Source organism: Colwellia hornerae (genome assembly GCF_007954355.1).
GTDB classification, from domain to species: domain Bacteria; phylum Pseudomonadota; class Gammaproteobacteria; order Enterobacterales; family Alteromonadaceae; genus Colwellia_A; species Colwellia_A hornerae.
Window position 1 is genome coordinate 1 of record NZ_VOLR01000030.1, and the last position, 41,448, is coordinate 41,448.

The window sequence follows — 41,448 nt, forward strand, 5'->3', positions numbered from 1 at the left end:
GCTACTCATAGTTATTCAACGTCAGTGATTTTCTTAAATCCGTCTCACAGACAAGCAGAAAGCCCTAGCTAGTGTTCTGCTAAATATGATTAAGAATATACAAAAGCTAATGTCAGCTTTTGGCTAATTGAAGGCCTAAAGAATAACCTGAAACTAATGTCACCAAAGATACGAAACAGGACATTAGCCATTGCTAATTTAATTGCGACCATTTCGACAATTATTCGTAAAAAGGATAGGTTATGTATGGATGATTGTTTGTCAAAAACTATAAAAATGACACCCGTAGTGCCAAATAATCAGTTAAAGTGCCTGAAGGCTTTTACATATACGTCATAGCAAAGGATTATGTATCCTATGCTATTATTTTTAATGAAAATCACTGTTAAAGAATCATTAGGTGTCGAATATTTTTACCAATCATCAGATACAAAAAAACACCAATCATTACAACCAGTGTTTCCTATAATCAAACAATTTTAAATTATTAAGATTGTTTCTTAAATCGACGTGATGCTAAACCAATCATACCTAATGCAAAAATAGCAAGTGTAGATGGCTCTGGTACATCTCTAGATTGATTAGAACGACTGTAAGTAACATCATCAAACGATCCATAACTTAATGACTTTGCGTACGAAACCGAATTAAATAACGAGTTGTCATCAGACGCAATTCCAAAGAAAGAGCCAGACACCTGTATGCCAGAGTTCATTCCATTTAACGTCACCGCAGAATTACCATAATGTGAACCAAACTGCAGACCAAACGATGATATTCCTGATGTGAAATTGAATGCTCCGTTGTTATATGTCCATATAAAATCATCGTCAGCCGACTGCATCATAGGACTGTTATTAGTCGTACCACCGAAACTTGCGCTGCACCCGTCTCCATCTTCGCAGTTGTAATCGTTCATAGTCCAAGAAAAGTCATTGCTCCCTACTGTATGAGTAGAGCTCCCTCGGCTTGTTCCTGCGGACTCCAAATTATCAGTGATTTCGCCACCAATGTAGGCCTCGAATGACGCTCTATCGTTGAATGTTATTAAGCCGGCATTAGCAAAACTACTGACAACTAAAATAGTACTAACGAGTGCAGCTTTCAAAAATTTAAATTTCATTTGTTATTCCTTTTAATCCCTTTTCATATAATTTGGTAGGTGATCGTTAAAATAGTAATTTAGTAATTTAATACAAAAAACATACCAATATAAAAATATCAAACAATTTCAAAAAGATGGTGGATTACGCAGGTTTTAGCAAGGTAACATTGTAAAATAACTCGACACCAAAATAGCTCATCAACCAGTTGGTTTTCTATATATTATTGACAAGCTGTAATTTAAATTAGTATCAGTTGATGATTGAATTTCATCTTCAACCTGATATAAACCTCAAAAATATTCATACTTAAACCACGTAAAATACGTATTTTAGTAGTGTAATTCATCAAAACTTAGTGGTGCTAATTATTGCAACTAATCATATGAACACCACTATAGACCAGTGTATTCAAGACCTATCTACCACCTAGCAACTGACTTGTAATCAGTAGGTTTGATATGTTGTCCGTTGGTATTACTACAAGTTCAAGATGTTGATTTTAGGCGATAAACTATGTTCGTTGATATTAACGGATTTCGAATAAAACAAGGTAATTAAACTTAATAAATGCGTACTAACGGAGTTTTATCCGTTGTTAGTGACTTTGAACTCAAGCCTTAAACACGTCACAAAGACGAGTAGAAAATCTTGGCTAATATTACCCTAAATATGCTCCTGAATTTGCAAAGGCTTAATGTCCGCAATTGGCTATTAGTTGACGTAAGGATCAGCTAATATCCTATGACCACAATGGTGGTTTAGCTCAGACGCAGAATGAACGACTTGTTGGCACAAAGTTCTCATCAAAGTCTGATATTTTTAGCTATGGGGAATGTCTGCTATTGGGGAATTATCAGTGTAGTTTTATTGTTCAGCCATGTCCGCTATAAATCAAACATAGATAAATTTTTTGTCAAAATTTTTAAATATTAACTTCCGCTTAGCGACAGAAATAATCACATCTCGATAGTAATAAAAATGATAATAAGCTTCTATCTCATTTGATGGTTGATAATCTCAAATATTATACTTGGTCATAGAGGTTAGTTGTTATATCTCCTTATGCCTGTAAACCGGCAAATTTCATAAATTGTAACAAATACCTTAACTTTAATTCTTAACAGCAGCTTTATTATTACTTTTTTTAGATTATAGTGAACGGATGATTGTTATAGGATGACCCCCGATGAGTAATGAAACTAAAAAGATATTAGTAGTTGATGATGATATGCGCCTTCGAGCGCTTTTAGAGCGATATTTAGTTGAACAAGGTTTTGCAGTGCGTACTGCAGCGAGCTCAGAGCAAATGGATCGTTTACTTGAAAGAGAGAACTTTCACTTGTTAGTCTTAGATTTGATGTTACCTGGTGAAGATGGCTTATCTATATGTCGTCGTTTACGCCAACAATCCAATGATATGCCGATTGTCATGCTAACAGCAAAAGGTGATGAGGTTGATCGTATTATTGGTTTGGAACTCGGTGCTGATGATTATATGCCAAAACCTTTTAATCCAAGAGAATTATTAGCACGAATTAAAGCCGTATTAAGACGTAGGGTACAAGAAGCCCCTGGCGCTCCTTCACAAGAAGAAAACATTGTTTCTTTTGGTGAGTATCAACTTAACCTTGCAACTAGAGAGATGGTAAAAGGTGATATTAATATGCCTTTAACCAGTGGCGAATTTGCTGTTTTAAAAGCCCTGATCACTCACCCGAGAGAGCCACTTTCTCGTGATAAACTGATGAATTTAGCGCGTGGTCGTGATTATTCAGCTTTAGAGCGTAGTATTGATGTACAGGTTTCACGTTTAAGAAGAATGTTAGAAGTAGATCCGGCTAAACCTCGTTATATTCAAACGGTTTGGGGTTTAGGTTACGTTTTTGTACCTGAAGGTAAAGAAGTTAATTAGTGCATTTTAGACGGTCACGTACCTTATATCAGCTAAGACCCTACTATGGATGTAAACCATGAAAATATTACCACGTAGTGCCTTTGGTCAAACTGTACTCTTGATTGGTTTTTTGCTGTTGATTAATCAAGTTGTTTCTTGGGTATCTATGGTTTATTACATCATCCAACCTAATACTCAACTAACCAATGAGTTATTAGCAAAACAAGTACGGGTTGTGCTTATTGATATTGATGATGATCTGCTTAGAAAGGCATTCTCAACATCGTTTCAAGAAAAAACGGGTATTGAAGTTTATCGTGAAAGCGACGCATTATCGTCAGGGCTGGCAGAAGCTACCTATCTTGCTCATCGCTCTAAAGAGATGTCAAAATTACTTGACGGCGATGCTGAACTGAGATTGACCCAAGGAGGGGAGCAATATATATTCTGGATCAGGCCTCCGCAAGCGCCACATTATTGGATCAGAATTCCCCTTTCAGGTCTAGAAGAAGCAAACTTTTCTCCGCTTACTGTGGTGTTAATGTTTCTGGGCCTATTGAGTGTCATTGGCGGTTGGTTGTTTGTTCGGCAAATAAATCGTCCTTTAAAAGCACTGCAAAAAGCCGCAGAAGATGTTGGCCGTGGCGAGTTTCCTCAGCCATTGGCCGAGTTAGGTACCACTGAAATTGTTGCGGTAACTCAAGCTTTTAATCATATGTCTCGAGGTATAAAACAGCTTGAAGACGACCGTAACTTATTGATGGCCGGCATTTCTCATGATTTACGCACGCCATTAACCAGAATTCGCCTTGCGGCGGAGATGATGTCAACACAAGATGAGTTTTTAAAAGAGGGTATTGAAGGCGATATTGATGATATGAACAGTATTATTGATCAGTTTATCGACTACATTCGCCATAACAGTAAAGATAAGTCTGAGCTTTGCGATCTTAATCATTTAATTCATGATGTTATGCAAACTGAACTTATTTATGGTCGGCAAATAAATTTTTCTGAGGAAGAATTGCCTGCAATACCGCTACGTTTTGTCGCGATGAAAAGAGCTGTTGCTAATATTATCCAAAATGCCTTGCGCTACTCTGATGGTGACATCGAGATTACTACGGGAATGTCAGCGGATAAAAAGTCAGTTTATTTCTGTGTGTTTGACACCGGTCCTGGTATTCCTGAAGAAGATATAGAACGTTTGTTCCAACCTTTTACCCAAGGGGATGAAGCGCGTGGCGGAGAAGGGAGTGGTTTAGGCTTAGCGATAATAAAGAAAATAGTGAATACCCATGGTGGCGATGTTCTGTTAACTAACCGCGTAGAAGGCGGTTTATCAGCCAAGGTTTTATTACCGATTAAGTAAATTTTTTGAAATTCAAATATTAACCGTCACGTTGCAAAATGGACTGATGCCATGAAGGCAGGATGCCTAAGAATATTCATCCTGAACATATACGTTCTTTGCCATCCATGGCACCACGTTATACCGTTCATCCTGAACATAAAAAAGCCGCTGAACGTGCAGTTCAGCGGCTTTTTAGGTATAACATTAAAACATTAAGTCGTTATAGCTGAGGTCCAGCATCGACTAATGATTTACCATTGTCAGTATCAGTAAACTTAGTAAAGTTTTTAACAAAGCGCTTAGCTAAATCTTCTGCTTTAGTGTTCCACTCTTCTTTATCTGTGTAAGTATCACGAGGGTCGAGAATATCGCCTTCAACACCTGAAACGCTAGTTGGAATTTCTAAATTAAATAAGGGTAAAACAGTAGTTTCAGCGCTATCTATGGAACCATCTAGAATCGAATCAATAATCGCACGAGTAGCCTTTATTGAGATACGTTTACCCGTACCATTCCAACCGGTGTTAACTAAGTAAGCCTCAGCACCAACGGCTTGCATACGTTTACGTAGAACTTCAGCATACTGAGTAGGATGCAAGCTTAGGAAGGCTGCGCCAAAACAACTTGAGAATGTTGGCGTAGGCTTGGTAATACCACGTTCAGTTCCGGCTAGTTTTGCGGTAAAACCAGACAAAAAATAATATTCAGTTTGTGCAGGTGTTAATTTTGAAACGGGTGGTAATACACCAAAAGCATCGGCAGTTAAGAAAATAACTTTTTTAGCATGGCCAGCACGAGAAATTGGCTTAACGATATTTTCAATGTGATCAATAGGGTATGAAACACGGGTGTTTTCAGTTTTTGAGTTATCGTCAAAATCAATTTTACCATGCTCATCAACGCTAACATTTTCTAATAATGCATTACGACGAATCGCATTGTAAATGTCAGGTTCATTTTCTTTGCTTAAGTTGATTGTTTTAGCGTAACAACCACCTTCAAAGTTGAAAACGCCATTATCATCCCAGCCATGTTCATCATCGCCGATAAGTTGACGTTTAGGGTCAGTAGAAAGTGTTGTTTTACCTGTACCCGACAAGCCGAAAAATATCGCAACATCACCTTCTTCACCAACGTTTGCACTACAGTGCATTGAAGCAATACCTTTTAAAGGTAATAGGTAGTTCATCATTGAGAACATACCTTTTTTCATTTCTCCGCCGTACCAAGTACCGCCGATTAATTGAATTTTTTCAGTGAGGTTAAAGGCAACAAAGTTTTCAGAGTTAAGACCTTGTTCTTGCCATTTATCGTTAGTTGTTTTAGCACCATTCATTACGATGAAATCGGGTTCGTAATCTTTTAACTCTTCATCTGAAGGGCGAATAAACATGTTTTTAACAAAGTGAGCTTGCCACGCAACTTGTGTGATAAAGCGAACCTTTAAACGAGTATCGGCATTTGCTCCACAGTAGGTATCAACGACAAATAAACGCTGTTTAGAAAGCTGGGTAGTTACTAAAGTCTTTAAATGATCCCATGTTTCTTGAGTCATTGGTTTGTTATCGTTCTTACCTTGGTCAGACCACCAAACCGTATCACGGCTAGTATCATCGCGAACAATATACTTATCTTTAGGTGAACGGCCAGTAAAAATACCTGTATCGACGTTAACCGCGCCAAGCTCGGTTTCTATGCCTTTATCAAAACCGGTAAGTTCAGACTTTGTTTCTTCAGCAAAGAGTAACTCATAAGAAGGGTTGTAAACAATCTCGGCAACATCATTGATGCCATATACAGATAAATCAATTGAGCTTTCTAAAGAAGCCATAGCGAATACTCTCCTAAAAGTATGACGGTGAACATTTGTGTGTGTTAAACATGTTTGAGGTCGCAATTTTAGGCGATTATTAGGCAAAACGAAAGTAAAATTTCTTTCGTTGTGAAAGTTTTCACTATAACTTTCATTTATAGTAGGGGGGGCAAATTAGAGGTCATCAAATATTTAGATTAAATATTTTGTTATTAGGTCAATGGAAATTTATTTTAATTCTTTTAATACAGTAAGTTATTGTTTTATTTTTTTACTTTGTATGAACAATAAAGCTTTAGATTATGACGTTGATTCACATAATCTAAAGTAAATTTATTTTTATAAAAGAGATAAAACAATTAAAAAAATGTTTTGTTTTGTAAGAAATAAGTTGCAAATGAAAGTTATAAAAGACAAAAGTTGATAATAACAATAAATTACAGCACAGAGATCACTTACATTTGATAGGCGACTAATGATATGACTAGAAAGTTATCGCTTAATTAAAAAATATCATCATTACTACTCTCATCAAAAATACGCGAGCCATCAAGTATCTCACTACTATTGTCTTGCGTTACCGATTCCGTTGGCGCAGTGCCAAACTGAAAATATTCAAAAAAACTCGTTTTATCGGTTTTATTGGTCAGTTTACCGGTACTTTTATCAATGCGTACCGACACTATATCAACAGGTTGAATAAAAGGTTCTTCGGGATGAGCAGCTAATGCTACTGCCATAAAGTCGATCCAAGCTGGTTGAGCAGATTTTGCGCCAGCTTCGCCACCAGTAACTTGGTATTTATCTAGATTACTATTATAACGGGTTCTACCTAAATTTCTGCTAGGATCATCAAAACCGACCCAAGACGTTGTGACTAATCGGCGACTAAAGCCAGAAAACCAAGCATCTTTTGATTGGTTTGTTGTCCCTGTCTTTCCTGCAATATCATGTCGTTTTAATGTTTGCGCCCGCCATCCTGTACCTCGCCAAAACGGTTTCATTTGGTAGTCTGAACCCCAAATTGCCGCATTCAATGCCTGTGTTACCAAAAAGGCATTCTGTGCACTAATCACTCGCTCAGCTTTAATAAGTGGAGGTGTTTCTTTTTTAGGTAAAAGGTCAAACGGGTCTAAAATATTATCAATATCTTGTTGTTTATTTTCTAGTGAACAGGGATCACAGGCCATTGCTGGGTTGGCTTGAAAGAGAATCTTACCAAATGAGTCTTCTATTCTATCAATCAAATAGGGTCTAATTAAATAACCGCCATTAGCAAAAGTTGCAAATCCGGTAGCAACTTCTAAAGGTGTTAAAGACGCAGAGCCCAGCGCAAGTGACTCGTTTCGAGGTAAATCGTTTGGTACAAAGCCAAAAGCCGCTAAATGAGGAATGATGTTATCTAGACCGACCGCTCTTAATAGACGTACGGCGATGACATTTTTAGATTGTGCTAATGCTAAGCGGACACGAATGTCACCGTTATAGATAGGGGGAGAGTTCTCTGGCCGCCAAACAACACCTGAACTTTGATCCCACTGGTTAATTGGCGCATCATTTACCAGTGTGGCTAAGGTAAAGCCATTATCTAACGCTGCTGAGTAAATGAAGGGCTTGATGTTAGAGCCGACTTGGCGTTTGGCTTGTGTGACTCGATTAAATTGGCTTTGTTGAAAGCTAAAACCGCCAATTGCTGCTTTTATCGCACCATTGTCTGTTGATAAAGAGACAAGAGCAGAACTGACTTCGGGTAGCTGACTTAATGTAAAACCTTGTGCGGTTTTAATAACAAATACAAGATCACCATAGTTAAGTATTTCACTGGCAACCTTAGGTGCAGCACCTTGTTTTTCATCATTAATAAATTCGCGAGCCCATGACATACCTTGCCATAAAATTTCGCCTTCTTGTAAAATGGTCTGAGTATTTTCTTGATGACTTAAAAATTTAATCGTCGCTGATTGTTCAGCAACATCGGTGATCACCGCAGGGAAAAGTGTTTGATAATTATCTATTTTGTTAAGCGCTTCGATGACTTCCTCATCGCTGAGCTCAGCTGTTTGATCGATAACATTTTCGTTTTTAGCTAGCTCTGGACGTAAAGAAACCACAGCGCCACGATAACCATGGCGTAAATCATAGGAAAGGAGATTGTTGATAACCGCTTTTTGTGCCGCGCTTTGAAGGGTTGAATCAACGGTTAAATAAACATTATAACCACCGGTATAAGCAAGTTCTTTTCCGTAAAGATCTACCATCTCTTGATGTGCCATTTCTGCTATATAAGGCGCATTCAACTCGATCTCTATACTGTGCCTTTTACCGGAGATAGGCGCTTGGTTTGCTTGCGCTAACTCTGCTGAATTAATATATCCTGCACTATACATACGCTGTAAAACAATGGCACGATTAGCTTTGGCGTTTCTAGGCGAGCTAATAGGGTTTCTGTTAGAAGGTGCTTTAGGCAAGCCAGCAAGCACAGCTATTTGTGCCAGAGTTAAGTCTTTAACATCTTTACCGTAATAGACTTGTGCCGCCGCGCCAAAACCAAAGCTACGATGACTTAAGGGGATTTTGTTCATGTACAGGGCAAGTATTTCATCTTTTGTCAGGAGACTTTCAATATGAAAAGTTAAAAATATTTCACGGATTTTTCGGGTGTAGGTTACTTCAGAGGATAAGAAAAAATTTCGTGCCACTTGCATGGTAATGGTACTTGCACCCCCTTTGTTTTGTCCCATCAGTTTACCGAGTACCGCTCTGCCCATTCCTATCGGGTCGACACCAAAATGTGAATAAAAGCGATCGTCTTCACTGGCTAAAATGGCATTAATCAGTTGTTGTGGGAATTCATTAAGCTTTAAAGGGATGCGTTTTTTCTCGCCAAACTGATTAATTAACTTATTATCAGCACTAAAGATTTGCATTGGCGTTTGCCATTGCATGTCTTTTAGTGAGGTGACGCTGGGTAATTCACTGCGCATTGATAAATATAAAGCGGCTAAAGATAAACAAGCTAAAAATATAAAAATTAGCCCTACTTTTATGAGACGTTTAAATAAAAGCACTAAATTTTTCTCTCAATATTGGACAAAAAAACGATTAATAACACTAGTATATCCTGTAAAAGCATGCAATAAATGTATTTATCTCAGGTTTGTGCCTAATATATAGCAATGCAATAAAGTTTATTTTGATTTATTTATTTAAATTGTGTCGTTATTGGTTAATTTACTCATATTAGTAGGATGTTATGCTCAGCAGTCTTTTTAAAAAGAACACATCTTTAATAGTTGGTATTGATATTGGTTCTCATGCAGTAAAAGCGGTTTTGTTAAGTCAAGATGATGACGGGTATGTACTTGAAGCCTTGGCAACAGAGCTTATGCCCCGTGGCGCTATTATTGACCGAGAAATTCAAGACATCGATGCTGTTGGCAAAGTTGTTACTAAAATTAGAAAAGAAATTGCCTCTTCAGTTCATCAAGCTGCGGCAGCCGTTTCTGGACAAACCGTTATTACTAAAGTTATCTATATGGATGTCAATTTGTCTGAGTACGAGCTTGCCAGTCAAATTGAAATTGAAGCCGATAGCTTAATTCCTTACCCTTTAGATGAAGTGAGTTTAGATTTTGAAAAACTCGATATTAATGAATCAGACCCCACCAAGGTTAATGTTTTATTAAGTGCTGCTCGAACCGAATCAGTAGAAGCGAGAGTTGCCGCTTTAGAGTTGGGGGGATTTCAAACTAAGGTTATTGATGTTGAGTCATATGCGGTTAGTCGTGCCTACGATCTGAGTTTATCGCAATTACCCGATGATGCTAAAGATAAAACGGTTGCTATAGTTGATGTTGGCGCGGTAATGACCTTATTTTCTGTGACTGATGCCGGCGCACATATTTATAGCCGTGATCAACTCTTTGGCGGCGAACAATACACACGTTCAATTGTTTCGTATTACAATCAAACTTTTGAAGAAGCCGAGCATGCCAAAATAACGAATGACTTACCGCCTAATTATACCTTTGAAGTTTTAGGGCCGTTTCATACCATTTTTACACAGCAAATTCGTCGGGCGATACAAATGTTCTTAACCTCAAGCGGAAAAAAGAAAATAGATTATCTTATTATTTCCGGTGGTAGTGCTAATGTTGAAGGTCTTGAAGCCTTGTTAACCGAAGAATTAGGTATCCATACTATTATTGCTAACCCTTTTAAATCGATGACCGTTGCCGACACTGTAGATAAAGACGTGTTAGATAAAACCGCCGCTCAATATATGGTAGCGGCAGGTTTAGCATTGAGGAGCTTTGTTTCATGGCATTTATAAATTTACTCCCATGGCGTGAAGAAGCTGAAAAAGCACAACAACGAGAGTATTTCACCCTACTTACCATTGTTGCCGTAATCGCCTTTGCACTGGTTTTTATTATTAGTCAATTTTATCAAATGCGTATTGATGGTCAAAATTCACGTAATCAGTTTTTAAAAACAGAAATTGGTCTTTTAGACGCCCGTATTATAAAAATCAAAGACTTAAAAGAGAAGAAAAAAGAATTACAAAAAAGAACTCAAGTGGTCGAACAACTCCAGCGAAGCCGGAATGTAGGTACCCAAGTTTTTGATGAAATAGCCAAAGTCGTGCCAAATGGTGTTTATTTGACTCGTCTTGAAAAACAGGGCAACAGTATTAAAATTATTGGAAAAAGTGAGTCGAATAACCATTTAGCAAATATGATCCGTGAAATAGAGCGCTCGCTGTTATTCACCGATGCAATTTTAGAATCTATTACGACCAATGAAGCAAAAAATAAATTATTGAGTGACTTTAAAATGCGGGTGCGTATTAAAGGCTTATTAAATAGTGGAGATGACGGAAAAGTGATCACTAACGGAGATAAATCATGAACATAGATTTAACTCAATTCTTTGAACAATTTGAAGGCTTAGAGGCTGATAATGTTGGGCAATGGCCAAAAGCAGCCAAAGTAACATTAGCCGTTTTTATCGCTATCGTGGTTTTGGTGTTAGGTTATTTTTTATTAATCAGTGATAAAATAACGACTCTTGATAATTACGTGGCGGAAGAAGTCTCACTTAAAAGCCAATATCAAATTAAATATCATGTGGCTGCTAATTTAGAATTATTTGAACAGCAAATGAAAGAAGCCGAGGCCTTATTTGCCAATCAATTAAGAAGTCTGCCTGAAAGCCATGAAACGCCTGGCTTACTTGACGATATAACGTTTGTTGGAACCACGAGTGGGCTGAAATTTGTCAAACTCAATTGGCAGCCAGAAATAACCCGTGAAATTTATATTGAACTTCCTATTGATATTGAAGTGGTTGGTTCATATCATGAGTTTGGTAACTTTGTTAGTAAAATTGCCGGGTTACCTCGTATTGTTACTTTGCATGATTTTGATGTCGATATTAATAATATGGAAAATGGTTTATTGGGTTTAAAACTACAAGCAAAAACTTATCGTTATCGTGAGGCTGAAGAAAAATGAAAAAATCAGTCTTATTTCTCACGATTATTATTGGCACCACTGGTTGTTTTGATGATACCAGTGACTTGCGTACCCACATAGCGAAGGTGCACGAAAATACACCTAATATCATCGAACCTATGCCGGTAATTTCAAAGTTTGGTCATTTTGACTATTCAGCGCAAGCATTACGTAGTCCATTTGATAAACCAGAAGCGGAAGCCATTCAGCAGAAAATCCAACAAATGTCAGGATGTTTAAGTCCAGATCCTCGTCGACGTAAACAACCCTTGGAAAAGTATCCGCTCAGCAATTTATCAATGCGAGGAACTTTAGGGGAACAAGAGATTATTTGGGCACTTGTTGAAGCTTCTGATGCCACTTTACATAGAGTGGCTGTTGGAAGTTATTTAGGACTGAACCATGGTCGCATTTCAATGGTAAACTCATTTGATGTTAAAGTTATAGAATTAATTCCTGATGGCGCTGGTTGTTGGGTAGAACGTGAAACGACGCTTAAAATGGTCAAATCAGGTACAGAGGGGCAAGGGAAGTAATGTTGCTATTTAATAAAATGAAACGTCATCAGTCAGTTACATTAACGGTAACGCAAAGTGTTATCACAGCAGTGATGCTCTATTCTTTGGCTTTTTCAGCATGGTCTAGTGATCTAATCGGTATTAAATATAATACTTTACAGAATGATGAAATAGAGTTGCAGTTTGAACTCACTGAAAAAATTGTTAATCAGCCGGTAATGAAAACGGCGATGAACCCTGCTCAAATAACCATCACCTTTGATGCAGATGAGTTTAATGAAGAGCTATTAAAAACCACGGTTGAACATGCAGGTGTTAGCCATGTTAGTGTGCAAAAATTAGCTGGGCAAGTTGTTGCTACTGTGCATTTAAATCAACTCTCAGTATTTGATATTAAGCAAAATGGCAAGATCTTCTCCTTAATCCTTAATAAGGGAGTTGACGATTCACCGGTCACAAATATCAACCCATTAGGCAATAACTTTATTAACAACATTGATTCGATAGATTTTCGAAATGGTGAAAATGATGAAGCGCAAATACTCGTTTATCTTGATGACAGTATGGTTGCCGTAGATGTGGCTGACAAACTTGGCAAGCTGTATATTGAATTCCATAACACCCAGATTATTGACGACCTACTTTACAAGTTAGATGTTACTGACTTTGGTACCTTAGTCACCGGCATTGAAACATTTAGAGATGGTCGTAATGCAAAGTTTATTGTTGATATCAATAGTGATTTTACCTTCAAGCACCAACAGCTTAATAATGTTTTTTCATTGACGGTCGTTAAAAACGATAAAGCGCCTGGTTATTTAGAAGAAGATGCCGACTTTAGTGGTCGCGCTATTTCCTTAAATTTTCAAGACATTCCTGTTCGAACGGTTTTACAAATAATCGCCGATTACAATGGCTTTAATTTAGTGACCAGCGATAGTGTATCTGGAAATGTAACTTTACGTTTAGATGGCGTGCCCTGGGATCAGGCCCTTGATATTATATTAAAAGTTAAAGGCTTAGATAAGCGTATGGAAGGCAACATATTGATGGTTGCTCCAAGCGATGAGCTTTCTGCACGCGAAGCCCGTGATTTACAAGCTAAGCAGCAAGTTGCTGAGCTCGCACCGTTATACTCAGAATATGTACAAGTAAATTACGCTAAGGCAACAGACTTTGCTAACTTAATTAAAAATGATGAAAATAGCATTTTATCAACACGTGGTAGTGTCAGTGTTGATGAGCGGACAAATACCTTATTAATTCGTGATACCGCGAAAAGTATCGAAGATATAAAACGTATGGTAAATGTTTTAGATATCCCCGTACGCCAAGTTATTATAGAAGCACGTATGGTAACCGTAAAAGACAGTATTAATGAAGAGTTAGGCATACGCTGGGGTGTTACCGATACCGATGGTGAATATGCCGGTTCTGGCTCATTAGAGGGAGCTAATTCTGCAGCAAGTGGCCTGGTTCCTAATTTAGCCGACCGATTAAATGTTAACTTACCGGTAGCAAACCCTGCCGGTAGTATTGCTTTTCAAGTGGCGCGATTAGCCGATGGAACTATATTAGATCTTGAATTGAGTGCGATGGAGAAAGAAAATAAGGGTGAAATCATTGCTAGCCCAAGAATTACTACTGCAAATCAAAAACAAGCCTATATTGAGCAAGGGGTCGAAATACCCTACCAAGAGGCATCTTCAAGTGGCGCGACGTCGACCCAATTCAAAAAAGCGGTGCTGAGTTTAACGGTAACACCACACATTACTCCAGACGATCGCATTATTCTTGATTTAGTCGTTACTCAAGATACTGTCTCTGATGTACAAAGTGGCCAAGCACCGGCAATTGACACTCAGCGTATCGGTACACAAGTGTTAGTTAATAATGGTGAAACGATTGTACTTGGCGGTATTTATCAACAAGCTATTATCAGTACGGTATCGAAAGTTCCTGTTTTAGGCGATATTCCCTATTTTGGTTGGCTATTTAGAAATAGCAACAACTTTAATGAGAAAAAAGAATTATTAATTTTTGTCACACCACGCATCGTAACTGAGCGTTTTTAAACAACTTTGTGAGTTACTGAGTAATTTCATTTTATTTTCGTCTTAGTTAACTTGCAATGTACACCGAACAATTGCGATAATTACGCCCTCAAAATTTTCGGAGGGGGTTCCCTCATATTTGTAAACGTAATTATTTATACGAGCTGAAGTTAATCTAATGGCAGAAAAACGTAATATTTTCCTTATCGGCCCTATGGGCGCTGGTAAAAGTACAATTGGTAGAGAATTAGCTGATAGGCTACATCTTGAGTTTTTTGACTCTGATCAGGAAATAGAGCGCCGAACAGGTGCAGATATCGCATGGGTTTTTGATCTTGAAGGCGAAGAAGGCTTTCGCAAAAGAGAAGAAGGTGTAATTGAAGACCTAAGTGAAAAACAAGGTATTGTTTTAGCGACTGGTGGTGGTTCAGTGATCAGTACACAGGTACGTAATCGCTTATCAGCACGAGGCATAGTTGTCTACTTAGAAACAACTATCGACAAGCAAGTGGCTCGTACGCAGCGTGACCGAAAACGTCCATTGTTGCAAACCTCTGAAGAGCCACGCACAGTACTTGAGAATCTAGCAATAGAACGCAATCCTTTATATGAAGAAATTGCTGACGTTATTGTAAAAACGGATGATCAAAGTGCTAAAGTTGTTGCCCATAAAATTGTTGAGCGCTTAGATTTCTAAAAGCGGCTAGGCACTCAAAAAAAGATCCTAAAATGACAACGCTAAATGTTGAACTCGGCACACGCAGTTACCCGATCTATATTGATAGTGGGCTATTAACTAATAATAGTCTGCTTACTCAACATATCCGTGGTAAACGAGTCTGTATTGTTTCTAACAATATTGTTAAGCCGTTATATCTTGCTACTTTAAAAGCAAAACTAAGTGCTTTCCAAGTTGACGAAATTATATTGCCTGACGGTGAAGCCCAAAAATCACTGGCAAACTTTGATGTGATCATGTCACACCTACTTGCCAATGGTCATGGACGAGATTCGACATTGATCGCTTTAGGCGGCGGTGTTATTGGTGATATTACCGGCTTTGCTGCCGCATGTTACCAACGCGGGATTAACTTTATTCAAGTCCCGACAACCTTACTTTCTCAAGTCGATTCTTCTGTCGGTGGGAAAACAGCGGTTAATCATCCTTTAGGTAAAAATATGATTGGCGCTTTCTACCAGCCGAAAGCCGTTCTTATTGATATTGACAGCCTAAGCACTTTACCCATCCGCGAATTTAATGCCGGTATGGCTGAAGTGATTAAGTACGGTATCTTAGGCGATGGTGATTTTTTTACTTGGTTAGAAAACAACATTGAAAAAATAAAATCAGCGGATAAAAATACGCTAATTGAAATGGTTAAAACTTGCTGCCAATGCAAAGCAGATATTGTTGCGGCTGACGAAACCGAATCAGGCGTGCGGGCATTATTAAATTTAGGCCATACTTTTGGCCATGCTATCGAAGCCGATCAAGGTTACGGTAACTGGCTTCATGGCGAAGCAGTCGCTACTGGCATGGTACTTGCCTCTAAGTTATCAGTCGCAATGAATTTGCTTGAAGCGTCAGATCTTCGTCGTATAGAAACATTAATTGCCGCGTTTGATTTACCACTAATAGCTCCTGAAAGTATGGGCTTTGAAGAATTTATTTGTCACATGCGTCGTGACAAAAAGAATTTGGCGGGTGTATTACGTTTAATCGTACCCACAGCTATTGGTCAATCAGAAATGCGTGATGATATTAGTGAGGAGATGCTTCAACAAATTCTGTAATTTTTAATACAGAACAGGTGAAACATGTCTGCACAAGCACATGCCACAGAATATAATGCTCCACAAAGTGTAACCACCATTAGCGCTAATGCGCGTGTTGATTATATTTTACGCTTTTCAAAGCATGCTGTTTTGGTCGTTGACCAAGATGCCAATGTTTATTCTCAAGTAGCGAGTCAGTTTCTTGGCTCTTTGGGTAATGATCACAATGCTGCTTTTATCGCAATCTCACCTAAATTAAACGACATTCAAATTCGTTGCCGTATTGTTGAGCAACTTTTCGCTGATACTCTATTTGATCCGGAGCAGTCATTGGCTGTTAGCTTGATTAATTTATCTAAGCAAGAAAAGCAAACCATTGATATTGTCATCGAGCATGCCCAGTTTCTGTCTGTACAAATTTTACATGAATTATGTCAATTAACTGACATTGCTAAAAAAGCCAATTATGCGATCAGTGTCCTTATGCTTGGCACGCCAAAAGCCGGACTTTTACTGGCACAAAATAAATCACTGTTCCATAAAAAAATATCGGTTTTATCTGGAGAAACAGGCCAGTTATTAACCCTTAACTCAAAAGCATTCAAAGTGAGAACGTCATTTTTTCAATTTAGCCGTTTCACTCAATGGACCTTAATTTTTATCAGTTTCGTGATTTGTTTAGGGTCAACAGGTTATTGGTTGTTTCAACAAGATGTTTTTAGTGTCGATACTCAGCTTAAATTGCAAGCGGTGCCAGCAAACTCGACTAGTATCATTTCAGCTTATAACAATAAAAAGGTTAGTGTGTCAGCAAAAAGTGCAGATATATTTCTTTCTTTAACCGCACCTGAACAAACGGTAAAAACCCTAATTAGTCTACCGGCAGAGCCAACTGATATAGTTCAAGCGATTATTCATAAGGAACATTACGTAGCTGATTCGAGAGACTCAATACTGACTAATAAAGTTAAGCGCTTTGAATCGTTTCTTGATAAAAAAGCGCTTACTGAAAATAAGGCCTCAGATACCTCAATATCAGAAAAAATTGCAATAGACGTACTAGCCACTAAAAAACCTGAAAATGTAGTGACTACACAAGTTACTCAACCACTTATGCAAGCAAATCTAATAGCGAAAAAGGGCACAGCAAGCTCGATTGAAGGTATTGACACCCAAGCCAATTATTATATAAGCGCACAAACTGGCTTTGTTATTCAAATTGCCGGTTTTACTCGTCTTTCAGTATATCAAGAGTTTTTACCTGATTTTAAGGGGCTCAACATTAAAAGCTACTACCGACTGTTTAACCAACAACCTATGCTGATGATAACCTCTGAGGTTTTTAACACTCGTTTGGCTGCAGAAAAGGCCGTTACGCTACTGCCTAGTAGTATTAAAGTCTATCAGCCGTGGGTAAAGTCACTTCAAGCAATTAATAATGAAATCAATGCTTATCAAGACTCCCAATAATAAGCTAATCAGGATACAATTCGTTTTCTATTTTAAACGTCTATTTAAGCCTCGCACTTAAATAATGAGTTGTAAGGCAAATCGGTTAAATGATCAAAAAGCATCGAGCATTTTTAAAGTGGGCTGGCGGAAAATATGGCCTCAGCGATGTAATTAACAAAATGTTACCCAAAGGGGATCGCTTAATAGAACCTTTTGTGGGTGCTGGCTCGGTATTTCTCAACAGTAATTTTGACCATTACTTGTTAAATGATATAAACCAAGACTTAATCAACCTCTATAATATTATTAAAGAAAATCCGCAAAAATTCATCAAAGATTCGGCGATATACTTCACGCCAGAATATAATCAATCTGAAGTTTATTATCAGTTACGCAAAGAGTTTAATGCGAGTACTGACAGCTATTTTCGTTCGCTGGTTTTTCTTTATATGAACCGTCATGGTTATAATGGCTTATGTCGATATAATAAATCGGGTGGTTATAATGTGCCCTTTGGTAAGTATAAACGTCCATATTTTCCTGAAAATGAAATGTTATATTTTGCGGAAAAAGCCAAGAAAGCGACTTTTGTTTGTGAAGGCTATCGCGAAACATTTGCCAGGGCGAAAAGTGGCGATGTTATTTACTGTGATCCACCCTATGTACCATTAAGTAAAACGGCTAGTTTTACCAGTTATGTTGGCAATGGCTTTGGTTTGGATGAACAAGCTGACTTAGCTAATATTGCTGAAGAGATCACTGAGCAAGATAAAATATCAGTATTGATCAGTAATCATGACACTATCTGGACACGTAAAATATATCAGCATGCCAGTAAGCAAAAAACGATACAAGTGTCGCGCACTATTAGTCAAAAGGCCAATAAGCGTAATAAAGTTGCAGAGTTGCTCGTACTCTACAAGTAATATTTTAGTTACTTGTACTAAGGTAAAACTAAAGATACGGCTGCAAACAACACGCCAATAAAAATAGCGACACCTATTACACCGGCAATGATGAAGTGGCTTAACTTTCCTTCACTAAAATCTCTATCTCGGTTTTTATTACTTTGTACGCCAAAAAAAGCGGCGCCGACACTTTTCGCGGTCGCTTTAAAACCACTGTTTCTATCTGAAGAGTTTGACTTTTTTGATAAGTTTTCTGTTGGCATCATATGATATTCTTGTTGGGCGATAGATGATAATCGCTTACTTTACGCACTAAAACAATCCTAAATGTATTTCATCCTTATTATCTGTAGGTTGTAGCACTATCGAACGAGCAACTTATTTTAAGGTAATCACGAACTTGATGGGGATGAACAATTATTACCTGTTTAACAGAGCAGGGTAAAGTAGATATAAATCATAAAAAATGCATATATTTTTGACAGGAAAATATAGCTAGTCTATGCTAAATTGCATATTTGTCTAATATGACGATTATTTATCTAATTTACTGATAACCAGTAGAAAAAGGATTTTCCATTGAATACGGATTTACTTAATTATGTTAACTTTCCAGCTTTAATTATTAATGAACAAGGGACTGTAGTTAGTCGAAGTAAACACATCAAACATAAATATCATATTAACGAAGGAGACGACTTCTTTGCATTATGTGACAGTAAAGTTAGCTTATCTGAATTCATTATCAATTTTTCTAATATGCCCTTAGGCTCTAATGATAAATGCTTAACACATTTTAGTTTTATTAAAAAAAATATAGAAGTGTATGTCAGTATTATCAGTAAACAGCCAATTCTTTTCCTTATTGAATATAGCGCTGAACTGCTACAGGATTCATCTGTTGTCGATTTAGTCGATCATTCGAATAATTTATTGTCCTTGGTCGATAAAAACTATCATTACCTATCGGTTAATGAACAGTATAGTCATAAATGGGGCTTGCAAAAAGCGGATATTATTAACCAACATGTCACGACGGTCTTAGGAGAAGAAGCGTTTAATAAAGTCGTAAAGAAAGAGCTCGATTTATGTTTTTCTGGCAAGATAAGAACGTATACTGACTGGTTTTATTCAGAAAATAAAAAGCAAATGCTCTTTCTCAAAGTCGCCTATCAACCTGTTTTTGATAGTGATTCTGACCAGGTTAAATCTGTAGCAGTTACAGTGACAGATATTACCGATATTCAAGTGCTTAATGAAAAACTGACTGAACAAGCCTTTCACGATTCGTTAACCACCTTGGATAATCGATACGCTTTAATGGCATATTTTGATAAACTTTCTGCAACACTGACCAGAAATGATTGTTACAGTCTAGTAATGATAGACTTGGATGACTTTAAACGTGTTAATGATTCTTACGGTCATAATATTGGTGATGAACTGTTAAAAGCTTTTGCGGTTAACTTAAAAAACACCTTACGTGCTGAAGACTTTTGTTGTCGATGGGGCGGAGATGAATTTGTGCTGTTATTAGCGCAAGGAAACACAGTTCAAACATTGGCAACCGCTAAAGAAAATATTAACCAACGATTCCATCAACTGCAAGAGAAAATTTACCATGTCGGCAAACATAAATTATCATTAAAGTTTTCCTTTGGTTTAGCGTTATTTCCTCAACAATCCAAAGGCTTAGAGAAATTAATTTCGATGGCTGATAGTAAAATGTATCTTGACAAAAAACTGCAAAAGACCAATTAAGCTTTATCTTGTTAAAGGTGCCAGTAAGAGCTTGTGCCTTTAGATAGTCATTAAATATGATAAAGCCAGTAACATTATTACTGGCTTTAATGGGCTTATAAGTCGATATCAACAGCATAAGAAATGACAAATTTCATATCATCATTATCGATATCAGTATCAGATACCGCAAAGGTGAAGCCGTCTTTACTTAAGCTAACACTGTAATCGTTATAATCTTCTGCGATCATGGCGTCATCAAAAGAATAATCACCAAGATGAAAGGCTAAGGTTAAACCGTCAGCTATTTCAAACTCTGCACCGGCTGAAATATATAAGCTGGCATCAGCAAACGCAGCACCGTCGTCGTTATGAATTCCGTAACTTGCTGAAAGTGAAAAATATGAATAACCCAAAGCACCATATATTTCACCAAAATCATATTCGTTAGTACTATCAGCCTGTGCTGAGTCAGGGTAGGCGTAATAAATATACCCCACATCATAACTAACATCTTTGTTTAATTGACCACTAAAACCTAAGTAGAAGTCTACTTCAGCACTGGCATCATCACCAAAATCGACATTTGAAGCCCAAGCCCCAGCATAAAAACCAGAATCGTCTGCATAGTCGATACCACCAGAGATAGCTGCAGCATTGTCTGTTTGGCTAACACCACGCCATATATAGTTACTACTAGCGGCAACATTAGCAGATAAACCTTCAACAGCTAATGCTGGTGTTGATAACAATGAAGTAGCGGCAAGTAAAGATGTAAGCGATATCGATAATAGTGTTTTTTTCATAATAGTCTCTTTGTGTAGTAGTTTTTTATTTAATATTTTACGGCTACACCATACATTGCAAGGTGGGTGCCTGAGCGGCACAATAATACAAACAAATTTTGTTGTTTTATTTCAATAGCTTGGTGTGGCTATTTTTTATGCTTTAATAGGGGCGTGATAATAGACGAGCTTTTTTGGTGCAATTAAAACGTAAACGCTCATAAAAAGTGCATCAAATATCGGCTAATGTTGACTTATTATTGCTAGGTGATTTTTAATGATACCTTTCGCGCTATAGTCGAAGAGTGGTAATAAAAAATAGTGAATAGAGCAAAAGAATAATCATCATTCGATATTAATGTCTCGATTGATGATTAACATTCAGTTAAATAACGCTTGCGCGCATGAATCTATAGAGTTTTCCCTTAGGTCGTTGTTATAATGCGGGGCAATATTCTAAAAAGGTTTATCTATGTCTTCATTTTTAATTGCTCCTTCTATTTTGTCTGCTGATTTCGCACGTTTAGGTGATGATGTTGCTAATGTTTTAGCTGCGGGTGCCGATGTTGTGCACTTTGATGTAATGGACAATCACTTTGTGCCTAATTTAACTTTTGGCCCAATGATTTGTCAGTCGCTACGTGATTACGGTATTACGGCTCCTATTGATGTTCATTTAATGGTCAAGCAGGTTGATAGTTTAATTCCAGGCTTTGCTAGAGCTGGCGCTGACATTATAACTTTTCATCCTGAAGCAAGTGATCATATTGATCGAACTCTGCAGTTAATAAAAGACCATGGCTGTAAAGCTGGGCTGGTACTAAATCCTGCTACACCGTTACATTGCTTAGACTTTGTCATGGATAAACTTGATGTTATCTTGTTAATGTCAGTTAACCCGGGCTTTGGTGGTCAATCGTTTATTCCCACCACATTAGATAAACTGAGATTAGTAAAAGAGCGCATCATTGCGAGCGGACGTGATATACGTTTACAAGTTGATGGTGGTGTTAAAGCGGATAATATTGCCGAAATAGCGGCGGCGGGCGCTGACATGTTTGTCGCAGGGTCAGCCATTTTCTCAAAGCCAGATTATAAGCTGGCGATTGATGAAATGCGCAGCGAATTAGCTAAAGTTAGCCAATAGTTTAATCAATAAATAAATCAAATAAAATAAAGGGAAATCATGAGTAAACCTATCGTATTAAGCGGCTGTCAGCCATCAGGTGATTTAACCATTGGTAATTATTTAGGTGCGTTAAAACAATGGGTTAGCATGCAAGATAGCCATGAGTGCTATTACATGTTGGTTGATCAACATGCTATTACTGTTCGCCCAAATCCAGCTGATTTGCGAAAGGCGACGCTTGATGGCTTAGCCTTGTATCTAGCCTGCGGCGTTGACCCAGAAAAGAGTACCATTTTTATTCAATCACATGTCCCTGAACATGCTCAGCTTAGTTGGGTGTTAAATTGTTACACACAAATGGGCGAATTGAACAGAATGACACAATACAAAGATAAGTCGCAAAAATCTGAAGCAAATATGAATTCAGGTTTATTTACTTATCCAGTATTAATGGCGGCAGATATTCTTCTCTATAATGCTGACCGTGTGCCCGTTGGTGAAGATCAAAAGCAGCATCTAGAATTAGCCCGTGATATAGCGACCCGTTTTAATAACCTTCATGGTGACACATTCACTGTGCCAGACCCTTATATTCCTGAATTTGGTGCGCGAGTAATGAGTTTACTTGAACCAACTAAAAAAATGTCAAAATCTGACACTAATCCAGGTAATTTTATCGGTTTATTAGAAGACCCGAAAAAAATCAGTAAAAAAATTAAGCGCGCCATGACTGACTCTGATGAAGAAGCCAATATCTATTTTAATATTGAAGAAAAGCCAGGTGTATCAAATTTATTGTCTTTATTGTCTTGTTGTACAGGCGAAACTGTAGAGCAGTTAGTGCCACAATATAAAGATAAAATGTATGGGCATTTAAAAGGTGATGTTGCTAATGCTGTGGTTGCTTTATTAGAACCTATTCAGCAACGATATCATCAAATCCGTGAGGACCAAGCTTATTTAGATTCGGTGATGAAAGCCGGCGCTGAAAAAGCATCAGCTCGAGCAAGTAAAATATTAGCAAAAGTTTATGATGCGGTAGGTTTTATTCCTCGCCCTTAATGTGTGGTAACCACTAAGCCTTTCTCTTATCGGCTAACCAATAAAAAAGCTAACCTGTCCGTTAGCTTTTTTTATTGGTTAATCAGCTTTACTTGTCTTCTAGTGCAGCTTCTTGCGCATCGTTAAATAGTGCTTTGCTATTCTCAAGAAAACTTTGGACATTATTGCTGTGAGTAAATAAGTAACTTGGTGCCATTAAGGTGGTATTAAAAGTAGGTCGGATACTGAATTCAGGTTTTTTACTGAACTGAATTAAGAAGCTACCACCAAACAATAGCAGTGTCATACAACTTGCTATTACTGTTCTGCGTCGATTGGTCATATGAAAACCAATTTGGCAATTTAGCCAGAATAAACAAAATGCTAATACAATAGGTAAAAAAGCGGCAAGCAGGCTGAGTATTGACTGAGATGAAGCATTAAAGCTGGTAATGTTTTCAATAAAATCACTTAGCCACATCAAATTATAAAAGACAAAACAGATGCCTAATTGTCCCCAAAACCGAGCATCATGCTTGGTTAAATGAGAAACTAAAGCAACACCAATAGGCCAAAGTGCGAAGAGTAAAGTCATGCCAATGGCTGGTACTAAAAGCTGAGTAAAATTGACTTCTACAGGGTTGTGAAGGTTAAATAACCAACCGGTAACACTGGCAAATAATAAAATATTTACTGCTAAAAAGATAGGATGTCTTGTTAAGGTTAAAATGTTTTCAAAAGGGCTGAAACTTACACTTTCAGGTACTGGGTGATCGGGAAAAACAATTCGCACTAAACTTTTGCCAATCATAAATACTTGTCCAGAACGAACTATGTGTTGATGAACCGCTGATTTTGTTTTTGAAAACTCATCGTCATAAAAGCTACCATTAATAGAGCCTTCATCGTTTAACACCCAATGTTCACCATTAAAATTCAGGCTAAGGTGCTGGGCACAAATATGTGGGTCAGCCATAATAATATCATTATCATAACCTCGACCAATATTGATGTGATTGTGCATAAATTTATGTCGAGCTATTAATTTATGGGCACGAGTAATTTCTTCTATGATTATTTCCATGAAATAGACTCCATAAATTTCTCTGTAAACTTGAGTGCACTATTTTGTGTTACGCCAGCGACGGTAAAGTGGCTAAGTAACGCTTGGTCACCCTTATCAACAGAAATGGCGATGTATAAAACGTCAAATAATTTAGGGAAATCTTTGTAGGCTCGGGTACAAAAAACTGATTTGTTGGTAATTGCTTGGTTTGATGGTGTAACAATATCGTGCTGACATTGAAATTCAGTAACATCATCTTTATCTGCTTTGTTTCCCGGCATGACTTGCGTTAATTGTCGCTCAAATATTTGATAAAACTTAGTGTCACTAAGTTCTTTTGCTTGCATATAGCGATATTCCATTTCAATAGAGCCGGTGAAAAAATCATTTGAGATGTAAGTGTTTTCATCCAACGAACAATTAGCGACAACGGCTAAAACAATAGCATCTGCTTTGTCAGCGTTTGACTCTCCCCAGCAACGAATAAAAGGAATATTAACCACGGGAATTAAACCTTCTCCTAAAGGGCGCATCTGCCATTCGCTATTTAACAAGGTGGTGATTAATTTGTCTTGATTATCGGCAAGTTGTTGCGCCATTTGTGCTGCAATACTTTTAGGTTTAGCTGTTTTGTAACGCTGGTATAAGTTAAGCAGTTTATCGTGTGGTACTAAAAATCCGATCTGATTACCTGAGGTCGCAACATTTATCCCAACGACTTCAGCGTTTTTATTAACGACAGGTCCGCCACTCATCCCAGAATTTACTGAACCGGTAAAATGGATACGGTCGTTAAAAGATTCATTCTTCAAACCATTGTAAGTGCCGGGCACGACTATCATGCCTAAATCGTGCGGGTTACCTAACGAATAAAGCTCTTCGCCTTTTTGGGGAACACGCTTTGCAATTTTAAAGAAAGGCATATCGCTATCAGCCGCTCGTTTGACTAAGGCTAGGTCATTGATAACGTCAACACTTTGCAAAGTAAGTGGGGCTTTTTTACCTTGGTGATCAAAAATTTCAATGGTGTATTTATTGGGATGACGTGCATAACCGGAAATAACGTGATAATTGGTCGCAATTAAACCGTCGGCACTAATTTGAAAACCGGAGCCAATAGATGACTTTTCACCGCTGGCAATGTCTATAAGTCGTATTTGATAAAGTGACGGTGCAAGTTGTTTGAATATTTCTTCTGCTTGTTCGGTAGCATAACTTATTGTGCTCACACACAATAAAATTAAGGTAGTTAAACCTTTCATTTATATTCCTTATTTTTAATCTTAGTTCATTGTGCCATTGTTAGGTTAATTGTCATCTATTATCCCCAAATAAAGTAAATTCTCTTTGTTGTTTGTTAATGTATTGTATAGTTAATAATAAAGTGACTAAAAGGTAGCACAATGAAAATAGCAAGCATCATGACCAAAGCATTTGTCAGCGTATCTTTGGATGATACATTATTGACGATAAAAAATATTTTTGAAGATGCTAATTTTCATCACTTGCTGGTTGTCGATAATAAACAATTATCAGGGGTTATTTCAGATAGAGATCTTCTTAAGGCACTCAGTCCTAATATAGGCACTGCCGCAGAGCTAGCACGAGATTTAGCAACCTTAAATAAGAAAGCACATCAAATACTGAATCGTAAATTGATAACCTTAACGCCTAACGCGAATGTTTTTGATGCTATTGATATTTTTAATAATACTAAAACGTCGTGTATCCCCATTGTTGATGAAAATAGTAACCCGGTAGGTATATTAACTTGGCGAGATATCATGAAAACCTTAGGAGAGAGAAATGCAGAACGAAATAATTAATATAATAAGCAATCAAGGTATTGGCTGACTTTAAAGTAATAAGCTGACCTAAATCATGATTATTGATGAAATTTTCGGTATAAGTTGTGAGGAGAAACTGAATTGTTTACCGTGGTTTATCTCTTATTTATTAAGGACAATACGTTGAAAAAAATTATTATATTGGCCAGCCTGTTATTTTTTACACAAACGCACTTGGTACAAGCGGATGCAACAACTGAACTATGTCTTGAAGGTGATACTTGTACTTTTGTTTTACTTAGTGAAATGAATGGACGGAGCCAACAAAGCGAGTTAACCGTTATTAATGACAAACGTGCTAAAGAGCAATTGTCTCCATTTTCTACCTTTAAAATACCCAACTCGTTAATTGGTTTAGAGCTAAGTGTAATTAAAGATACTGAGCAAACGCTAACGTTTAATAAAACGACTTATCCACCACAAGCATGGTGGCCATCAGTGTGGAAACTTCCTCAGTATAATTTAAGGAGTGCATTTAAATATTCAATGGTGGCGGTTTTTCGTCAATTAGCCAGTGATATTGGTGAAGCTAATCTGCAAAGTTATGTCAAAAAATTTGCTTATGGTAATCAAGATATTTCTTCACAATTAGATGATTTCTGGCTAAATGGTAGCTTAAAAATATCGGCAATGGAACAAGTGCAGTTCTTACAACGTCTGTATCATAATCAGCTTGATTTAAGGTCTGAAACGTTCGATTCATTAAAATCAATTATGTTGATTAAAGCAAATAAGCATACAAAAATTTATGCCAAAACAGGTGCAGGAAAAGTTACTGACGGTAGTATGTTAGGTTGGTATGTTGGCTTTGTTGAAAATACTCAAGGTGTACACTTTTTTGCTTTTAACTTCAATCGAGATACCTATGCTGAAATGAAAGCGGTGCGCGTAAAAATAGCCATGAATCATTTGAAAAAACTAGGCATTGTTCAGTAATACTAGCTGCTCATTATCTCACTTAAGCACTTTTATCCGCCCGGTAAGTCAGGTTCTTTATTAAATAAATATAACCCTTCTTAAACGGCTTGCTTGACCTAGGTCAAGCAAGCCGTTTTTTATTGCGACAATATGTCGCACTTCTTTGTTTTTACTTTGTTTTAATTAATTATTGCTAACACAATAGCGTCAATTCTATTTGGTATACTTAAACAAGTAAGTGAAATAACTATGACGTTTTCAATTAAACCCATTGCTTTGGCAATAAGTTCTACTCTACTTTCTAGCAGTCTTTTGTCGGTAAGTGCTTTTGCGAATAATGTGGTTGATTCAAATGCTAACCTCGACGACATTGAAGTGATCACCATCACTCATCAACGTCATCATCTTGGTATTGAAAATAATGAAAGCTATGCTCAAGGGAAGACTACCGAGCCTGATTTAGCTAATTGGTTAAAGTCGGTACCTGGTGCAAATGTCAACAGTAATGGTCCGGTAACCGGTATTGCACAATATCGTGGTTTATATGGCGACCGAATTTCAACAACGCTTGATGGACAAGCTGTTATTGGCGCTGGTCCTAATGCTATGGACACACCCTTAAGTTATTCTACCCCGTTAATTGTTGAGTCTATGACTGTTTATCGTGGTATCGCGCCAATTTCTGTTGGCATAAATACCCTTGGTGGCGCTATTGATGTAAAAATGCGTAAAGCGGAAGCCTATAACAACGAAAAACTTACCGTAAATGGTGATTTACAAGCCGGTATTCGAAGTAATAATGAAGCGCAGACTTTATCTTCGGTCGTTAACCTTACCCAAGGTAATATTGCTGGGCTTTTTTATGGCAATGTTCAAGAAGGTGAGAATATGGAAAGTGGCGATGGGAAAAGTATATCGCCAACTGATTTTTCTAAACGACAATTTGGCACCGACTTACGTTATTTCGGCGCTAATAGTGAAACAGGTTTTAGTTACCATTATACCGATACACAAGATTCGGGTACGCCCGCTTTACCCATGGATATTGAATATATTTATAGTCACCGGGCAAGTGTAGACGGTAATTTTACCTTGGCAGATTGGCAAGCCAACTGGTTATTAGGTTACACCGATGCTGATCATGGTATGACTAACTTTGAAAAGCGATTGAATAATAATTCTGAAAAACACCGTCGCAATAATGCTAGTGGAATTACAACTAATTTTAAGTTTACGCTGGGTAAAGCTTTTACTTTTGGTGAATTAGAATTTGGTTTGGATGGATATTTAGCTAAGCATGACTCTGTGATCACCAACCCAAATAACGCCATGTTTGCGGTGGTAAACTTTAATGATGTCGAAGATGATCGCTTTGGGCTCTTTGCACAGTGGCAGCAAACCTTTAACAAGACTAAAGTTCAACTAGGTGTTCGATTAAAAAGAGCTGAATTAGATGCAGGTCAAGTGTCAACCTCAATGGCAATGATGATGCCGATGGGCTCAGAAATGATGGGGAATATGAATTCAACTATGCCAACAATGGCTGATTTAGCCATAGATTTACGGGATAACTTTAATAACAGTGATCACCGTGTCAATGACACCAATATTGATATTGCGTTAAGCACTGAAACTCAATTATCGACAGATTTCTCATTATATATTGGCGTAGGTGTAAAAAATAGAGCGCCTGCTTACCAAGAGCTTTATTTATGGACCCCGATGGAGTCAACTGGTGGGCTAGCCGATGGTAACACTTATGTGGGTGATATCGATCTTGCAAGCGAGACCGCTTATCAAGTGGATGTGGGTTTTACCTATCAAACCGAAAAAGTTATGATTGCGCCTCATCTATTTTATCAAAACATTGATGATTATATTCAAGGTACGCCACTCGGTATGTCAGATATGTCAGCAAAAATGATGGCTCAAATGATGGCGAGTGATAATAACCCTCTAAAATTTAGTAATGTAGATGCTAAGCTTTATGGTGCTGATGTAAATGGCTATTACGCTATAAATGATCAAATACAATTATCAGCAGTGGTCAGTTACGTGCGGGGTGAACGTCGTGATATTAATGATAACTTGTATCGTATTGCGCCGTTGAATGGTCAGTTAAGTGCTAATTACTTTAGTGATAATTGGTCCGTAAATATGGTTTTAGTGATGGCAGCAGCACAAAAAGATGTTTCATTAACTAATGAAGAACAAACAAGTGCTGGTTATGGTGTATTGAATATGGACGCTCAATATTATGTTAATAATAACTTAACGCTGCGTTTTGGCGTTGATAACCTGCTAAATAAAGAATATCAAAATCACTTAGGGGGTTATAACCGAGTCAAAGGCAGTGATATCACTGTTATGGATCGTTTACCTGCACAAGGGACTAGTGCTTGGGCTGAAATGACATATAGCTTCTAAATTTTAGACAATATTTTTATAAAAACAGCATATCACTGACAAGTTACCAGGATTGTTAGTGATATTTTTTCGAGTGGATAGTTAGTTTTTATCATGATAACGTTTTTATTCTTTTACCTCTCCTTCAGATTTAGGAGAGCTGCGTTGATAAATTCACTCTATTTTTTAATCTGTTTATATCGAACGCTTTATAAACCATTAAATTTTAAATCAAATTTATAAGTAGATTAATTTAAGCTGATTTAGATCAATTCCTCTGTTATATACGCTTGCTGAAAAGTTAATAGTAAAGTAGAATCAAATGATAATCATTATTATTTGAGTTGTTGTTTATGACCCTTTCACAATTAACCCGTACCCAGCGAGCGGTGATCCGCACGTTACCGACAAACTTCGATTTGACTTCAAAGTTAATCGAGCAGGGTTTTGCGTTAAAAACTGAAATATCATTAGCCCATAAAGCGCCATTTAATGGGCCACTTGCCTTTCATCTTCATGGTACTAAAATTTGCTTAGCACCGAGTATCGCTCAACAAATAGGTATAGAAATCGTCTAATGTCACAAGCTTTACATTTGGCTCTAGTTGGCTTTGCCAACTCAGGAAAAAGCACGTTTTTTAATGCCTTAACGGGTGCGAAACAACAAACAGGAAACTGGACTGGTGTCACTGTAGCGACAAAACAGCATCATTTTTCATTTAATAATGAGCAAGTTTTACTTTCAGACTTACCCGGTATTAGCTCTCTTGCCACTCGTGCTGAACAAAGTAAAGATCTGTCTATTACCCAAGATTTTCTTAAGAATAACGACATTGATTGTTTAATCAATGTCGTTGATGCGACGCAATTAAAGCGTCAATTGTATTTAACAACTCAATTGCTTGAACTCGGTTTACCGGTATTATTGGTTATCAATAAATCAGATCGAAAAGAAGCGCAAACTGTTGATATAAATATTTTAGCCAAAGAGCTTGGTTGTAAAGTAATTATTGCTAACAGCTTAGCTAAAGATACCTTAAAGCAAGTTGAACAGGCTTTACTTGAATTACCTCCAGCAAGTGAACGTCCAAAAAAATTAATATTATCAGCCAATATTGTCAATAAACTCGCTGATAAAAATTCAACCGAAGTGTTAATTGATCTTGAATGTGGCTCTTGTAATGATCAAGGTGCCTGTCAGCAAACCAATACCGATGCTATTAGTATTATGCAGGCGCGTTACGAGTTTATTCAACAGTTATTGCTCGATGTTAAAAAGGACTTACCGGCTTCCAAAAAAGCACCGGCAATAAGTTTAAGTGATCGCCTTGACCATTTTATCCTTCACCCTTGGTTAGGCGTGCCCATTTTCCTTGGCATGATGTACTTATTATTTATGTTTGCTATTAATGTTGGTAGCGCTTTTATCGACTTTTTTGATATTTTAGCCGGCGCTATTTTTGTTGATTATCCGCAACAATTTTTATCAAGTTATGACTTACCTCAGTGGTTGCTAACCTTAATTGAGGGAGCGGGTTTAGGTATTCAAACGGTCGCGACTTTTATTCCAATTATCGCTTGTTTATTTATTGGCTTATCGATTTTAGAAAGCAGTGGTTACTTAGCGCGTGCAGCGTTCGTGGTTGACAGTGCTATGCAAAAAATTGGTCTACCCGGCAAAGCTTTCGTTCCTTTAATTGTTGGTTTTGGCTGTACGGTTCCTGCGGTAATGTCGGCACGAATTCTTGATAGTGAACGTGAACGTATCACCACCATAATGATGTCACCGTTTATGTCTTGTGGGGCACGCTTACCAGTATATGCTTTATTTGCTGCGGCATTTTTCCCTGATTCGGGGCAAAATTTAGTTTTCTTATTGTACTTAATCGGTATAGCTGCAGCACTCTTTACTGGCTTTTTATTAAAGCACACCGTATTAATGGGCAAAAATTCTGTCAATATTATGGAATTACCGCTTTATGAAATACCTAAGCTTTCTTATCTCGTGCATCGTGTTTGGCAACGTACGCGGTCTTTTATTTTGGGGGCAGGTAAAACGATTGTCTTAGTGGTTTGTGTACTTAACTTCTTTAACTCATTAGGTACTGATGGTCAGTTTGGTCACCAAGACTCTCAAGAATCCGTATTAAGTAAAAGTGCTCAGGTTGTTACCCCTTTGCTTGCACCTATGGGTATTAAGGAAGATAACTGGCAAGCCAGTGTTGGCATTATTACTGGTTTGTTTGCGAAAGAGGCATTAGTGGCTACGTTCAATAGTTTATATACTGATACGAATGCCGAGCCAGAAGCATTAAAATCAATGGCTGAGCTGTGGACTGACGCGACGGATTCAATAAAAGAAAACTTATTAGGCATTCAAGCTGATGATCCTTTAGGGACTGATATCGGAGATGTGTCAAACTTACATACCGCCGCAGAACAACAAGGCGTTAATGAAGGAACATTCACCGTTATGCAGGCGGCATTTGCCGGTAAAATTGGTGCATTTAGTTACTTGTTATTTATTTTGCTTTATACACCTTGTGCCGCAGCTATGGGCGCAATAAAGAGTGAGGTTGGCAGTCGTTGGGCTGGATTTGCGGCTTTATGGAGTTTTTCACTGGCCTATTTAGCGGCGACATTTACTTATCAAGTGGCAACTTTTGCTACTAATCCGTTGTCAGCGGGAATTAGCATCACCATCGTCATTGCCATTTTTGCAGCGATATATTATTGGTTAAAGCGTTTCGGTAAAAGTATTTTAACAATTCCAACACAAGTTTCTTATTATTAATTTAAGCTGAGTTAAGCTTTTGCTAAAAATACCGATAAATTATTTATCGGTATTTTTTTGGCTGAAACTTCTGCTTATCTTGCTCACTAACCCAAAGTAACGCTTTATTGCTATGCTTAAATTCATTAGACCGTAAATTTAAGCCTTTAATGTATAGAGATAAACGCCAATGACATCTATGAACCAACAAATGGCTGAGCACTATTTATTAGCTAAATCTGCAAGCTCGCTTTATTATCCATTTGGCGATGACATTAGCGTTTTTAAGGTCAAAAATAAAATTTTTGCCACGATTTCTCATGGTTCAAACGCTAAAAGTGCCAAGGTTGCAGAAGACGCTAAAGGCCACTTTTGGATGAACCTAAAATGTGCCCCTGATGAGGCAGAAATATTACGTGATATATTTCCAGGCGTCATCCCTGGCTATCATATGAATAAATCTAATTGGAATACTATTATCTTAGATGGCTCAATTCCTCAGGGCGAGCTAGAGCGAATGATAGATAATTCTTATTTACTCGTGGTCAGTAAAATGACCAAGAAAGATCAGCAATCAATTCTAATCCAGCTGTAGTGACTATGCCATATAGATGATAAACCGAGCTATTCGCTTAAAAGCGTTATCTGTTGATTTAACTGTTTGAACTAATCAATTTACTATGTACAACCCTCAACGGCGTGGTTATCCCACTTTGTATATACATACTCTGGGCTTTTTTGATATGAGCAAGGCTACCAGAAGATACACACTTCCACTCATCCATTACATGGAGATGGAGATACCAGACAGTTTTACTCTTCATAGATGTTCCCTAATGGCTGTATCTCAATATTAGTTAAAGGATAATAGCGATAAGCATCTTTTGACAAACGAGATATTTTAAAGTGATAGGTTAGAAAAATTCAACTATGAATTTTACTAAAGTTGATCTTTAATGATCGTATCACCGTAATGATAGCTATACTTAAGTTGGAGAATTATGATGATGAATACATTAACTAACAGTAATCAAGTACCTATGCCCACTATTATTGGTGTCGCTGAATCGACCCATTATTTAGTTGGATCGGTTGATTCTCTCAATAATTTTATTGGTCTAAACCAATCTAGAGATGTTGCTGTGATGGGATCCTTAGTTGAAGCTAAAAATTATCTTCGAGATAATAATATATTTAATGCTGCACTAGAGTATCAAACAGCTTATGATGAAATGTGCGGCACCAGCAGTACTAGCGGTCGATGCAGCCAAATGATTAAGTTTTAACTGATGAAAGATAGACAATTAACGCTAAGAGATTTTTTAGAAATCTATGACCACATTACTAAAGAGGGCACGAAACTCGATGGTGTTTATCAATATTCTGGTATTAAAGCTTGGCATGATTTTGATGGATATACATGTTGGTTAGGCTATAAAGACTTAACAATAACTTTGTTATTTCATGGCAGATTCTCGATTGAATATGATAATAAAGTGACACTTGAATCTTTTCATAAAATAGCTGACGATTTTACTAAAAAATAATAACTTTTAATGAACAATTTTAAATAAAAACTGTAAATCTCATTGCAGTTTTTTTATTGTCTCTTAATTTCAATAGCCTACATCAACAAGTTAACCCCAAATAGTTAACTTTTAACGGCGACAACTATTAGTTACCAATTAATAGACTTTCCCTGCCAATCAAGGTAACTCAAGGTATGATCAATAGGCGTATCAGCAACAATTGTTAGCAATTGTTTAGCAACAAATTCACTGGTAAAAAGTTTATCTGCAGGGACATTTTTTTGAAAAGGTTTAGACAAAGGCGTATCTGTGGTGCCGGGATGAAAAGAAATTAATTTTATATTCTTTGCTCTTCTTGCCAACTCAATAGATGCAGTTTTAAGCATCATATTTAATGCTGCTTTTGATGCCCTATAACTATACCAACCACCTAACTTGTTATCATTTATGCTACCGACACGGGCGCTAAAAACAATAAATTTACAGGGTGACTTCCTTGTCAGTATTGGTGTCAACTTCTGAACCCATAACATTGGGGTTAATGTATTTGCGCTTATGACTTGCTGAAACGCTTGTGCATCGAAGTCTTCTAGACGTTTTTCTGGTTGAAATGTTTCACTATGTAGTATGCCGTTACAGACAAATACTTGGCTTATGGGTAACTCACTATGTGCAACTAAATCAGCTATAGCATTGTCTATTGATTGCGGTTGGTAATCTTTAACGGTAATTTTTTTAACTTTAAGGCTATTTTGCTCCTCAACAGTGTCTTTCTCGTCAATGGCTTGTCGACTAATAAGAATAAGCCCAGTATCAGCCAAAGAAGCTACTTGAGAGGCAATTGCTTTGCCAATGTCGCTATTTGCGCCAATGATCAGTGTTAGTTGATTTATCATAACAAGTTCCTGAATTACAGTTTGCTGTTTTTATGCCAAAAACTTTGGCGAGAAGTGCTGAAATTTGATGACGGTATTTAGCCAGTCCTAAGTAAACCCAGTGGCTTACTGTTTTAAATACTGGCCAATTAAGAGGAGCTACCCAAAAACCTTTACCAACAAGTGTCCAAGCCCTATGTGTTACCTCTAAACCGAGCAAAACTTTACCATTATAAGTTGCATGTAATATTTTCATAGCTGCTGAAAAATCAATTGCAGGATAAAGGCTTGAAAAGTTTTCTTGATGTATATCGACCAAAAATATGATGTTGTCTTGATCATGCCTTTTTAGGTGGATCATTTCAGTTGCACACATCGGACAGTTGCCATCATAGAATATAGTTAGCATGAATTTTCCTAAAAGTTATTGGGTACATAAAAGAACCACAAATAATAAGCACTGGTATGCAGTGAGAGCACAATAAAAGTTAACCAAAAACGCATTCGCATGTAACCGACATCAAAATCGTTTACTTGCTCTACCATTGCTAATTTTTTTTCATATAAAAATAAAAACATAAAGCTGAACGCCAATACTATCAATGCCAAATCACCGGGCATCAGTAAAGTGGTAAAAGCGATTAAGCTTAATAAATTACTGATAATTTGCTGTATTAGCCGAGTATTGTCTTCTGCTTTACGCCACAATGTGCCCGCAATAAAACTGGCTATAATAGCGCTATAGGCTATGAAAGCTTGTTGTGCGAAGACAGATGAGTCTTTTAGCCCAACACTCAGATATAAAAAACCTGCAAAAGGTAATAAACCAAGATAGCCAAGTAACTGCCAACTTTTCATTTTTGTCCCCAGAGTCCAGTGACGCTTATTTAGATTTCAAATGAATTACCGTCAAGTGTATTGCCATCAAGTGAAATTTCTATAGGCTGAATTTCTGGCTTCGCATAACTCAATCGTGATAACCGTTGACTGGTGTGGTAGCTATCTAGTCCTGATATGGCAACCGTACCTAATGATTCGATATCAATATAGCCATCGGCTTTGATAGCGAGGTCATCACAAAGAATATCAGTGATTTCACCTATGACTAATTGGGTACCATTAAGTTCGATTGGCACTATCTCACGCAGTTTTAAGGCGTACTTCAAGTGGCTTTCTTTAACGAAAGGTGCATTGATACCGGCAACGTTATGAGGGGTTAAACCGGTTTGTTCAAATTCTGATTGGTCGGCATCGTAACGCGCTGATGTTTGATGGGCCGCTTGCCAAAAACTTTCATTAACTTGATTTATGGTGAATTGTTTAGTCTGCAAAATGTTTTCTAAAGTATGACGTTCTACGATGTCTGGGCGAGTAATAAAACCCACTAGAGCAGGTGAGGCACCTAAATGGACAACAGAGCTAAATATCGCTAAATTGTTATGGTTTTGCTTGTTGCGTGTACCAATGAGATTAGCGCTTTTAAATCCAGATAAACTATTGATCAGTTGAGCTCGGTAGCGTGCATCCATCTCTAACAATTGGTTATGGCTCAAGTGTTTCATTTTAAGTTTACCCGATAATATAATTTATGCTTAGTTGTACGTAGTTTAGGCCAAGGTCGATCACCTCGCTAAAATATTTTTATTATTGTACCTAGCTAAAAGTAAAGACAAGGTTGAACTTTACGCTTTGTTATAATAAATATTATTTTTAATAAGCGCTTATTAAATTAACACTGAAAAAATAGAGTTATGATAAATGTATAATAAGTTATTGTTAGATTAATCTCATCAGAGGTTTAAACCTCATGCTACTTTTAAACGTATAGCGAGTATGATAAAAATTTAGTAACAATCATCCAATGATAAGAAATATTTATAAAGCGTTAATACTAATTTTATTTTTTCCCTCTTTTTATGTCTTTTCAGAGCAGGGGACGGCCGTAGCAGCTGAACGTAAAAAAGCCACAGGCTTTTTATATGGCGCAGGTATCAGTGTTAATAAAGAGATATATAAAGGCTATAACACACGCACAATGCCTTTACCTTTGTTTGGTTATCAAGGTGAAAACTTATCGGTATTTGGGCCCTTCATCAATTACAAGTTATTAGATGCTAATCGTTTTACCCTGTCGGCAAAACTAGCGCCGAGGCTTCAAGGGTTTGATGAATCGGACAGTGCTATTTTCAAAGGGATGAGAAAAAGAAAAAGTTCATTTGATGCAGGAATTGGCATTGACTATCAAAAAAATGATTGGAAAATTGTACTTACCTCGATGTTTGATGCGCTAAATCGATCAAATGGTTTCGAGATAAAATCAACGATTGGTCATGTTTTTAGGTATGGACCAATATTTTTCGAGCCCTCAATTTCACTAAGTTTCTTAGATAAAAGCCATGTCGATTATTATTATGGTGTTTCTAAAGACGAAGTGAACCAAAATAGGGGGGCTTACCTTGGTCATAGTGGCGTTAATAAGAGTCTTGGGCTTTCAATTGCAACACCTATTTTTTTTGCTGGATATACCCGCTTAAATCTCGAATACACTTGGTTTGACAAAAGTATTACTGAGAGTCCTTTGGTTGAAAACAACAGTAGTTTACAATTACTTTTTGTGTTTACGAAAAACTTCTAGCACTACCATTAAGCTAAACTAACTCGTAAGCAGATAATCCTTGTGCTGTAGTAAAACCATACTCACTGAGCCAGCTAATCGCTTTATCTTGGTCAGAAAATATTCGCCTCTCAAAATTACTCCTTGTTTCAATTGCCATTTTATCGAGGTACATTTTTTTCATCATTGATTCATTGGCGACTTGCGCTGATTTTTCTAAACCATTTAAAATACAAAAAGCGGCTAAATCATCAACAATAGGGACAATTTCAGGAACACTTATTTGCCAGTCATCTAAGAAGACTAAATGTGCCCATCTTTGTGTTTTTAACAATTTTACTTGCGCCATAAACGCTTGTGAAAAATCCTCTGCACACTCTTTATTCCAAGAACCTGTTAAGCGCGCGATAACTATATTATTACTCACCTGTAATTTGAATTCACCATGAGGTGCAAAATAATCATTCATTGATAGTCCCCAGCTATTTCAAAGCTAATCTGCAGTTAATACCAAAATTATTTTTAGTATAGCGTTTATTTTTAACTTTTCACTTTATATATTTGATATCCATACTGTTTGATAAGGTGATAATATAAGTTCATGGTTTAAATCAGTTATTTTTACTTGAGTAAGCAGTTCAAGCCATGATTCGGTAATAATTAAGTTCAACTCACTCAAGGGTAATACTACCGGTTGATCAGAAATATTACTGACACAAAACATGCTTTGTTTTCGGTCTTTACTTTGTCGCCAAAAGCCAAATAATTGCAAACCTAAATGTAGGGTAAATTGCGTTGCGTTAGGGTGAAAGGCGGGTTGTTTAATTCTTAACGCCAATAAAGATTTTAATGATGAAAGCACTTTTGCATGGTGTAAGTTACTGTCATTAAGCGCTTCTTCTAAAGCCTCTACATGCCAGCGACGCCTGTTAATTGCTCGGTTATGATGGGTATTTGCTAATTTTTGGTAATCATTTTGTGTGCCTAGCATGCTGTGAATGTAGATACCTGGTATGCCTTCAAGGGCAAACATGATGGCATGTGCACAAATAAAACGCTCAAAGTTCCACTGATCTTTACCTTGCACTGTGCCTTGCATGGCATCATAAAGTGATATGTTCATTTCATAGGCTTTTTGTTGGCCGGTGTCTGTAGTGCGCCATGATATTTTGCCACCAAAATTTTCTACTGCTTGTACTAAGTTATTCAGCTCAGCTTCATCTAATAATCCTTCTGCCGGGCGCAAACCAATACCGTCATGTGATGCAATAAAGTTAAAATACATAGTGCCGTCTTGTGCAGGTGGCATACTCATCAGCCAGCGTTTAAGATACAAACAGTTACCGGTCAGTAAGGTATTTAATAACAACGGTGGCAATGAAAAATTATAGATCCCATGGGCTTCATTGGCATTACCAAAATAAGTGAGGTTCTGCGTATTGGGGATATTGGTTTCAGTAATAATAACAGCGTCTTGTTTAGCTGACTCAATAAGCGTCCTTAATAACCTGACAACCTCGTGAGTCTGGGGTAAGTTAATACTGGGTGTTCCTACGACTTTCCACAAAAACGCGATGGCATCTAAACGAAAGATTTTTACACCCATATCAAGGTATTGTTTAATAATAGAAGCGAAAGCTTTTAACACTTCAGGGTTACGAAAGTCAAAATCAACTTGGTCATGACTAAATGTGCACCAAACAAATTGTTTGCCTTTACCTGTTTCAACTTCCTTTAACAGTGGCGATGTTCGTGGTCTGACAACAGCTGACAAGTCATCATCAGCAAGTGCAGTAAAAAAATAATCGCTGCCTTGTCCTTCACCTTTAATGAAATTGTCAAACCATGCACTTCTGCTTGAACAATGATTGATGACTAAATCAGACATTAAACGATAATGCTCACTTATTTGGGTAATATCTTGCCAAGTACCTAACGACTCATTCACCGATGAATAGTCGATAACTGAAAAACCATCATCGGAACTATAAGGGAAAAAAGGTAAAATATGTACGCTGTTAATCGTATTGCTAACCTTAGTGTCTAAAAATTTTTTCAGCGTTTTCAGCGGTGCTTCATCAGTCTTAACTATGCTATCGCCATAGGTTATTAAGATAATATCTTCTTCTGACCAATGATTTGAGAAAGGCTTCGCCGCCATTGTTTGTTTAGATAACTCCATGATATCAAGCAGAGCTTGGGCAATATCACCTACTGACTTTTCAAGCTGAACATCGTGATAAATAGTCGAAAGCTGCTGAATTAACTTTTCTTTTAAATTACCCTGCAATTTAGGTTTTAACTGATTATCTTGCGTTGGCATATGGCACCTGTTTTTATAATGCTTGACTGAATTCTTCGTTATCTAACTCTACCGCTTCTTTTAGTTGCGATAAAATATCAGGTATGGCACTAACCACTCGATTCCAAGAAGGAATAAATGGCGTATCCATGGGTTGATCTAAGAAGGTATTGCCCGCGGTTAATATATTCTGTGCGAACATCTCAACGGCTTTTTCTTCATTATGAATATCAAGGGTAAGGCCATTCATCATGGCATCATTTCGATAAGTTTCGACATAATCCAAGGCAATTCGATAGTAAGTCGCTTTCAATGTTCTGAACTTTTCTGCAGTGAAGGTTTCACCTTGGGTAGCAAGTTTACGAATAAAGGCTTTACTGATATCAATCGACATCTTTGATAAACCGCCATCAGTACTATCTAAAGATAAATCTTGATGCTTATGATCGTAGGTCGCCGCAATATCAACTTGGCATAAACGGTTAGGCGAATAGTTGCGATACATTTCTGAGAGCACGCCAATTTCAAGGCCCCAATCACTAGGAATACGAATATCGTTTAATACATCTCGACGGAATGAAAACTCACCAGCTAAAGGATATAAAAAACTGTCCATGTATTCTAAATAGTCACAATGACCGACTGTTTTTTTCAAGGCCTTAATTAGTGGTGTTACTAATAGACGAGACACACGACCATTTATTTTTCCTCCGGCAACTCGCGCATAAAACCCTTTGGCAAACTCGTAATTAAACATAGGGTTAGCAACAGGGTAAAGTAATCTATCTAGTAGCTCACGTTCGTAGGTTAAAATATCACAGTCATGTAGGGCAATTGACTCAGCTTTACCCGAAGCTAAAATATAGCCCATGCAATACCAAACATTACGGCCTTTACCTAACTCTTTAGGGGCTAAACCTAAGGCTTGTAATTTTGCATCTAGCGCTTGTAGTCTTGGACCGTCATTCCATAATACTCGATGATGTTGCGGCAGTTGACCAAAGAAAGTTAAGGCGTGTTTATATTGCTCAAGATCGGCACGGTCAAGACCAATAACTATTTCTGATAAATATTCGACATCTTTAATTTTATTAATAATGTCGGGCAAGGCCTTACCTTCTAATTCAGAAAATAATGAAGGTAAAATAAGCCCTAAAGAGCGTTTTTTAGAGAAGGCTAGTAATTCAGCTGCCATATCTGCTGGTTCACGCTGTGCTAGGTTATGTAGCGTGGTTACGGTACCGTTTTGATAAAAATCAGCCATGGTTTACCTCTTAGTAATAGTAGAAGATGAAAGTAGTTGCTTTGCTAGCAGGGTTTGTAGTGCTTGAGCCCAACCCTGAGGACCATAATCTTGTGTACGAGTTGTTTTAAATTGGCGATAGAGTTTGGGAAAGTTATGCACGGGTGAACGAATTTGTACCGCGATATCTGCGGCTTCTAGCATTGGGCTATCATTCTGACCATCCCCCAAGGCAATGGTCAGAATTGCAGGGTTATTAAAGTTTTCTCGATATTGCTCTGTGAGCCAAATTAGGGCTTGGCCTTTGTCACAGTAGCCTCCGATATGCATGAACCGACCCCCTTGAACAACATTGGCGCCTAAATCAATAAGATGTTCTATAAAGTTATTTTTGCTGACCTCATCACCCAACCATTGAATGGGTTCACCATACTGGCGTTGCTGGGCGCGCTTAGCTTCTGCTAACGACAGTCCTGTTATTTCGGTAAGGTCAGTTGCCGACATCGTGGAAAAGCCGTGATAATACTTTTTAAATTCATCCGTTTGTTCAGCTAATAACGTTAACCAGTGCTGCCTAGGTAAACAGAAAGATTTTACCCAATAATCACCAACAATTTCAGTGTCGGCAGGTTGTACTGAAAAAGTTGCTGTAGGTATATAAATAACCTGAGAACTGGATAAGGATTGAACTAATTGCCCACCTCGCGATCAGATCTTTCGACTAAAAACGATTTGAAAGCAACAGAGGTGGGCAGATGAATAAGTTAATAGATATATTTTGTGATGTCG

39 protein-coding genes are annotated in these 41,448 nt (G+C 37.5%); 24 read left to right on the forward strand and 15 right to left on the reverse strand.

Translation table 11 applies throughout. The features are described 5' to 3' along the window. Window positions 1-487 precede the first annotated feature (487 nt). Window positions 488-1,123 (reverse strand): PEP-CTERM sorting domain-containing protein, encoded by a 636-nt coding sequence (locus tag ESZ26_RS16675; RefSeq protein WP_146800643.1) that lies wholly within the window; start codon window positions 1,121-1,123, stop codon window positions 488-490. A 1,169-nt stretch (window positions 1,124-2,292) separates the two neighbouring features. On the opposite strand from ESZ26_RS16675, the gene ompR reads away from it, so the two are divergent. The 3 genes from ompR (at window position 2,293) to ESZ26_RS19285 (ending at window position 4,584) form a co-directional block, all read left to right on the forward strand. Beyond that, window positions 2,293-3,018, forward strand: a complete 726-nt coding sequence (ompR, locus tag ESZ26_RS16680; protein WP_070375641.1) for an osmolarity response regulator transcription factor OmpR — start codon at window positions 2,293-2,295, stop codon at window positions 3,016-3,018. A gap of 58 nt (window positions 3,019-3,076) precedes the next feature. Continuing rightward, entirely contained in the window at window positions 3,077-4,372 is a 1,296-nt protein-coding gene (envZ, locus tag ESZ26_RS16685) for a two-component system sensor histidine kinase EnvZ (RefSeq protein ID WP_146800645.1), read from the forward strand. A 62-nt stretch (window positions 4,373-4,434) separates the two neighbouring features. Beyond that, the gene (locus ESZ26_RS19285) at window positions 4,435-4,584 is read left to right on the forward strand and encodes a hypothetical protein (RefSeq protein ID WP_170246406.1); all 150 of its coding nucleotides are present in this window, start codon (window positions 4,435-4,437) and stop codon (window positions 4,582-4,584) included. On the opposite strand, the gene pckA is transcribed toward ESZ26_RS19285, so the two are convergent. After that, window positions 4,575-6,185 carry a phosphoenolpyruvate carboxykinase (ATP) gene (gene pckA / locus ESZ26_RS16690; RefSeq protein ID WP_146800647.1) on the reverse strand — a complete coding sequence of 537 codons (1,611 nt, stop codon included), beginning with the start codon at window positions 6,183-6,185 and terminating at the stop codon, window positions 4,575-4,577. The two genes, ESZ26_RS19285 and pckA, sit on opposite strands and share 10 nt — an antisense overlap. 485 nt (window positions 6,186-6,670) lie before the next feature. Then, a complete protein-coding gene (locus ESZ26_RS16695) occupies window positions 6,671-9,235 on the reverse strand; it encodes a penicillin-binding protein 1A (RefSeq protein ID WP_146800649.1) in 2,565 nt (854 codons plus the stop codon). Window positions 9,236-9,420: 185 nt separating this feature from the next. Here ESZ26_RS16695 and ESZ26_RS16700 point away from each other — a divergent pair, with 185 nt between their 5' ends. From ESZ26_RS16700 to ESZ26_RS16740, 9 genes are all read left to right on the forward strand, one after another. Beyond that, window positions 9,421-10,500, forward strand: a complete 1,080-nt coding sequence (locus tag ESZ26_RS16700; RefSeq protein WP_146800651.1) for a pilus assembly protein PilM — start codon at window positions 9,421-9,423, stop codon at window positions 10,498-10,500. Next, window positions 10,488-11,078: a PilN domain-containing protein gene (locus ESZ26_RS16705; RefSeq protein WP_146800653.1), complete on the forward strand. Its 591-nt coding sequence runs from the start codon at window positions 10,488-10,490 to the stop codon at window positions 11,076-11,078. Before ESZ26_RS16700 ends, ESZ26_RS16705 begins: the two co-directional genes overlap by 13 nt. Continuing rightward, window positions 11,075-11,683, forward strand: a complete 609-nt coding sequence (locus ESZ26_RS16710; protein ID WP_146800655.1) for a type IV pilus inner membrane component PilO — start codon at window positions 11,075-11,077, stop codon at window positions 11,681-11,683. Before ESZ26_RS16705 ends, ESZ26_RS16710 begins: the two co-directional genes overlap by 4 nt. Then, a complete protein-coding gene (locus ESZ26_RS16715; protein ID WP_146800657.1) occupies window positions 11,680-12,219 on the forward strand; it encodes a pilus assembly protein PilP in 540 nt (179 codons plus the stop codon). The genes ESZ26_RS16710 and ESZ26_RS16715 overlap by 4 nt, the downstream gene beginning before the upstream one ends. Further along, on the forward strand, window positions 12,219-14,276 hold the full coding sequence (locus tag ESZ26_RS16720) for a type IV pilus secretin PilQ (protein ID WP_211361237.1): 2,058 nt from the start codon (window positions 12,219-12,221) through the stop codon (window positions 14,274-14,276). Before ESZ26_RS16715 ends, ESZ26_RS16720 begins: the two co-directional genes overlap by 1 nt. A gap of 157 nt (window positions 14,277-14,433) precedes the next feature. After that, complete coding sequence (gene aroK / locus ESZ26_RS16725) at window positions 14,434-14,952, forward strand: shikimate kinase AroK (protein WP_070375650.1); 519 nt, start codon at window positions 14,434-14,436, stop codon at window positions 14,950-14,952. A 32-nt stretch (window positions 14,953-14,984) separates the two neighbouring features. Further along, window positions 14,985-16,049, forward strand: a complete 1,065-nt coding sequence (gene aroB / locus ESZ26_RS16730; RefSeq protein ID WP_146800659.1) for a 3-dehydroquinate synthase — start codon at window positions 14,985-14,987, stop codon at window positions 16,047-16,049. 24 nt (window positions 16,050-16,073) lie between these two features. Continuing rightward, window positions 16,074-17,501, forward strand: coding sequence for an SPOR domain-containing protein (locus ESZ26_RS16735; protein WP_146800661.1), 1,428 nt, complete (start codon window positions 16,074-16,076; stop codon window positions 17,499-17,501). Between the two features lie 89 nt (window positions 17,502-17,590). Next, window positions 17,591-18,409, forward strand: a complete 819-nt coding sequence (locus ESZ26_RS16740; protein WP_211361238.1) for a Dam family site-specific DNA-(adenine-N6)-methyltransferase — start codon at window positions 17,591-17,593, stop codon at window positions 18,407-18,409. Window positions 18,410-18,426: 17 nt separating this feature from the next. On the opposite strand, the gene ESZ26_RS16745 is transcribed toward ESZ26_RS16740, so the two are convergent. Then, entirely contained in the window at window positions 18,427-18,657 is a 231-nt protein-coding gene (locus ESZ26_RS16745; protein ID WP_223271695.1) for a DUF2970 domain-containing protein, read from the reverse strand. 313 nt (window positions 18,658-18,970) lie between these two features. Here ESZ26_RS16745 and ESZ26_RS16750 point away from each other — a divergent pair, with 313 nt between their 5' ends. Continuing rightward, entirely contained in the window at window positions 18,971-20,152 is a 1,182-nt protein-coding gene (locus ESZ26_RS16750; RefSeq protein WP_146800662.1) for a sensor domain-containing diguanylate cyclase, read from the forward strand. Between the two features lie 95 nt (window positions 20,153-20,247). Here ESZ26_RS16750 and ESZ26_RS16755 read toward each other — a convergent pair whose 3' ends face one another. After that, window positions 20,248-20,937 (reverse strand): TorF family putative porin, encoded by a 690-nt coding sequence (locus tag ESZ26_RS16755; RefSeq protein WP_146800664.1) that lies wholly within the window; start codon window positions 20,935-20,937, stop codon window positions 20,248-20,250. 451 nt (window positions 20,938-21,388) lie between these two features. On the opposite strand from ESZ26_RS16755, the gene rpe reads away from it, so the two are divergent. Together rpe and trpS are read left to right on the forward strand one after the other, a co-directional pair. Then, window positions 21,389-22,063: a ribulose-phosphate 3-epimerase gene (gene rpe / locus ESZ26_RS16760; protein WP_146800666.1), complete on the forward strand. Its 675-nt coding sequence runs from the start codon at window positions 21,389-21,391 to the stop codon at window positions 22,061-22,063. Between the two features lie 39 nt (window positions 22,064-22,102). After that, window positions 22,103-23,107, forward strand: coding sequence for a tryptophan--tRNA ligase (gene trpS, locus ESZ26_RS16765; protein WP_146800667.1), 1,005 nt, complete (start codon window positions 22,103-22,105; stop codon window positions 23,105-23,107). An 88-nt stretch (window positions 23,108-23,195) separates the two neighbouring features. Here trpS and ESZ26_RS16770 read toward each other — a convergent pair whose 3' ends face one another. Next, window positions 23,196-24,170, reverse strand: coding sequence for an FHA domain-containing protein (locus ESZ26_RS16770; protein ID WP_146800669.1), 975 nt, complete (start codon window positions 24,168-24,170; stop codon window positions 23,196-23,198). Further along, window positions 24,161-25,414, reverse strand: coding sequence for a S1C family serine protease (locus ESZ26_RS16775; protein ID WP_146800671.1), 1,254 nt, complete (start codon window positions 25,412-25,414; stop codon window positions 24,161-24,163). Before ESZ26_RS16775 ends, ESZ26_RS16770 begins: the two co-directional genes overlap by 10 nt. A 141-nt stretch (window positions 25,415-25,555) precedes the next feature. On the opposite strand from ESZ26_RS16775, the gene ESZ26_RS16780 reads away from it, so the two are divergent. The 8 genes from ESZ26_RS16780 to ESZ26_RS16815 all read left to right on the forward strand — a co-directional run bounded on the left by ESZ26_RS16780 (window position 25,556) and on the right by ESZ26_RS16815 (window position 33,643). After that, on the forward strand, window positions 25,556-25,978 hold the full coding sequence (locus tag ESZ26_RS16780) for a CBS domain-containing protein (protein WP_146800673.1): 423 nt from the start codon (window positions 25,556-25,558) through the stop codon (window positions 25,976-25,978). Window positions 25,979-26,122: 144 nt separating this feature from the next. Beyond that, window positions 26,123-26,935 carry a penicillin-binding transpeptidase domain-containing protein gene (locus tag ESZ26_RS16785; protein ID WP_146800675.1) on the forward strand — a complete coding sequence of 271 codons (813 nt, stop codon included), beginning with the start codon at window positions 26,123-26,125 and terminating at the stop codon, window positions 26,933-26,935. Window positions 26,936-27,166: 231 nt separating this feature from the next. Then, window positions 27,167-29,344: a TonB-dependent receptor gene (locus ESZ26_RS16790; protein ID WP_146800677.1), complete on the forward strand. Its 2,178-nt coding sequence runs from the start codon at window positions 27,167-27,169 to the stop codon at window positions 29,342-29,344. Window positions 29,345-29,676: 332 nt separating this feature from the next. Then, a complete protein-coding gene (locus ESZ26_RS16795; protein WP_070375663.1) occupies window positions 29,677-29,901 on the forward strand; it encodes a FeoA family protein in 225 nt (74 codons plus the stop codon). Next, window positions 29,901-32,117, forward strand: a complete 2,217-nt coding sequence (feoB, locus tag ESZ26_RS16800; protein WP_146800679.1) for a ferrous iron transport protein B — start codon at window positions 29,901-29,903, stop codon at window positions 32,115-32,117. Before ESZ26_RS16795 ends, feoB begins: the two co-directional genes overlap by 1 nt. Before the next feature lie 178 nt (window positions 32,118-32,295). Then, window positions 32,296-32,691, forward strand: a complete 396-nt coding sequence (locus tag ESZ26_RS16805) for an MmcQ/YjbR family DNA-binding protein (protein WP_146800705.1) — start codon at window positions 32,296-32,298, stop codon at window positions 32,689-32,691. Between the two features lie 406 nt (window positions 32,692-33,097). Then, window positions 33,098-33,382: a DUF6482 family protein gene (locus ESZ26_RS16810; protein WP_223271696.1), complete on the forward strand. Its 285-nt coding sequence runs from the start codon at window positions 33,098-33,100 to the stop codon at window positions 33,380-33,382. Between the two features lie 3 nt (window positions 33,383-33,385). After that, complete coding sequence (locus ESZ26_RS16815) at window positions 33,386-33,643, forward strand: DUF3081 family protein (protein WP_146800681.1); 258 nt, start codon at window positions 33,386-33,388, stop codon at window positions 33,641-33,643. A 131-nt stretch (window positions 33,644-33,774) separates the two neighbouring features. Here ESZ26_RS16815 and ESZ26_RS16820 read toward each other — a convergent pair whose 3' ends face one another. The 4 genes from ESZ26_RS16820 to ESZ26_RS16835 are packed head-to-tail and all read right to left on the reverse strand — an operon-like array spanning window position 33,775 to window position 36,062. Then, entirely contained in the window at window positions 33,775-34,521 is a 747-nt protein-coding gene (locus ESZ26_RS16820; RefSeq protein WP_146800683.1) for an SDR family NAD(P)-dependent oxidoreductase, read from the reverse strand. Continuing rightward, window positions 34,484-34,909, reverse strand: coding sequence for a thiol-disulfide oxidoreductase DCC family protein (locus ESZ26_RS16825; protein ID WP_146800685.1), 426 nt, complete (start codon window positions 34,907-34,909; stop codon window positions 34,484-34,486). Before ESZ26_RS16825 ends, ESZ26_RS16820 begins: the two co-directional genes overlap by 38 nt. An 8-nt stretch (window positions 34,910-34,917) precedes the next feature. Further along, window positions 34,918-35,358 (reverse strand): DUF3429 domain-containing protein, encoded by a 441-nt coding sequence (locus ESZ26_RS16830; protein WP_146800687.1) that lies wholly within the window; start codon window positions 35,356-35,358, stop codon window positions 34,918-34,920. A gap of 29 nt (window positions 35,359-35,387) precedes the next feature. Continuing rightward, complete coding sequence (locus ESZ26_RS16835) at window positions 35,388-36,062, reverse strand: flavin reductase family protein (protein ID WP_146800689.1); 675 nt, start codon at window positions 36,060-36,062, stop codon at window positions 35,388-35,390. Window positions 36,063-36,361: 299 nt separating this feature from the next. On the opposite strand from ESZ26_RS16835, the gene ESZ26_RS16840 reads away from it, so the two are divergent. Continuing rightward, the gene (locus ESZ26_RS16840; protein WP_146800691.1) at window positions 36,362-37,135 is read left to right on the forward strand and encodes a MipA/OmpV family protein; all 774 of its coding nucleotides are present in this window, start codon (window positions 36,362-36,364) and stop codon (window positions 37,133-37,135) included. A 13-nt stretch (window positions 37,136-37,148) separates the two neighbouring features. On the opposite strand, the gene ESZ26_RS16845 is transcribed toward ESZ26_RS16840, so the two are convergent. The 4 genes from ESZ26_RS16845 to ESZ26_RS16860 form a co-directional block, all read right to left on the reverse strand. Beyond that, window positions 37,149-37,583, reverse strand: coding sequence for a hypothetical protein (locus ESZ26_RS16845; RefSeq protein ID WP_146800693.1), 435 nt, complete (start codon window positions 37,581-37,583; stop codon window positions 37,149-37,151). A gap of 84 nt (window positions 37,584-37,667) precedes the next feature. Continuing rightward, window positions 37,668-39,437: an alpha-amylase family glycosyl hydrolase gene (locus ESZ26_RS16850; RefSeq protein WP_223271697.1), complete on the reverse strand. Its 1,770-nt coding sequence runs from the start codon at window positions 39,435-39,437 to the stop codon at window positions 37,668-37,670. A 13-nt stretch (window positions 39,438-39,450) separates the two neighbouring features. Further along, complete coding sequence (locus ESZ26_RS16855) at window positions 39,451-40,680, reverse strand: glycosyltransferase family protein (RefSeq protein ID WP_146800695.1); 1,230 nt, start codon at window positions 40,678-40,680, stop codon at window positions 39,451-39,453. Between the two features lie 3 nt (window positions 40,681-40,683). Then, the gene (locus ESZ26_RS16860) at window positions 40,684-41,163 is read right to left on the reverse strand and encodes an HAD-IIB family hydrolase (protein ID WP_146800697.1); all 480 of its coding nucleotides are present in this window, start codon (window positions 41,161-41,163) and stop codon (window positions 40,684-40,686) included. Window positions 41,164-41,448: the final 285 nt, after the last annotated feature.

Coding starts and splice junctions, on each gene's coding strand:
- ESZ26_RS16675 (WP_146800643.1), bottom strand. CDS start 1,123: ATGAAATTTAAATTTTTGAAAGCTGCACTCGTTAGTACTATTTTAGTT.
- ompR (WP_070375641.1), top strand. CDS start 2,293: ATGAGTAATGAAACTAAAAAGATATTAGTAGTTGATGATGATATGCGC.
- envZ (WP_146800645.1), top strand. CDS start 3,077: ATGAAAATATTACCACGTAGTGCCTTTGGTCAAACTGTACTCTTGATT.
- ESZ26_RS19285 (WP_170246406.1), top strand. CDS start 4,435: ATGCCTAAGAATATTCATCCTGAACATATACGTTCTTTGCCATCCATG.
- pckA (WP_146800647.1), bottom strand. CDS start 6,185: ATGGCTTCTTTAGAAAGCTCAATTGATTTATCTGTATATGGCATCAAT.
- ESZ26_RS16700 (WP_146800651.1), top strand. CDS start 9,421: ATGCTCAGCAGTCTTTTTAAAAAGAACACATCTTTAATAGTTGGTATT.
- ESZ26_RS16705 (WP_146800653.1), top strand. CDS start 10,488: ATGGCATTTATAAATTTACTCCCATGGCGTGAAGAAGCTGAAAAAGCA.
- ESZ26_RS16710 (WP_146800655.1), top strand. CDS start 11,075: ATGAACATAGATTTAACTCAATTCTTTGAACAATTTGAAGGCTTAGAG.
- ESZ26_RS16715 (WP_146800657.1), top strand. CDS start 11,680: ATGAAAAAATCAGTCTTATTTCTCACGATTATTATTGGCACCACTGGT.
- ESZ26_RS16720 (WP_211361237.1), top strand. CDS start 12,219: ATGTTGCTATTTAATAAAATGAAACGTCATCAGTCAGTTACATTAACG.
- aroK (WP_070375650.1), top strand. CDS start 14,434: ATGGCAGAAAAACGTAATATTTTCCTTATCGGCCCTATGGGCGCTGGT.
- aroB (WP_146800659.1), top strand. CDS start 14,985: ATGACAACGCTAAATGTTGAACTCGGCACACGCAGTTACCCGATCTAT.
- ESZ26_RS16735 (WP_146800661.1), top strand. CDS start 16,074: ATGTCTGCACAAGCACATGCCACAGAATATAATGCTCCACAAAGTGTA.
- ESZ26_RS16740 (WP_211361238.1), top strand. CDS start 17,591: ATGATCAAAAAGCATCGAGCATTTTTAAAGTGGGCTGGCGGAAAATAT.
- ESZ26_RS16745 (WP_223271695.1), bottom strand. CDS start 18,657: ATGATGCCAACAGAAAACTTATCAAAAAAGTCAAACTCTTCAGATAGA.
- ESZ26_RS16755 (WP_146800664.1), bottom strand. CDS start 20,937: ATGAAAAAAACACTATTATCGATATCGCTTACATCTTTACTTGCCGCT.
- rpe (WP_146800666.1), top strand. CDS start 21,389: ATGTCTTCATTTTTAATTGCTCCTTCTATTTTGTCTGCTGATTTCGCA.
- trpS (WP_146800667.1), top strand. CDS start 22,103: ATGAGTAAACCTATCGTATTAAGCGGCTGTCAGCCATCAGGTGATTTA.
- ESZ26_RS16770 (WP_146800669.1), bottom strand. CDS start 24,170: ATGGAAATAATCATAGAAGAAATTACTCGTGCCCATAAATTAATAGCT.
- ESZ26_RS16775 (WP_146800671.1), bottom strand. CDS start 25,414: ATGAAAGGTTTAACTACCTTAATTTTATTGTGTGTGAGCACAATAAGT.
- ESZ26_RS16780 (WP_146800673.1), top strand. CDS start 25,556: ATGAAAATAGCAAGCATCATGACCAAAGCATTTGTCAGCGTATCTTTG.
- ESZ26_RS16790 (WP_146800677.1), top strand. CDS start 27,167: ATGACGTTTTCAATTAAACCCATTGCTTTGGCAATAAGTTCTACTCTA.
- ESZ26_RS16795 (WP_070375663.1), top strand. CDS start 29,677: ATGACCCTTTCACAATTAACCCGTACCCAGCGAGCGGTGATCCGCACG.
- feoB (WP_146800679.1), top strand. CDS start 29,901: ATGTCACAAGCTTTACATTTGGCTCTAGTTGGCTTTGCCAACTCAGGA.
- ESZ26_RS16805 (WP_146800705.1), top strand. CDS start 32,296: ATGAACCAACAAATGGCTGAGCACTATTTATTAGCTAAATCTGCAAGC.
- ESZ26_RS16810 (WP_223271696.1), top strand. CDS start 33,098: ATGATGATGAATACATTAACTAACAGTAATCAAGTACCTATGCCCACT.
- ESZ26_RS16815 (WP_146800681.1), top strand. CDS start 33,386: ATGAAAGATAGACAATTAACGCTAAGAGATTTTTTAGAAATCTATGAC.
- ESZ26_RS16820 (WP_146800683.1), bottom strand. CDS start 34,521: ATGATAAATCAACTAACACTGATCATTGGCGCAAATAGCGACATTGGC.
- ESZ26_RS16825 (WP_146800685.1), bottom strand. CDS start 34,909: ATGCTAACTATATTCTATGATGGCAACTGTCCGATGTGTGCAACTGAA.
- ESZ26_RS16830 (WP_146800687.1), bottom strand. CDS start 35,358: ATGAAAAGTTGGCAGTTACTTGGCTATCTTGGTTTATTACCTTTTGCA.
- ESZ26_RS16835 (WP_146800689.1), bottom strand. CDS start 36,062: ATGAAACACTTGAGCCATAACCAATTGTTAGAGATGGATGCACGCTAC.
- ESZ26_RS16840 (WP_146800691.1), top strand. CDS start 36,362: ATGATAAGAAATATTTATAAAGCGTTAATACTAATTTTATTTTTTCCC.
- ESZ26_RS16845 (WP_146800693.1), bottom strand. CDS start 37,583: ATGAATGATTATTTTGCACCTCATGGTGAATTCAAATTACAGGTGAGT.
- ESZ26_RS16850 (WP_223271697.1), bottom strand. CDS start 39,437: ATGCCAACGCAAGATAATCAGTTAAAACCTAAATTGCAGGGTAATTTA.
- ESZ26_RS16855 (WP_146800695.1), bottom strand. CDS start 40,680: ATGGCTGATTTTTATCAAAACGGTACCGTAACCACGCTACATAACCTA.
- ESZ26_RS16860 (WP_146800697.1), bottom strand. CDS start 41,163: ATGTCGGCAACTGACCTTACCGAAATAACAGGACTGTCGTTAGCAGAA.